We start from the raw sequence: 55854 nt of genomic DNA on the forward strand, positions 1-55854 counted from the left end.
CCAGCGTCCCCCGATATTTGCGTCAAACCGACTTTGAATTGTCATTTTTGTGAATAGCCTGATTAATACCATATGAGGGAGAGTGCGTAGATGAGTGAATCAAGCCTCCAAGTCCCCAAGCGCGGCGCGACGCTGCGCTTGTTAGTAGAAGACAAGATTCGAGAAGCCATCTCCTCCGGTGTGCTTCGGCCCGGCCAACGACTGGTCGAGCGTGAGCTTTGTGAGATGACAGGAGTTGGCCGCACATCCATTCGGGAAGCGTTACGACAGCTTGAGGCGGAAGGTCTGATTACCTGCAACCCCCACAAGGGGCCTTCGGTGAACAAAATCTCCTTGGAGGAAACGCGCCAGCTGTATGCAGTACGCGGACTTCTAGAAAGCTTCTCCGGGCAGGAATTCGCCTTGGTGGGTACGGATGCGCAGATCCGTCGCCTTGAGGAAGCCGCTGCGGTATTCGAGTTTCGGGCTCAGCAATATTGGCAATACCCTGACCGGGACCTCGATAGTTTGAGGGCTGCGCGTGATGCATTGATTGAAGCCAAGACCCAGTTTTACGTCTGCTTGATGGAAGGCAGCAATAATATTTTCATAGTCCAGATGCTGACCACGTTACACAACCGGATCACATTGTTGCGCGCCACCTCCATGACCCAGCCCGGTCGTCTCCAGCACTCAGTCAAGGAAATCAAAGAGATCGTGGCAGCGATCAAGTCGAGGGATGGTGCCAGGGCGGCAGAAGCTTGCCGAGCACACATCGAGTTGTCGGCCAGGGTGGCCATCAATTATTTGGAAAGCGTCGAGCAGGAAGACCCAGTTATGTCTGATTGACAGATTGTCTGCAAATCTGGATATTCATCACGGCGTGGTTGCGCCGTTTTTCTGCTGCCCGGTTGCCCGTAAGCCGGTGCTCCGTGTTCCGCTTTCGGGACAGGTAACGGAAGAGCGCGTGACCGGTTGAAATCGGTACGGCCCCAATTTGGGCTGTAAGACACTGACGTGATGACTCGTCACTTTAAGAGTGACGCAGGAGAAAAATAATGACTGCATTCATCAGTTTGAAAGAGAGGCTGGTTAACGCCTACCCCGACCCCGAACTGCGCCGGCTCGCCCCGGGGCTCTCAATAACCGTTGAGTTCAGCGTCGGATCGCAAAGCACTGGGCTCAGTGTTGCCGAAGGTCATCTATTCAAAGGCTTTACCGGCCAGCCTGCCATCCGCATCGAGGCCGCCGAAGAGCAATGGGGGCATGTGCTGTGCGTACCGCCTGTCGCGACCTACCATAGTTTCACCGCTTTACAGATTGCCAATCCTGCTTTCGAAGTGAGCGGTGATGCACAACTGATCGCCCAGGCGCGGCCGTTTCTTGAGCGCTTGTTCGAACTGATTACCCTGACTCCTGCGGCTCCAGCATTGTCCGTGCAGCGATCGATTTCGCAAATTCAAGGGCAGTATGCTGCTGTCAGCGTACTGGGGCAGGAATATGAGATTTACTACGAAGTAGCCGGGGAGGGCGTGCCCATCTTGTTCCTCCACACTGCCGGTGCTGACGGCCGCCAGTATTTTGGACAAATGGCCGATGTCGAAATGGCTCGGCAATTTCGCATGTATGCGATCGACCTTCCATTTCACGGTAAATCGATGCCACCCCGCGACTGGGACGGTGCCCCTTATTTGCTGACAAGCGAATGCTACCAGCAATGGTGTACGGCGTTTATTGAGCAGGTGATAGGCGCCCCCACTATCGTCGTCGGGGGCTCGATGGGCGCCGCAATGTCCTTGGTGCTGGCGGCCGAGCACCCTGAACACCTAATCGGTGTTGTAGCGCTGGAGCCTCCTTTCCAGTCCCGTGGCCGCCGAAATCCCTATCAGAACCATGTGCAAGTACATGGGGGGCTACACAACGGCGCTTATGTTCGAGGCCTGATGAGTCCGACCAGTCCCATTGAGGATCGCCGCCGCGCCAGTTGGATTTATTCGCAGGGAGGACCTGGTGTCTATCCAGGCGATCTGGCGTTTTACAGTGATGAGTTCGATGGTGCCGAGACCGCGCCGCGGATCGATGCCGCGCGCACACCGGTCGCGCTGCTCTCAGGCAATTATGACTATTCCGCAACCCCGGCGGATGGCGCCAAACTGGCCCATCTGATTCCCGGTGCCTTGCACCTGGTCATGGAGGGGCTGGGGCACTTCCCCATGACGGAGCACCCGGATAACTTCCGACCGTACCTGATGCAGGGGCTCGAGCATGTCGTAAGCAAGACGGAGCTAAAGGGGGCCTGAATATCGGCAGGAAAGCTGATCTTAAGCCATCCGGCGGGTCAGCTTTCTATTGGGGTGGTGGACTCGACAGACGAAAAAAAGCCCGGTTACTCACCGGGCCAAAGGTCACAGGTACAGGGTCAGTCGACCAGGTGGTTGCCAATTGAAGAACCGCCGTCCACGGTCAGGATGCTGCCGGTGGCAAAGCGAGAGCGGTCAGAGGCGAGGAACAGGAAGGCTTCTGCAATTTCCTCGGGTTTTCCCATTCGATTCATCACCGCCCGTGCCTCCAAAGCGGCCCGCAACACTTGCGGTGTTTCAGATTGGGCGAAGATCCGGTCGAAATAAGGGCTATCGATGGTGCCAGGCGCTACCGCGTTTACGCGTATGCCATCCGCCGCATGATCCAGTGCCATCGCTCGCGTCAGCGCCGAAACGCCGCCTTTGGAGGCAACATAGGCCGTGCGGTTAGCAATGGCACTGGTGGCCGTATACGACGTGGTATTGATGATCGAGCCAGATTTCTGCCGGGCCATGACCGGTATGACATGCTTGGCGCACAGGAACATGCCCTTGAGATTGACTGACATCAGTCGGTCCCAATCCTGCTCTTCAATGGTGACAACGTTCCCGGTCAGACCGAAGCCGGCGTTGTTGACCAGCACATCGATACGGCCGAAGCGGGCAACCGTCGTTTCGACTAACGCTTGCACCTCTGCATTGATCGCCACGTTGCAGCCAATAGCGGTGGCACCAATCTCATCCGCGGTCGCCTGTGCGGCCTCGACGTTCACATCGGCCACGATGACCGAGGCGCCATTCTTCGCAAATATCGTCGCGATGGCTTTGCCAATGCCGCTGGCTGCGCCAGTTACGATGCATACCTTGTTTTCTAATTCCATTGTCGTCATCCCCTGATCAAGTCACCGGTCCGGCCCATTTCTGGCGGAACGAATCATGCGTCAGCATTCGCTCATACCATGCCTTTACGTTGGGTAGGTCTGCCCGCGCAAAGTCCATGTTTAGCCAGCGGTGCCCATGCACGGCCCAAGCAATATCAGCGATGGTCATCTCACTGCCACAGATGTAATCGTGCTCGCCGAGTCGGGTTTCTATCCAGTTCCACACTCTACCGGCTTCCCGAATTGCTGTTTCCAACGCTTGCGTGTCGCGCTTCTCCAGTGGTGTGCGAATCAACTGAAAAAACACCACCGTTTGCGGTCGGGTCAATTGAGTTTGCTGGCAGTCCAGCCATTGGTCGACCACACCGCGTCTTTTCGGGTCAGCGGGGTAGAGCGGGCTGTCGGGAGCATAGGCGTTGCACAAATAGCGCAGCACAGCATTGCTTTCCCAGAGAGTGAAATCGCCATCGACCAATGTAGGAACGAGGCTGGTCGGGTTTTTGCTCCGATAGTCGTCTTCTTCAAGCCCGCCGAAGACGTTCCCGATATCGATCCGCTCGTAGTCGAGGCCCAGCTCGTCCATAAGCCAGACGACTTTCATGACATTGCTGGATTTCATGTGGCCAAACAGCGTGCGTGGCATGTCTGTGTCCTTTGTTGAATGAAATTCGAGATTCTTTATAAGTATCGTCAGACAATCTGTCAATCAGCCAAAATAGTTTTGACAGATTGTCTGACGATCTGTACGTTTGGTTTCACATGACCCATGCGACTCCTTGGACGAGGCAGACATGAAAAAACAAGAACAAGAAATAGAGCTGGTTAACGACTTCAAGCAAGCGATGCGTCGATTGACCTCGACGATTTCGCTGATTACCACCCGCCACCTCGGGCAGCCTTTCGGAATGGCTGCCACAGCTGTGCAATCAGTGACTACTGATCCTGCAACCATTCTGGTCTGTGTTAACCGCTCGGCGTCCATCAGTGCTGCGTTGGAGGAGAGCGGGCGGTTCGCGGTCAATATGCTCCATCACTCCCATGTCGATCTCGTTCCGATTTTCAGCGGCCAGTTGAAGGGCGAGGAGCGTTTCGAGCACGGCCAATGGATCGAAGAACACGGCGTACCTGTGCTGGTGGACGCCCAAGCCTCACTGGTGTGCGAGGTCAGTTCGGTCACAACCATTGGCTCGCACGACGTGATCTTTGGCCGAGTGCTATGGGTCGATACGCGCCTGGATATCTCCCCACTGCTTTACGAAGATGGTCGCTTCGCAAGATCCGCGGCTATCAAATGATGCTGTTGTCTAGCGCTTTTGTGTCATCTCTTGAGCGGCATGCCGTTAGCGTTCAGTAGAGGTTGTTATGGTTTTTGCAACGATTGAAAACGCATTGAAAGTGATTGCCTCTGGCGGGATGGTCATCGTGGTGGATGACGAGGGGCGTGAGAATGAAGGTGATGTCGTCATGGCAGCAGAGTTCGCGACGACAGAAGCGCTGACATTCATGGTGAGTCGGTGCCGAGGCATTGTATGTGCGCCTATGCCAGAACCTGTCGCACGCCGCCTCGAATTACCTTTGATGGTGGAACGAAATACCGACTCAATGAAAACGGCATTTACCGTGTCGGTTGATCTCATCGCGGGGATTACCACCGGCGTTTCGGCTGCCGAACGTGCGTTGACACTCCGAGCACTCGCCGCACCTGAAACCAAGGCTGAGTCGCTTGCCCGGCCTGGGCATATTTTCCCGCTCATTGCTCGCCAAGGTGGCGTTGAGGAAAGGGCCGGTCACACCGAGGCTGCTGTAGATCTGGCTGAACTGGCAGGTCTATCGCCGGTGGGCATCATCTGCGAGATCCTAAAGGACGACGGCAGCATGGCGCGTCGTGCGGACCTGGAGATCTTCGCGCGTGATAACGGACTCATCATTATTTCGATTGCTGACCTGATTGCATGGAAAGCAAGGAAATTTCTTCAGTTTCAATATGTAAGACCTAGTCTGGTTGCATAAACCTACATGATTTTTTAAACCGTAAAACCTCTAGCACGATGGCTACTTACGTGGCCGTATGGTTACGAAGGTTATAACTCACCTCGAGGAAGATAGAATGAACAGTCAAGCCAAGATCACTTCACCTGACGGAAGCCAACTTTCTGAGCGATTTCACGAAGGCCTTAAAACCCGTCGTGAAGTTTTGGGTGGAGCCTATGTCGATAGCTCTATTGCAAAGGCGACTGATTTTAATTGGCCGGTTCAGGAGCTGGTAACCGAATATTGCTGGGATGCTATCTGGAATCGTCCGGGCCTGGATCGCCGCACGCGTTCATTCTTGAATCTGGGGATGATTTCCGCACTGAATCGTCCGCATGAATTGAAGTTGCATGTGCGCGGCGCTATTAATAACGGTTTGAGTAAAGAAGAAATTCGCGAGGTGCTCCTTCAAGTGGCTATTTACTGTGGCGTGCCAGCGTCCATTGATGGCTTCCGATTGGCACAGGAAGTGTTCGACGATATGGGCGTTTAATCCAACGGCACTTCAACGTTTAAAAAAATAAAAAGAGGAATGCAAAATGGACATGCAGGAACGTTTTCACGAAACGGGTAACCCGATGTTCAACGATAACGCGCTTAAATTGGGCGTTTTCGGAACCAACTGTTCAAATGCCTGTGCTATTACGACTGCCGAGTCAACGTTTGAGCCCACATTTGAGCACAACGTCAAAATCGCCAAGCAGCTTGAGGCGGCAGGCTGGGAGTGTATGGTGCCCATCGCTCGCTGGCGTGGATTTGGTGGGGAGACAAACTTCAACGGCAGTAACATGGAAACATTCACATGGGCAGCCGCCATGGCCGCAGTGACCACCAAACTACAATTTTTCTCCACCACTCACGTACCGACCATTCACCCGATCGTTGCCGCAAAAATGGCGACCACGATTGACCATATTTCCAAGGGGCGTTTCGGCCTCAACCTGGTCACTGGGTGGTTTACGCCGGAAATGGAAATGTTTGGTCGTGAAATGATGGAGCACGATCAGCGTTATGAATACGCTGACGAGTGGATGGATATCGTGGCGGCTCTCTGGGAGCGCAATGGTGTCGACTACAACGGCGACTTCCATAAGACCAAAGACGCCGTGATGGAACCGAAGCCTTATAACAAGGCCGGTCGCCCGGTAATGATTTGCGCGGGATCGTCTGGCAAGGGATTGGATTTCACAGCGAAACACTGTGACTTTAACTTTGGTTTCATGCAAGACATGGAAAAGGGCGCCGCCTGGGTCAAACATGTTAAAGAACTGGCTCGCTCAAAGTTTGGTCGCGAGTTGGGAACGTTTACCTCGTGCCCGGTCATCGTTCGCGAAACAGAAAAGGAAGCACGTGAATATTATGATTATTACGTGAAAGAAAAGGGAGACACGGTGGCGTGCGATAACCTCGCTGAGGTCTTGCAAGTACAGTCGCAAAATCACTCCCCGGAAATGTATCAGAAGTTCAAGGAGCGTTTTATCGCGGGTTGGGGGGGCTTCCCAATCGTAGGTTCTCCTGAGCAAGTCGCTCAAGGATTGATCGATCTGAAGAAGACGGGTGTCGACGGCACGCTGTTGACGATGGTCGATTATAATGAAGAGCTTCCTTTCTTTAATGAGCGGGTCATGCCGTTGCTTAAGCAGGCGGGTCTGCGACAGTAAAGTTAGCGAAGGGTGTTTGCAGATTGCAAACACCCTTTATGAGTAATATGTCAAAAATTTCAGCGTGTAGACGTGGTAATCGTAGCCCCCATTTGCCGGTGCGTATTCGGGTCCTTTTTAAAAAAGGAGACGATGCAGTAGTTTACTGATTTTTTATTAAAATCAGGCGTCAATAATAAATACAATAATATTAGGCGGACAATGAAATGAAGCGATTTGCTTATGTGGCAATTCCCGCAGTTTTTTTGCTGGCGAGTGCTGTTAGTGCTAAGGGGGTCGATGAACTACCCGCAGACCAACAGGCGCTTTATCAACGAGTTGATCCTCAACTTCCTTTGGGGCCAAGTGAATTTCGCGATTTTGTTGCGAAAAAACAGCCACCTTGGAAGATCGGCTATGCTTCGACCTATGCGGGTAACACTTGGCGAGCCTCCATACAGGATGAGATGACCAATGTTCTTCTGCCTGCCTATCAAAAAGCAGGGCTTATATCGGAGTTGGTTGTCACTCAGTCCGACTTGAAAGACGCAGTCCAAATCCAACAAATGCGCCAAATGGTTGATAGCGGTGTTGATGCAATCATCATCTGCTGCTCAAATGTTACGGCTATCAATCAGACGATCGAATACGCCCATTCGAAAGGCGTCCCGGTGTTTTCTTTTTCGGGTTACGTCACATCGCCTTATGCCATCAACGTTACCGAAAATAACACCCAAGGCGGTTACGCTGCGGGTAAATGGTTGGCCGAGAAAATCGGCGGTAAAGGTAATGTACTTTTGGTGTCGGGCATCCCGGGCTTTGCATCCTCAGACAGCTTTGATGCAGGCGCGAAGGGCGTATTGGCTGAATTCCCCGATATCAAACTTGTAGGCAGTGTCGCGGGTAATTGGACCGATCAAGTGGCTCAGGTCGAAGTGCAAAAATTCCTGGCCACAAACCCCGGCAAGGTTGATGGCATTATCGTGCAGTCGGCCTCGGAAAATGGTGTGTTGAATGCCGTGCGGCAGTCGGGTCGCGATCTGATGCCGGTCGTGCTTGGTGGCGAGGCATCAGCGGCCTGCTTTTGGCGCAACAATTCGGGATTCATTGATCAAAGCTTTCATTTCTGGCCCCCTCGCGCCGAAGCTCGCATGGTCTGGGACGTAATGATGCGCACCTTACAGGGGCAGGGTCCCAAGGTTCAATCTATTCCGCGCCCGGTTATCACTTACAGCATTGATGAAGTGAACGCCGCCCTTGGGGAGAACTGTGATCCCAACTCGACGGCTTGGTTAGAGCCGGCAAATGATGGTTGGTGGCCAAAGGAAGTGGCAGCAGGTTACTTCCTGCGCCCTGAAGATCCGCTCACTTGGCGTCCCAAGCCTTAATTCAAAAGCCAATTCGCTTAACGCTCAACTAGCCAGCCTGGAAGAAGGGACCTGCTATGAGTTCTGAACAGATTGTCGGTATTACCACTGTGCGTCTAAAGGGTGTTGCCAAGTCCTTCGGAGAAACACGAGCACTCAAAGGAGTGGATCTGGAGGCTCGTGCCGGTGAGGTACATGCCATAGTGGGTGAGAATGGATCAGGAAAAAGCACGCTGGCAAAAATCATGTCCGGCGTACTTTTGCCGGACCTGGGAGAGGTCACCATTCTGGGTCGAAGCCCTCGTTCACCGATTGAGGCACGTGACGCGGGCCTGGCGACGATTTTTCAGGAGGTTCTTGTCGCTCAGGAGGCAAGTGTTCTTGACAACCTTTATGTCGGTCACGACAAGCTTTTTCGAACAGTCTCTACTCGAGCAGAACGTGAAAGCGCAGCAGCTGAATTGATGGCGCGTTTAGTCGGTCAACCAGTGGACATAAATGCACTGGTTGGCACGTTGCCTCTAAGTGTGAAGCAGTGGATTGTTATTGCCCGAGCCATTTTGCGTTGTCCCAAGGTTCTGATTCTTGATGAATCGTCCGCAGCGCTGGATCTTGATGCGACTTCGCGGTTGCACACGGAAATAGATCGTTTGCGGTCTGACGGCGCCACAATTTTGATCGTGACGCATCGAATCGCTGAACTTGTACGCATTGCTGATCGTGCAACTATTTTGCGTGACGGCGAAAGCATCGGCGTTCTTGAGAAGTCGCAGATCACTGAAGAGAATCTGCTGGCGATGATGACGCCGCACGAGCGCAAAGTGATTTCGGCATGCCACGTGGCTGGTACCGCGCGGAGGATCGAGGGGCCGCGAATCATGTCGGTCAATGATCTGAAGTTATCGGCGGGTGCCGAGGCTTTCAACTTTTCACTCCTGCAAGGACAGATTATCGGTGTGACCGGTTTGGACGGGCAGGGGCAAGATGCGTTCTTGCGTGCAGTCGCAGGAATCGAGGTGGCCAACAGCGGTGTACTTGAGGTTGACACTGAGGACGGTACCTCCCGGCTGTCTAGCCTCGCGGACGCCGAGCGGTTGGGTGTCGCCTATGTATCAGGCGATCGAAAACGCGAAGGGATTTTTCCCGATCAAAGCATTTTCGAGAACCTGGCTATCGGAATATACCGCAGTTGCCTTGGCCCGCTTGGAGTCATTCGACGGTCTGGTATCAACGAGATCTACCAGGCGGAGGTGAGCCGTCTGCACATCAAGATCGGCCTTGCGTCGAATAAAATCACGTCGCTGTCAGGAGGCAATCAACAGAAAGTGTTGATTGGTCGTGCGTTTGCGCGCAACCCGAGGGTGATCGTTTTGAACGATCCCGCCCGCGGCGTCGATTTAGGTACGAAACGTGACCTCTACGCAGAGTTACGACGCTTCGCCGATGCGGGAGGCGCGGTCATTTACATGTCTTCTGAAATGGAGGAGTTCCTGGGGTTCGTAGACCGGGTTGACGTGTTTGTAAAAAACACGGTCTTCCGATCCCTAAGTTACAACTCTATAAATGAGGATGAAATGTTGGCCGCGATGTTTGGGCAGGAATCCTGCGAGAATCAGCCATCTGGTCGTCGGGAGGGCGTAGGCGCATGAGTCCTTCACAACGATTGCTGGTGCAGTATCGCTACCTCGCGGTGCCTTGCGCACTGTTTTTTGCTTTGGCGGTGTTGGCGTTGTTTCGAACGCCCAACTTATTTTCGTTCAGTGGTTTGGCGGGTGCGATACTGGTGGCGACCCCTCTGATCCTTTGCACCCTGGCGCTTACTCCAACAGTAATGGCAGGACGAGGAACCGTAGACCTGTCAGTGGGTCCGTTAATGGGATTCATCAACGTGACGTTGATAGCCTGGCTCACAAAGAGTGGAGTCACTCATCCAATTGCAATTTTTGGCTGGGCCATGTTGGTAGGGGTCTTATGGCAAATAGGACAAGCCTTGATCATTATCCATGTCCGCGTCGCACCGATTATCGTTACGTTGTCCAGCTACCTAATATTGACAGGCGTGAACCTACTGATCATGCAACGGGCTGGCGGTTTGGCGCCTGATTGGATGATGAGTTGGGGGGCCGGTATCAGTCTTTTGTCCCCGGTCAGTTTTGTGCTGTTAGGGGCTATTGCTCTTTGGTTCCTTTTCTGGAGATCGACCTTTCACACTCATCTGCGCTTGACTGGGGCCGATGAAAGAATGGCCTATACCGCGGGAGTCAAGATTGAGACCGTACGTATTGGTGCTCATATCTTGAGTGGAGTTTTTGTAGGGTTGGCGGCAGTGAGTTACACCGCATTAATTTCTTCTGGGGATCCGACCCAGGGCAGCACCTACACGCTTCAGGCGGTGACGGCTTTGGTTCTTGGGGGCGCAAGTTTGGCTGGAGGACGTGGTGGGGCGATAGGGTCGATCCTTGGCGCTTTGAATATGTTCCTGATTGCCAACCTACTGGCGACATTCAACTTTGGGACTATTTCGGGGTCAGCGACCAAGCTCGCGTTCGGGCTGATCTTGATTATCTCCCTCTTGGTAAATGTACTGGCGGTCAGCCGGGTACCAGCCCGATAGGAGTCTCATATGACTGTGTTCCGACCTTTCTCGCAGTTGAAGCAAACTCCCGCGAGCCGATTGCACGATAGCCTGCGCGAGAATCGAGCCATCGCCATTGGTACTGCGCTGTTGATTATGCTTGTAGTGTGCGGTGCGTTGACGGTAAGTGGATTTCTTTCATTGCAAAATGCCAGATCGATTCTGTTGCTCGCTGCGTTCTTGGGCTTGGCGTCGATCGGGCAGACAATGGTTTCGCTGTTGGGTGGATTGGATCTTTCTATTCCATTTGTGATCGGCGCCGCCAATATTCTTTTGCCCAGACTGCTTAATAACGGATTACCGCCTGCCACAGCGATTATCATCATTCTGGCACTAGGGATGGTGGTTGGTTGCATCAATGGCTTGCTAAGCTATCGATTGCAAGGCCAGGCACTGATCATGTCATTGGGTGTGGGCTTCGCGGTAGTTGGAGCAACTGAGATCTATACAGCGCTTGGCTCTGCATTCGGAGGGAATAGTTTCGCGCCGGTTCCGGCATGGCTCACTAACTTCTCGGCTTTTAATGGAAAGTTTTTTGGCCTGCCAATTCCACCTGTTGTTATTATTTGGTTAGTTATTAGCCTTACCATAATCTGGGTTATGAAAAACACGTGGTTTGGCCGGGGTATCTATGCCCTCGGTGGAAGTCGGACTGCAGCATCACGCCTGCAGATATCGGAAATACGCACTTGGACAGCGGTGCACGGTATCGCCGGTGTGATGTCAGCACTTACGGGTGTGCTGCTGCTGGGGTTTTCCGGGGGCGGTTATGTCGGTGTAGGGGATCCTTACCTATTTAGCACCGTTGCCGCAGTGGTCATCGGCGGTACGTCACTTCTGGGGGGCGCGGGGGGATACGGTGCCACAGTTTTGGGTGTACTGGTACTCACCGTTCTGAGTTCATTGCTGGTTGGCATGGGGATGACTTATGCAGGCCAGCAGGCGGTGATTGGATTGCTAATCGTACCCATGGTTGCGGTATATGCACGCCTCCCTCATATCCGAAATCAAATCTGAAAAGTAGCAGTGATAGAGACGGCGGCGCCTAACATAATGGAATGCACCGCAAACCGACCAGATAATGTGCAACTCATACGGCAGGGTGCCTAATGAGTTGCAACTTAAAGCATGTTATTTCGCAAGAGGGCAGGGGTGATTAGTTAATTGGCATGAAGGGTATATCGTTATGGGTGATATGAAGACCGTTAACCGCCTGCCAAAATCAGTTCACGCCTTGCCCCTCTCGCCTCGAGTTCCACTTCACCACCCGAAATCGGTGGACGTGCTCTGTATACGACCACCCCCTGATTCAGTGTCTCGCCCAATTCTCCGAGCAACGTGCTCCCCCAGAGATTGGGAATCTCATGTACATGAAAAATCGCGATCTGATTGGCATCTCGCCAAGACAGGCCCAGTCTGGAGAGGCTCGCGCTGATCACGTCAATGGTGTACCTGGCACGTTGATGCATGGCCGCCGGGCTAGTGTCGCCTTCGGCGATGACTTTGCCATCCGGCGCAATATCCGCTGTTCCGGACAGACAAAACCCTCCCTCCTTCGACGTTGTAGGTGCTACGTAGCTGAAGGCGCACAAAGATGCTGTTTGCGGTGGGTGGTCCGCGAGCGCGATGTTCGAGCGGCACACTCCACTGAGGTCTCCATACATCAATCCCCAGCGACGCAATTGCGCCAAGTATGGAGTATTGAAGTTAGACCAGTCTTCCGAGGTCAATTGCGCCGGTACGCGCATCTCGATGCCACAAAAGGCCTGGACAGGTCGCCCAACTCTGCTCAGAAAAGCTTCGATGAATGGATAGGCTTGAACCAGTGGTAGCCATGTCTGCAACTGTACCCGGACCACCTCAAAACCTTCATAGGGCACGATGCCGGTGCAATACGCCACACCGCCAGGCAGGATTTTGTAGTTACCCGCTGCGTTGTCGAGCAGAAACACCGCGGCTGGGTCTTGGGAAAAACAAAAGTCTTGGGCCATTGCTCGAATCCTGCAAAGTGAGAACAGATAAATCTCGGGAGTTGCGCGGCAGCGAATTTTTAATATTGGATTTCAGTCGCCAGGAGCCAGTTGGAGGAGGGGCTGTCATGCACGCCATCCAATGCTGAAAAAGCTTTCATGCCTGTACGTTCCCGACTGGGTCGGTAGGTGAAGTGTAAGTGCTGCATAAAGAGAAAGTAACGGACCTCTGACGCATAACTGTCGTGCAAAAAATGCACGATTTACTGGGTAGAGTTAGCCCAGATGGGCTGGTGACCTTCGTGGCTATGGCGGAGGTTCGCACCTTCAACTACGTCTACCAGGGCTGAGGCTGGATTCTGCCCTGTGTCGATACGGTTTTGAACTCGCTGATCACAGATGTGATTCATCGATAAATTTTATGATTGGATAAAAAAATATCAGCTTTTTAATCATTTTTTCAATACGTAAAATGAGTAGTAGATAGCGCAAAAATGATTCATTACGTGAGTCTGTCTCCATGCCAGGTCGCTACTCCAGTTTTAAGGCCACAGTCAGTTTCACTCGCCAGAGGAGCGATTATGTCTAGAGTTTCCCATCAAGAGCTAAGGTGCGAATTTCGTAAGCTGCTTGCATCATGTGCCTGTTATCACACAGCATCTGTGTTCGACCCTATGTCCGCAAGAATTGCTGCTGACCTGGGATTTGAAGTCGGCATTCTCGGCGGATCGGTCGCTTCACTGCAGGTATTAGCTGCGCCCGACTTCGCCCTTATTACGCTGAGTGAATTTGCAGAGCAGGCGACGCGGATTGGACGAGTCTCACAACTGCCGATCATTGCCGATGCCGATCATGGTTATGGCAATGCACTGAATGTCATGCGTACAGTAGCTGAGCTGGAGCGTTCTGGAGTCGCCGCACTGACTATCGAAGATACGCTCTTGCCGGCACAGTTTGGCCGTAAATCGACGGATCTCATATCCATTGAGGAGGGCAGCGGAAAAATCAAAGCGGCCGTTGAATCTCGAGTTGATTTGCAGCTCGCTATCATTGCCCGTACCAATGCAAGCTCGTTATCCGTCGCACAAGTGACGAGTCGTATTCAGGCCTACACAGATGCCGGTGCAGATGCCATTTGCCTCGTAGGTGTGAAGGATTTTGAGCATTTGGAGCAGATTGCCGAAGGCATGACGCTCCCTCTGATGCTGGTGACTTATGGAAATCCTGAACTTTGCGACAGCGAACGTCTGGGTTCTCTGGGTGTACGGATTGTTGTTGCCGGCCATGCCGCCTATTTTGCTTCGATCAAAGCGACATATGACTGTTTGCGCGAACAGCGTAATGTCACTCGCAGCACATCTGACCTGAGCGCTACAGAATTGACCCACACCTATACGCGACCTGAGCGTTTCCAGGTGTGGGCCAAAGATTTCATGAACGTTGATGAATAGTGAATTACTTTTGACTGTCACGCCTGCCAGTACAAAAAACGCAAGTTATCCTTGGCGGTGTTTACTGATTTTTCTGGACCTGTTCGGTAATCAATTGAACAAGCACCTTCACCGGTTCCGTCAGACTTCTGCGTGCGCGGTGTACGAGGCCTATATCTCGGTGGAAGGTGCGTTGTTTCAAGTCTACAGCGCGTACCTCTGCTGGCCATCCTTGATGTGTCGCTGTTTCTGGGACCAGTGCTACGCCGACCCCATTGGCGACCAGTTTGATGATCGCATCCAGCTCATCGAGCTCGCATACCTCACGTAAAGACACATGCGTTTGTCGCAAGAATCGGTCGACCTGCCGACCACCAAAAGAAGATCGGTCATAGCGAATGAAAGGCTGGCTGGAAACCAGTTCGGACCAGTCATCTCCCGGCATGTCGACCGGGACAATCAGGCGGTAGGGTTCGCGCGCCAGTGTGGTCCAGCGCAAATCGCTTTGAAGTGAGAACGGAGGGCGGATGATTGCAGCCATATCGATCTCGCCAGCATCGACCTGGTTGACCAATTCCATGGACAGGCCAGGAATGACGCGAGTTCGGCATTCGGGACATTGCTGATGAAAGTGAGCGAGGGCGTCGGGTAAAAAAGAGCGCTGCACGGAGGCAATGGCTCCGACAGTTACCAAAACGCTGGCGGGGAGACCTACCGTCGTAGTGCCGAGATTACTGAACTGACGGACCAGTTCCTGCCCCTGCAGCAAAACCTGATGCCCCATTCGGTTCAGATGAGCCGAGCGTCCTTTGCGATCAAACAGCTCGATCCCTAGCTCGGCCTCAAGGCGCTGCATTTGTGCGCTGACTGCCGCTTGTGTAAGCCCTATTTTGCTACCGGCAGCAGCAAAAGTGCCTTCTCTCGCCACGGCGATGAATGTTTTCAGTTCTTTAATCATCGGAAAATATTAATTGTGTTTTTTGAAAAAATACATTTATTTTTTTTGTTGATGTTGGTGAGGCGTCAGGACAATGGGGGCCAAGTTCCCATTGCAACGCCTGGAGGGTTGCGATGCGTTTCGGAAGGTAACTCTCCAAATTGGGTTTTGTAATACTGAGAGAACATTCCGAAGTGCCAAAATCCCCATCGCATGGCCGCTTCGGATACCGAGGGCGCGCCATTGATGATGTCTTTTCTGACTTCGTGGAGTCGGATCTGGCGAATGTAGGTGCAGGGGTTTACCCCGACCACTTGAATGAATGCGCTGTGCAGTCCGCGCCTGCTCATGTGCAAGTGTTCACACAGATCCTCTACCGTCGGGCAGCCTGTCTGATGACTCAAAATAAACAACCGCGCCCTGTCCACCATCGCTCGATGAACGCGATGGTCCCTGGGTAAGTGTGTTGTGGTTATCGACAGGCTCCCCATGGCTTGAAGCGCCGCTACGGCGACATCCTCAGAAAGCTGTAGCCGTGCGGACTCGCTGTCCATCGATTCCGGGTGCTGGACTGCTGAGCCGAGTGCCGACAGCAGAAGGGATTTATATCGAGATATCCCTTGAGCATCCCCCTTGAGCATGCACGCGCCGTTGATCAGGCGGCTTGTGCCAACCCCGTAGAGACCTTGAGAAAGCGTTTCGAGAAACGAGGCGTCGATGGTCGCAGCGAGAATGTCCGATTCAGCGGTTGCACGAAAGCGCGCTTCCTCACCCTGGCGCATGATGAATAACGAATCGGCTTGCATCTCCCGATTCTGCCAGGAGCACGTGCCTTGATGCAGGGTGACTCCAATCATCAGAATATCCGTGTCGGCAACCGATCGTTGGTCAATAGCCTGATTGATCCATTCGCGGAATACCTGGACTCGTCCGAGAGAGGCGCGTGCGACACCTCCCTCGAAGTTGCCACATGAAAGTTGGGTGTAATCTTGCACCCAGTCAGGAAGAATTCTCGATTGTAGAAACGGATCATTTGACCTTACGCACGCCACTCTCGCGGGGATCGAAGACGAATAGGTCGTATTTTGACTTTGCTGCATTGTGCAATCTCCGAGGTCTGCTTGTAGTGCAGCAATCTTCGTTCCAACCTGGAGTCATTCAGCGCATTTAAAAGATAGACACCACTCATGGATGCGTCATTTTAGTGCGCTTTGAAAAAAGAGCGGCACGATGCATCAAAACGCGCCGATATTTGATAGCGAACCCTTTGCCTCAGGCGTAAGAATGAACGCGATGCAATTAGTCTAAGTGGATGACAGGCAAACAACTAAAGTTTCAGGTGGTCAACAGTGCCTGACTCTAATGCCTCATCGCTATAGAGATATATGCAGACTTACTGAAGTGGCGATTTGATAAGTTTAAAGAGCGTCGAACCCGTTTGCTCGCTCCACGAAATCCAACTCGCCGCCAGGGCAGGGAGGTCTGGAATATTCAGTGATTTATTTGTATGGAAAACGATATCCATAGGGGCGAATATGCACACTACAGAACCTGAAATTATTAATAATAAACCGGGGCTGTCCGGATCCTTGGGTGTGACTTCGATAGTGCTGATGGTCGTTGCAACGGCCGCACCTCTGACGGTCATGGTTGCCAATACCCCGTTAATTATTTCGATGGGTAACGGGGCGGCGGCGCCGTTTGATGCAATGGTTGCAACGGTGATCATGTTTCTCTTCAGTGTGGGATTTATCTACATGTCGAGGTATATCACCAATGCAGGGGCGTTCTACTCATATATTCAGAAAGGGCTGGGTCGATCCATAGGGTTGGGTTCGGCGACGATGGCAGTGATTTCATATTTTATGATACTGGTCGCGCTGGAGGCTTATATAGGCTATGCACTGTCTCAGCTGTTGCTGACGACCTTGGGTATTAATATTTCGTGGTGGCTGCTTGCATTGGTTATTACGGCCGTTGTGGGTGTTCTGGGCTACCAGAAAATTGAATTGAGCAGCAAATTTTTGGGCGTGGCACTCGTACTCGAAATATTGATTGTGTTGGTTGTAGACGCGGCAATTATAGGCAGTGGGAGTATTGGCTCGGACGCTCTAGAACCCTTCTCATCGGCGACTATTCTTTCGGGGTCGCCGGGTCTGGGCATCATGTTTGCAATTTATTGTTTTACCGGTTTTGAATCGACGGTGGTCTACAGGGAGGAAGCGAAAAACCCCAATGTGACGATCCCCAAGGCAACATATATTGCGGTGTTCCTAATTGGCGTGTTTTATGCGGTATCTATGTGGTGCCAAGTGAATGGTGTCGGGTTGTCACAGGTTGTACAGCAGGCAACAGATCATCCGGGTGATATGTATTTGACTATGGTAGAAAGGTATACCAATAAAGCTTTTGTTGATGTCATGCAGGTTTTGTTAGTGACCAGCCTGTTTGCGTGCGTGCTATCTCTGCATAACATTGTAGTTCGTTATCAATACGTGTTGGGACGCTTTGGCGTGCTGCATTCGAAACTTGGCAGTGTTCATGAGAAACACGGTTCACCTTTTGTCTCTTCTGTATTGCAAACAACACTGTCCTTACTGGCTGTCGCCGTCTGCGCAATCATTGGAATGGATCCGGTTACTCAGATTTACGCCTGGGGTGCAACAGCGGGAACACTCGGATATATGGTGATTCTCTCCCTGACTTGCGTTTCTGTACTGGTATTTTTTAGAAGGAGTACTGAATTTCACCCCGTCTTGAATACTGTCGTAGCACCCATAGGTGGTCTTATCGGATTGGTCGCTTGTTTAATTGTTGCGGTTCAGAATTTGCCCGCTTTAATCGGAGGCGACAATGCAGCCGTTGCGGCATCAATCATGGAAATGATTGTCATGGTTTCCTTTGTGGTCGGGTGTATCGCAGCGTTGCTGATGAAAGTCATGAGTCCTGCACGGTTCGCTTTATTAAAACAAGTAGGCTGAAGTTTTTATGCCTATCATCAAAGTCTGAAAAAGGAAAAACAACCATGAGCAAAAATATTAAAGCGGTCGCAACAAGTGAATACAACGCGGTTATTGCGGTTGCCGAGAAATATGTCGATGGCTTGCGTATTGGCAGTCCTGAACGCCTCGCCGAGGCGTTTCATCAGCAAGCGGTGATGTATGGTTTCACCAATGGTGAATTTCTGGGTGGCTCAATCAGCAACTTGTACGAGTTCGTTCGCGATAATGGTAAGGCGCCGGACATCACCACACGACTGGACGTTCTCGCCATCACGCCTACTACCGCAGTAGTGCGCGTGGACATGGAGCAGGACGCCATTGGCGCTGACTATAACGATTACCTGACGTTGATCCGCATTGATGGCGCCTGGAAGGTGATCGCCAAGGTGTATCACCAGTTTCAGGACTGATTGACCGCCAGCTTGCACGCTGCCCGCTTTTCAAGCGGGCAGTTTCTCCGCGTTAACATGCACCCATGTGAAAGTCCGAACAACGACTGAGTCCATAGGCACCAGACGACTGATCGATTTTTTGATAGCATGCGGCGCATTATGAAGAAACCCCTCCACGACATGCGTCAGCACATCATTGATGTTGCCAGAACGCTCATGACCCATAAGGGCTATACGGCTGTCGGCCTGACCGAAATCCTCGCTGCGGCTGGTGTGCCCAAAGGCTCTTTCTATCACTACTTCCGTTCCAAGGACGAGTTTGGCCAGGCCCTGCTTGATGAATACTTTCAGGAGTACATCGGGCGAGTTGATTCGTTGATGGCTGCGAAGGGGACCGGGGCTGAACGGTTGCTGGGGTATCTGCGGTATTGGGCAGAGACCCAGGCATTCGATCACAGCGATCAGAAATGCCTGGTGGTCAAATTAGGTGCGGAAGTTTGTGATCTGTCCGAAGACATGCGCGCCGTATTGGAAAAAGGCACGGAGCTGATCATTCAGCGAATTACTCGGGGTGTTGAACTGGGGATAGCAGACGGCTCCATTGTTTTGAAAATTGAAGCACCGATGCTGGCAGAAACGCTGTATCAGATGTGGCTAGGGGCTTCTCTGCTGGTCAAGGTAAAACGAACCAGCCAACCTTTCGAAGCTGCGCTGGAGATGAGTCAACGCCTGCTGTCATAGCGTCTCCCTTTTGATGCCCGTTGCTGCTTTGGTTGGTGCGGCTGGCGGGAACCGCGTGGTTACGGAACCTCACCCAGGAAAATTCTCCCTCGTGCGCCATACATCGGGCGATCGTAAATTCTTTAGAAAATCACTAGACGACCGGTCTATTCGTGGCTAAGATCGCCTCACTATGAAAAAACGTCCTATCGAAACCCGCAAACACATCATCGATACCGCCAGGTCACTAATGACCCGCAAAGGCTTCACCAGTGTCGGTCTCGCCGAGGTAGTGGCGGCCGCCGAGGTGCCGAAGGGGTCGTTCTACCACTATTTCAAGTCCAAGGATGAGTTCGGTCAGGCCCTGCTTGAACAGTACTTTGCCGACTACCTGGCGACTGTGGATTCCTTGTTGGCCGGCACTGCGCCGGCGGCTGATCGGTTGCTGAGTTACTTCAACTACTGGGCTCAGACCCAATGTTCCGATTTGCCGACGGACAAGTGTCTGGTGGTCAAACTCGGGGCAGAGGTGAGCGACCTTTCCGAGGGCATGCGTACGGTGCTCGACAACGGGACCCAGGCGATTCACGCCAGGCTTGAACGTTGTATCGAACAGGGACGTACCGACGGTTCGATTACCTGCAACACGCCGACACCAACCCTTGCGCAATCGCTGTATCAGATTTGGTTGGGCGCATCACTGATGGTCAAGATAGCCAAGCGTCCTGATGCGTTTGGCGATGCGCTGAACATGGCGAAACGACTGCTGTCGTGAGCCATATTTTTTTGATTGATAACTAGACGACTGGTCTACTAATTTTGGAGTTCCTATGACTGACAACAGCACTCGTACCGATTTGTTTACCCCCATCAACCTGGGTGAGATTGAACTGGCCAACCGGATCGTCATGGCGCCGGTGACCCGTAGCCGTTATGCCGAAGACGGCATTCCCAACGAGTTGCACGCCACCTATTACGCTCAACGCGCCAGCGCCGGTCTGATCGTTGCCGAAGCCACCAACATTTCTGCCCAAGGTCGCGGCTATGCCGCAACGCCAGGCATCTGGAGCGAGGAGCAGGTCGCTGGCTGGAAAAAGGTCACGGATGCGGTGCACGCCGCTGGCGGCAAGATCGTCAGCCAACTGTGGCACGTCGGGCGCTTTTCCAGTGTTGAACTGCAGCCCAATGGTGAAGCACCTGTCGCGCCGTCGGCAATCCAGGCCGAAGGCAGCACCTATACCGTAAATGGGTTTGTCCCGGTATCCATGCCTCGCGCCCTGGAAACCGACGAAATCCCAGGGATCCTCGAGCAGTACAAGCGCGCCGCCGAAAACGCCAAACGCGCCGGTTTCGACGGTGTGGAAGTGCACTCGGCCAACAGCTATTTGCTGGACCAGTTCCTGCGTGATTCGACCAACCAGCGTACTGATCGGTACGGCGGCTCGATTGAGAATCGTGCACGCCTGACCCTGGAAGTCACCGAGGCGATCGTCAAGATCTGGGGGAATGAGCGCGTCGGTATTCGTCTGTCGCCCGTCACGCCAGATGCCGGCAATACGCCGCCGGACAGCAATGTCATGGCGATGTACGGCTACCTGATCCAGCAGCTCAACCAGTTCAACCTGGCCTACTTGCATTTCGTCGAAGGGGCCACCGCCACCTCGCGTGAGGTGCCGGCCGACGTGGACATGGATGCCCTGAGCGCGCAGTTCAACGGCCCGTTCATTGGCAACAACAACTACGACCTGGAGATGGCGATCGAGCGCCGTGCACAAGGCAAGATCGACGCGGTGGCCTTCGGTCGTCTGTTCATTTCCAACCCTGATCTGGTCGAGCGGCTGCGTCACGGTGCGGAGCTGACCATCGCACCGCGTGAGTCCTACTACGGCGGTGGCGCCAAGGGTTACACCGACTGGCAGAACGGTACGTATTGATAGCTTAGAAACAACCGCAATACCCACCGAGCTGCCCGGGCGCTTGACGGGCAGTACTTATAAAAGAGAGGAAGCACGATGAATTATCTGGAAAGCAAGACGGCGATCGTCACAGGCGGATCATCAGGTATCGGTGCGGCAACAGCCCGCGCGCTGGCAGCACAGGGTGTTCGAGTGGTGGTGGCCGCACTGGACCAACAGGGCCTGGACGCGATCGTAAGCGAGTTGAAAGGCGCTGGCGGTGAAGCCGTGGGTCGTGTCAGTGACGTCACCAACCTTGCCGACATGAAGGCTTTGGCTCAGTTTGCTGAAGAGACTTACGGGTCGGTGGATATCCTGATCAACAACGCAGGCCTGATGCTCTTTTCCCGCTGGACCGACTTGGCCGTCGATGATTGGGAAAAGATGATCAACGTCAACATCAAGGGTTACCTCAATGCAGTAGCAGGGGTCCTGCCATTTATGTTGAAGCAGAACGCCGGTCAGATCCTCAATATGGATTCGGTCGCCGGTCACCAGGTCGGTCCTTCTGCGGGTGTGTACAGCGCAACCAAGTTCTTTGTTCAGGCCATGACCGAGTCCATGCGCAAAGAGCTGGGTGTACAGCATGGTATTCGGGTTAACACCGTGAGCCCTGGCGTGATCAACACTGGTTGGGCAGACAAGGTCACCGATCCGGAAGGACGAAAGGCTGCCCAGGAACTGAACAAAATCGCCATTGCTCCGGAAGACATTGGTCGAGCGGTGGTCTATGCCCTCAACCAGCCTGCCAATGTCACCGTCAATGACTTGATCATTTCGCCGACCCGACAAGATTGGTAATCGGCGCTCGCTAAGGTCTGTAGATACTCAAACGCCAGCAGCCAAGAGTGGCGTTTGAGTGCTCAGATAGCCTCTCGCTACTCTGCATAATCATTAGACCTTTCCATGGCTCACCGTATCGTGAGTGCCGGCGGTGGCGATAGCGGTCTGGAACTCGCGACCCCTCTATTACGAATCCTGGTAATAGCCAGGGCACCTTAGGTGCGGCGCAGCATTGCCTGTTCTTCGATACTCGCCAACAAGTCGAACGCTTCCAACAGAAACCACTAAACCATTACCTGTGCGTACATGAAGCAGCGAGGGATGCAATGATTATGTTGCAATTTTTCTTGGTTCTGCCGCATGACGCTCGTTATGAAAACCAAGGAGGAGATGTGATTGACTGTGATTTTTTCAGGGACCTTGACTTGAACAGTCTCATCGCACTAGTTGCTGTTTACGAAGAAGGTAATGTGAGTCGAGCCGCTTGTCGGTTGCACCTGACCCAGCCGGCGGTGAGCAACAAGCTGGCAGTTCTGCGTTGTTTGCTGGATGACCAACTTTTTGTGAGGAGTGCAAAAGGAGTAACACCTACGACTGAGCTCACAGTGATGATGGCAAAAATAATACCTGCATTGGAGTTGATAGAGGGTGTGCTTAAGTGTTCACAGACAAAGGTTTAATGTATTAAATGTCGGATCGGTTATTGGCTGTATGAAGCATCCATGAGCAAGCGCTGTTCTCTGTTGATTTGCAGGTTGCTGCTAACAGAAGCAGACGCTGGACGCTCCTGTAACTGAAGGAGCGCTCAATGTCTAAGTGTTAATCGATCAGTCGAACATCACCCTTCATCATCGACGCATGCCCTGGAAACGAACAGAAAAATACGTACTGAGTTCCGTCAGAAATTTTTGCGACGCCGAAACTGGTCGAATCTTTTTCGCCTGCACCTATCAGTTTTCAGTCGGCAGAACTGCCTTTACTGGGTCAGTTTTCGGTCAGCGGCAACAACAGATCAGGTTGTTGACGGAACATCGGGAACTTCGGGTAGAGGGAGGCTGTACTCCCGGAGGGGACAAATGGGAACCTATTTCAGGTTCCCATTAGCTTAATCGCAATGCAGTCAGGCGTTCGCGCGAATGCACTTACGCAGCGCTTCTACCAAGGATTCCAGCTCATCTGCGGTGGCGTCGAAAGGTGGCGCGAAGACGGCTTGGTCTCCAGACCAGCGCAAGTAGTAACCTACTTCGTAGAGTGCTTCCGTGATCCGGTGCCCGCGTATTCCGGGTTGTCCGGGTATGCTGGCGAACTCCACGCTCCCCGCGAACCCAATGTTGCGAACGTCTACCACGTTAGGCTCCGATTTCAACGAGTGCAGCAACTCCTGGAACAGGTGTTCCTTCTCTCGCACTTTGTCCGCTACGCCCTCGGAAGAAAACACGTCCAAGGCTGCTAAACCGGCTGCCACCGCCACAGGGTGAGCCGAATAGGTGTAACCGTGGAACACGCTGTTGGTGAATTCCGGCTGATCCATGAACGTGTTGTAAATTTCGCTGGACATGATGACACCACCGAGCGGCTGAGTCCCGTTGGTGATGGTTTTGGCGAAGGTAATCATGTCTGGGACTACACCGAAGCGCTGTGCAGCAAAGTTGGCGCCCATGCGCCCAAAGCCGCAGATCACTTCGTCGAAAATGAGCAGGATGCCATGCTTGGTGCAAATTTCGCGCAGGCGCTGCAGGTAGCCAACAGGCGGCACGAGCACCCCGGTAGATCCGGCCATGGGCTCGACGATCACTGCCGCAATGTTTGAGGCGTCATGCAGTGCCACCAGACGCTCCAGATCGTCAGCCAGGTGTACGCCCCAGGCAGGTTGTCCCTTGGAGAAGGCCATGTGTTCTGAACTGTGAGTATGTGGCAGATGGTCGACGCCAGGCAGGGTCAGGGTTGAAAACATCTTGCGGTTGGCAACCATACCACCGACCGAGATACCGCCAAATCCCACGCCATGGTATCCGCGCTCACGGCCGATCATTCGGGTACGACCGGCTTGGCCCTTCAGGCGGTGATAACCCAGTGCAAGCTTTAGCGCACTGTCGACCGCGTCGGAGCCACCCGTGGTGTAGAACACGTGGTTGAGTGGATCTGGAGCGAGTTCTGCAATTTTCTCAGTCAGGGCGAACGCCGCTGGGTGGCTCATATAGAACGCGGAGACATAGTCCAGTTTGGCGACTTGTTTCTGTACGGCCTCAACGATTTTCGGATGGCTATGCCCCATACCCGAACACCACAGACCTGAAAACCCATCGAACACCTTTTTTCCTTCGGTGGTGTGCAAGTAACTGCCTTGGGCTCCGGTGATCAGGCGCGGTTTGAGCTTGAAAAGTGGATTGGGGGTGAATCCGATGAAGTAAGAATTCAGTTGTTCGGTAGTCAGCGGGGTATCCATGGGGCGTTCCTCCGGGTTCTGGTTCGTAGATGGAGAGAAGCTAACCAAGCCCGAAAGCATCGCATAGAGCCACTTTCTCTGCCTGGTTAAGACCATCTCGAACTGGCACAAGCCCGTAATAGTGCGCTCAATCGCAGGGGCTGCCCTATTTCGGTGATTATCCAAATGGCTATAAGAAGATCGAAAAAGTGGCTCTATTGCCCGGCGGCCATGACTCTTATTGTCGGTCCCAGAAATCCAACAATCTGAGGATCTGGACATGGCTGTAACACTCGACAACCCGACACTTTTTCGTAATCAGGCATTTATCGGTGGCGAGTGGACTGCTGCGCTGGATGGCCGTACCTACGAGGTACTCGACCCGTCCACTGGTGCATTTATCACCGCGGTCCCAGACATGTCTGGAGTAGAGACTGCTGAGGCCGTGGTGAGTGCCAAGGCTGCTGGCAAGGATTGGTCGGCAAAGTCCGCAAAGCAGCGTGCACGGATCTTGCGGGACTGGCACGATCTGATTCTGGCCAATAAAGAAGACCTGGCGGCACTGATTACTCTGGAACAGGGCAAGCCATTGGCCGAAGCTCGAGCCGAAATCGATTACGGGGCGGCTTACGTTGAGTGGTTCGCTGAAGAGGCCAAGCGAATCAATGGCGATGTCCTCCCGGCACCATCGGATGATCGCCGCATCGTTGTGATCAAGCAGCCTATCGGTGTCGTTGCAGCGATCACTCCCTGGAACTTCCCCATGGCGATGATTACTCGCAAAGTGGCCCCGGCACTGGCTGCAGGCTGCACCATAGTGGTCAAGCCGGCAGAGGATACTCCGCTGGTCGCGCTGGCTCTTGCGGAGTTGGCCCGGCAGGCAGGGGTTATCAATGGTGCTTTCAATGTGATCACCGCCGCCCGTGGGCACGAAGTGGGCGAAGTGCTGACTACTCATCCTGACGTGCGCAAGGTGTCATTCACCGGCTCTACACCAGTGGGCCGGATCCTGTTGCGACAGTGTGCTGACACCATCAAGAAAGTCTCCCTTGAACTCGGCGGCAACGCTCCCTTCATTGTCTTTGACGATGCTGATCTGGACGCAGCTGTCGCCGGCGCGATGGCTTGTAAGTTCCGAAATGGCGGGCAGGCCTGCATCAGTGCCAATCGCATTTTCGTGCAAAGCGGTATCTACGATGCTTTCGCCGCACGCTTGAGCGCTGAAGTGAAGCAGTTGCAGGTGGGGCCGGGCACTCTATCCAGTGTTGCGCTGGGGCCGATGATCAATGGCAAGGCCATCGAGAAGATTGAGGCGCACGTAGCCGATGCGTGCACGCACGGCGCAAAAGTGCTGATCGGAGGCACCCGTCATGAATTGGGCGGCAACTTCTACGCCCCGACCGTGCTGATTGATGTAACCCCCTCAATGCTGGTCAATCGCGAAGAGACCTTTGGTCCGGTGGCCCCTCTCATTCGCTTCGAAGACGAGCGCCAGGTTGTCGAGCAAGCCAACGATACCGAGTTTGGCTTGGCGGCGTATTTCTACACCCGGGACCATTCCCGTGCCTGGCGCGTTGCCGAGCAACTGGAGTCCGGCATGGTTGGCGTTAACACCGGGCTTATCTCTAACGAAATGGCACCTTTCGGCGGCATCAAACAATCGGGATTAGGCCGTGAAGGTTCTGCTTACGGCATCGAAGATTATCTGGAAATCAAATACATGTGCGTCGGAGGCATCTGACGCCAATTCCGGCAGTTGCCTTTTTGGGGAAGCTGCTTGTCCATCAGCGTGCTTGAAAACGAGCTTGGAGAACAACAATGAAAACGAAGCTGCAAAAAGCCAAAAGCCTGGTAGGGATGACCCTTGCTGTAATCGCAACAGTAAGCACATTGAGTGCTCAGGCTGATCTCGAGCAGATCAAGTCACGCGGTTATATGACGGTGGCGACGGAGGACGATTACGCGCCCTACAACTTTGTGGTCAATGGCAAGCCGGAAGGTTTTCATAACGAATTGCTCACCGACCTTAAAGCCTTTGCCAAGCAGAAAGGTTTTGATGTCCGTCAGGAAATCCTGCCCTGGACTGGATTGCTGGCCTCGGTTTCCTCTGGTCAGTATGACGTTGCCTTCACTGGGGCCATCGTGACCGATGATCGTTTGCGCGTGTTCGATTTCGCTCCACCGTTCGCCACCGCCCAGCATTACTTCGTCAAGCTCAAGCGTGATGACAACATCACCCAGGACATCAAAAGTCTGTGTGGGAAAGCCGTGGGTGTGCAGGGGGGCAGTTCCTTCGAAGCGCGATTGCCAGAGCTGGTAAAAATGCTTAAGGACGCCGGCTGTGATATCGGCCAGGTGGTGAAGTACCAGACTTATCCCGAGGCCTACGCTGACCTTGCCAATGGCCGTGTCGAATACGTTATCAATTCGCTGATCGGTGTAAACGACCTGATCAAGGCGCGGGGTAACCTTTTCGAGAAAGGCTTCCCGGTGACCGCTGGCGGCTTCAACGCGTGGCCGGTACCAAAGAACAACCCGCAGGTGCTGCAGTTCTACACCGAGTTCATGGATACGGTTCGCCAGAATGGTCGGCTTGCAGCTCTGCAAAAGCAATGGTTCGGTGAGTCCTTTTCCGACTTGCCTACCGGCCCTATCACCAACGTCGATCAGTTCCACAAGCTTGCTGGTATTCAATAACGCATTCTCCACGTCACGTTCAATTTCTGTGTGTTTGTGTGGAGGTGCTTCATGAATTACGAAGCCTGGTTGTTGTTGCTCGAGGGCGCCTGGACCACTTTGTGGATCTCGGCGACTGCCATCGCCCTGGGGGTTTTATTCGGGCTTTTTATTGCCGCAGGCAGGATGTCACGCTTGCCGGTGCTCGGCACATTGCTCGGTGCCTATGTAACGTTCGCCCGAGCGACGCCGTTGGTCACTCTGACGTTGTTTCTGTTCCTTTCTGCGCCGACGTTCGGCATCGAGATGAACCGTTATGCTGCGGCGATCATTGCTTTGACCATCAACACGGCGGCATTCAATGCGGAAATCTGGCGCTCAGCCTTCCTGGGTTTTTCCAAAGACCAGCGTGAGGCGGCGCAATCCAGTGGTATGACGCCGTGGGTATCGTTCCGCAGGATCACGTTTCCACAGGTGATGATCAGTAGCTTGCCGGGCCTGGTCAACGAGATGTCGTTCCTGATCAAGGCCAGCCCGGCCATTGCGGTGATTGGAATTGTCGACCTGACGCGGGTAACGAATCGCATCACTTCGGTGACCTACGAACCGTTACCCCCGATTCTGGCGGCGGCGCTGTTGTACATGCTGATCATCGGCAGTCTGCTCAAGCTGCAGGCACTTGCCGAAACCAAAGCCAATCGGCTGGCCATGTGAGGGGATGATCATGAGTGAATGGGAAATCATCTGGCAGTCCCGGGACATATTTCTCAAGGGCCTCGGCAATACCGCGCTGCTGTTCGCGTTGTCGTTCACAGGTGCCTTTTTGATCGGTTGCATGGTCAACTACTTTCTCGATCGGGGGCTGCTGGTCAGGCAGGCATGTCGCCTGTACATGAGCGTGATGCGCATGGTGCCATTTCTGGTACTGGTTTACCTGATCTACTACGGCTTGCCACAGTACGGAATTCGCGTTGATGCATGGACCGCCGGCGCGATAGCTCTGGCGATCTATCATGGGGCCTATTTTGCGGAAATCCTGCGAGGAAGCCGATTGACGCTTCCGATGGGGCAGGTCGAATCAGCCAAGGCGCATGGCTTCAGGCCATTGTCCATGTACCTGCATATCATCTTGCCGCAACTGTTGTTCCGTTCTCGGCCGCTGATCGGTAACCAGATGATCTATGCAATGAAGGACACCTCCTTTCTGTCGATCATCACGGTGCAGGAACTCACGGCGGCGGCAAACACGGTTCAGGCAAGTTACTTCATTCCGACCAAGGCATTTATTGTCACCATCGCGTTTTATGTCGTACTGAGCATGCTCATGGATGTGGGCTTGAAACGGGCAGGAACCCATGGCGTCCAGCGAGGATTTGAACATGCATGAGCATGCTGCTGTAAACATTTCAGGTCTGTCCAAGAGCTTTGGAGGTATCGAGGTGCTGAGGAACGTTAACCTCACTGTACACAAAGGCGACGTCGTCAGCGTGCTGGGTTCTTCCGGTTCAGGCAAATCGACCATGTTGCGCTGTATCAACTGGCTTGAAGTACCAGACCAGGGCAGGATCGAGATTGCGGGTCAGCGTATTGGCGTGAACGATGCGGGCAAGGCAATGAGTCAACGCGAACTGGCGGCCATACGCGCCAAAACCGCGATGGTGTTCCAAGGTTTCAATCTATGGCCGCACCTCACCGTGTTGCAGAACGTCATGGAAGCGCCAATACGAGTCAAAGGCGTGCATCGTGCAAAGGCATTGGAACAGGCCAACGAATTGCTGGCAAAGGTCGGCATGGGTGACAAGGCGCATGCGTATCCTTTCACCCTGTCGGGCGGTCAAAAACAGCGTGTTGCTATTGCTCGCGCGCTGGCGATGAACCCTGAAGTCATTCTCTTCGATGAGCCGACCTCGGCGCTTGATCCAGAGCGGGTAGGGGAAGTCTTGCAGGTCATGAAAAATCTTTCTGCAGAAGGCTACACGATGATCGTCGTGACCCATGAAATGGAATTTGCGCGAGCAGTTTCGGATCAGGTGGTGTTTCTGGAAAAGGGTGAAATCATTGAACAGTCCACGCCGCAGAAATTCTTCAGTAACCCCGATACCGATCGTGTCAGGAAGTTTCTGGAGTTGATGAACTAGCGTGGAGCCTCTTTCCCTGTTCGGCGGGTAATCTTGTGTGGCGCCGGGCAGGGTTTTTATTGATGGGCGTGAGCCATTGAGCGTGAGGATTGAATGACAGCATCGTTGATTGGCGAGCGGATCCAGGATCAGTTGGACAGACGTTCCGCCATCTCCTTGCAGCAGCAGTTGTATCGCCAGTTGCGGGCGCTGATCGAGGAGGGCACCTTGCGGCCTTCGTCGCGGCTTCCTTCGAGCCGCAGTCTCGCGAATCAGTTAAGCGTTTCGCGAATCACCATCGTGGCCGCTTTCGACATGCTGACGGCCGATGGCTACCTGGTAGGTTCAGTGGGTAGCGGCACGTTCGTCGTGGAACGGCCTCCGACCCGCTCGCATGTTACGACTGGTCAAGGTGTTGCACCTGACGAGATTTCCTTACGCGGAAGGTTGATCCTTTCAGGTGCATCCGGCCTGCAAGAGCGCGAAGGCGCGTTCCTGCCCGGAGTGCCGGATGTATCGGCGTTTCCCTATACCGTTTGGCAGCGTTTGCAAAATCGTTATTTGGGCAAGAACCTGTCGCAATTAAGCGGGTACGCCAATGGGGGGGGATACCTTCCCTTGCGCCGGGCGTTGGCTGACTATCTTCGGGTAGCTCGTGGCGTACGCTGTGGTCCCGAGCAGGTGCTCATCACCATGGGAACCCAGCAATCGCTGGATCTCACTTTGCGCTTGCTGACCGATTTCAACGACCAGGTCTGTATCGAGAATCCTTCACACTGGGCCGGCGCCTTGATGCTCAAATCGCTCGGTGTTCGTTCCATTGCCGTGCCCGTGGACCATGAGGGCATAGCCATGACGGACGAGCACTTCGCGATGAACCCCAAGCTGGTATTCGTCACACCGTCACATCAGTTTCCCATGGGCAGTATTCTGTCCAGTGCGCGTCGGGAGCGCCTGCTACAGGAAGCGGAGCGCCGCAACTTCTGGATTGTCGAAGACGACTACGACAGCGAACTTCGCTATGACATGGCACCTTCGCCTTCCTTACAGGGGGAGGATCGGGCCGGGCGGGTGATCTACCTAGGAACGTTCAGCAAAGTCATGTATCCAGGTTTGCGCATGAGCTACATGGTTGTCCCCCCCTCATTGAGCCAATCAATGGTGCGTGGCCTGCTCAGCCTGTACAGACCTGGTCACCTGCCTTTGCAAGCGGCGTTGGCAGACTTCATCAATGACGGCCATCTGACGCGCCACCTGATCAATGTGCGCCCGCTGTACGCGGCACGACAGGCCGAACTGCGCAAGTGCCTGATAGAGGCGTTCGGTGAAGCCATCTACCTGAGTGGCGGCTTTGCCGGTCTGCATTTGACCCTACGCTTTCGTGAGCTGTTGGATCTGGATCATCTGCAGGCCGAGGCCGCGAGGCGAGACGTTCTGCTGCGTCGGTTGAGTGCATTCAATCACGCAGTGGGGCCGTTCGAGGATGGCTTTGTACTGGGCTACGGTGCACTCAACCAGGATGACATCGGCTCAGCCGTGAAGCGTCTACACCAGGCCTATCTGAGTATCCGTCAGGGCTCGAGGTAGCGCCGCCCACCTTGCAGCGGATTTTGGACCATGAAAGACAACCAACTGCACCTGTATTTCCACAGCAGTCTTGATGACCCGGACCTTTGGTGTACTGCACTGACCCGGTTGCTCGGCCCGCTGAAGTTTAGCGCTAGCCCGCTGTGCTCCGAGCCAGAAACGGTGGACGTAGCGCTCCTTTGGACCACGCCGCCACAGGGACTGGGAGCTTTCAGTCAGCTGCGTGCGGTGCTTTCGCTGGGGGCTGGGATCAACCAGCTGGATCTGTCGTCACTGGCACAAGGCGTACCCTTGGCGCGGCTGGTCGATGACTCACTGACAGGAACTATGGTCGAGTATGCCCGTGCCACGGTGATGCGCTATCACCGCGCCTTGCACCGTCATGAACAAGACACGCGTGAGCGCCGTTGGCATTTCCGTCCGCCCGTGCCTGCTGGGCAGCGCTGCATCGGTATCCTTGGCTTAGGTCAACTGGGGTTGGCGATTGCCAAGGCTTTGGCTGCCGACGGGTTCCGGGTACTGGGTTGGAGCAACTCTGCGAAAACCCTGGCGGGCCTGGAGTCATTCAGTGGAGAGCAGGGGTTAACTGATCTGGCAGGGCAGGTCGACATATTGATCAATGTGCTCCCATTAACCCCAGCAACCAGGGGCATTCTTGATCGCACCTTGTTCGCTCGATTCGGCCGTCCTGTGCAATTGATCAATATGGGACGAGGTGAGCACCTTGTTGAAACAGACCTACTGGCTGCGCTGAATGCGGGGTGGGTGGAGGCCGCAACGCTTGATGTAACGTGTATCGAACCCTTGCCTGAGCAAAGCTTGTTGTGGGGCCACCCCGACATCCTGATCACCCCACATGTGGCGGGATTGTCCTGTCCGGATAGTGCTGCCGCGTGCGTGGCGCAGAATATCAGACTGGCTCTGCAGGGACGGCCGCTGATAAACCAGGTTGATTTTACCAAGGGTTATTGATACTGATTTATTCAACTAAACTTGCCATTCGCAGGCTTTTAAAACCTTCAAAGGATCGCGCCTGGCCCACGATTAAGTCGCACACCAATCCAAAACAACATTGCTTTGCTGGTGTATCTGGCCGGAAATGTCAGTACTACGTTGCTCATTGATCGTGCGTTCACAAATGCGAATTCGCTACACTGAGAGGCTAAATTATTGGGGCGTTTTTATGAACCTCTCTGACGCAACACTAGTGCTGCTTCTGGCGGCTCGAATCCATGGGACGGACGAAGCTGTCAGGGCTTCAGCGAAGAGCGTTGTGAAGAAGCTGCCACGTAGCAAACGTGATCTCATCTACAAGGTGATTGAATCAAAAAATCCACTTCATCTAGTGGGCTTTATTGCTGAGAATCTGGACGACTGACGAATCCCCCACCGTTAGGTTGCCACGAGCGGATCTGGGTTTTAGCGGTGGTGGCTGAGTCGAGTGACATAGGACTATCAACTCAGGGTCCAGACCTATAATGGTTTTTGAACGCTGACAGAACAGCTACTGTCAACCGCGGCTGGGCGCTAATACAAAGTCCCGCTCAAATTCGGCTTCACACTCTTTGACTCCCTATAGATCTCATCAAAGGCCAGCAATGTCCCAGAAAAATTTTTACCGCCGCCGGACGCTGGCTGCACGGCTCACTAAGCTGATAACGCAAGTGGCAGTGGGCAGTGCTGCTGCGTCAGGTGTCTTCCTGACCGCGCCACGCCGAACCGGGAAGTCCACTTTCGCCCGCGAAGATTTGAGGCCTGCCTTGGAAGAGGCGGGAGCCATTGTGTTGTATGCCGATCTTTGGAAGGACCCGACGAAAGATCCGGGAGCTGTCATCGTCGAGACTGTCCGAGAAGCTATTGGATGTGACGAGAAACTCATGAGCCGATTGGCGATAGCTCCCGGGCTGGAAGCGGTAAGTGTCGGTCGCGTGAGTTTCAACGTGAACAACATTGGGCTCGGGAAAGAAATCGGTCTGACCAAGGCATTTGAAGCGCTGTCCGATGAGGCGAAAAAACTCATAGTGCTGATAATCGACGAAACTCAACATGCGATCACGACAGACGAAGGCGTCGCAGCGCTCTTTGCGCTAAAGGCGGCCAGGGACGAACTTAACAGCTCCAAACATTATGGTCTTCGCATCGTTTGCATCGGATCAAACCAAAACAAGCTTGCCATGCTTCGCAATAGCAGCGAAGAGGCGTTTTTTGGGGCCTCAATGGTGCAACTCCCAATGCTGGATAAAGACTTCGTTGACTGGTATTGCAAGGGGCTTGACCTTCCACATGATCTCTACCCTTTTGATGTATTCCAGTTGTTTCAAGAGAGTGGTTATCGCCCCGAAATTCTCAGCGCAGCCGCAGACGGTATCCGTTTCGATCTCACCGTCGGCCCTAAAGCCATCCTGGTGCGTTTTGCCGAGCTTGTCCGAGCGCAAGCGGAAGCGCTCAATGCGAGTCTTAAGATGGTGATTCATAGCCTCACACCGATCCAGTCTGCCGTCATTTGTGTGATGGGTGCAAAGGGTGAGGGTTTCGCGCCCTTCGAATCTTCGACTATGGAGTTGTATGCCAAAGCGATAGCGAACGCTGGCATAGCCACAAGCGAGCCGAGGATTGAAGTGCCAGATGTGCAGCTAGCGCTCATGGCACTGCAGGAAAGGAAACTGGTCTGGAAAACTTCTCGCGGTGTCTATACGATCGAGGAACAGGTGATAGTTGACCTTCTACGCGAAGATGGTCTGTTGGATGACCTAGTTTGAACCTCATCAATAGTGGTTCCTGCGTTGCAGCACGGTAGGTGAGTGCACCCTTGCGTGGCGTTTTATTCCTCGTTATCGAGACAGCTAAATCGTTGTGGCCGTGGAATTGGTGAGTTGCCACGTAGAGCCGCTTTGACAAACTCCGCCACAAGCTCAAGGCTTTCACGATCTGCTGCGTACACCGGCTCAAAAAGCCTGTCTCATCAATATTTCGTCAAAGCTCGCTACTCCTGAACGTTCGCTGCGATCACTCATGTGTTGACCCACTTGCTGGTTAACTGAAATCTCAGCTGATCGGATGTCAGAGGCCTCCAGCCTGAAAGGGATCGCAGGTCGTTCTCTCCTAGACTTCGCTGGCCGTACACGAGATTCCGGTGGTTCCATTTGTTTTGGTGTTGAAGTACTTTGAAGGTAGCGCCTAGATCCCGCAAAAACGATCACTTCAATCGTAATACCGGAGTTTCGTGTACGGCCGTTTGACCTATCAAAGTAAACCCGCACAGGAGGTCTGAACGATGACTGATAAGCCCGTTGGATATCGTCCCTATAGCCGGTTTGAAGATGGGTACGAGGATCTTCCACTCGATTCAAACGAGATCGAGGTGCGCCTGGCTATCGCTGACTATGTGATTCGTCGAGTTGCTGGCACAACCACGGGTGAAAGCATTTTCAAGGGGTTGGTCAGGAATTTTGAGAACCGCTACCCACACCATAAATTGCTCGCTCTTTATTTGACTAGCCCTGAATCTTTGGTGCCGGAAGACGGGGAAAGTGAGTCAGAGGCGGAGGTTGAGGATAGCGAGGCCAGCCTTTCACTGAATAAGTTGGATATCAAATTGTGTGAAAGCCTGCTCCATTGTCATCCGGATCAAGAACCGTGTGGCCCGCTCGCAGGATTGAGCTTTGATTTCACTGAACGAGAATCCCGTCGCCGAAAAAAGTGACAGTCTTTGGGTGTTAGGAGGTAATGCCAGCCTAAATCCTCGAGACGCGTATCGAAACCGCGGACAAGGTCTCCGTCAGGTTTTTTTTACGTATCGGTGCTTTAAAAGGGAGCAAAGAATGAGCGCTAAAGTCGATAGCGATATCGCAGCTAATGCCCGAGCCAAGCTTGAGCGTCTGCAAAAGTCGTCCAAGTATCGTAGTTTTTTTAACGTCGATGCTATTGATGCTTTTTGTAAGGTAGAAGGCACCGCTTTCGCTGGCATGCCCTTGACGCGCACCAAGAATATCGGCGATCAATCGCCACGTGACTGATTACCGATGATTTGAAAAAACCGGACATCGCTTGGTTCATGTGGCCACTCTTTTGTGGCCGCAACGCTGCGGACAAGATTGTACTGTAAACCGCACATCAGTGCTGAACGGACAAGGCAAGCCTTCACAACCAAGGCAGCCTGGCTACAGAAATCAGTCATGTCTCCGTTTTGTGGGTGAACAATACCTTCACGCTTGTGAAGTCTATCTCAGTGCTGATGTCCATTTGCGAATACGTCCGGCCCGCAACTGTCAAAATGGGTATTTTCTCTCCACTCTGACCGAGCGCTTCGCTCGCCTCCAGAAGCGGCTCCATACGCCAATGGCCAGTTTTGTTGACAAAACCAGGGGTGACATACTGGATTGACCGGACCCGAAAGGAGTCATGCTGCTGCTCGAGGATATCTTTCAGTGAATCAAACGAAGAGACCATCAGCATCTCACCCACGAACTCCTTGCCTTCACGAACCTCCGCGTGAAGATAAAACCATGGACACATTACCGTCTGTCGAACGAAGGGGCGTGCAAGAAAATCGTCGTTGAATAGGCTGGAAAAGATCATCGATTGTCCATGCTCCTGGTTCATGGCAAGCCTCTCTCCGCGTCACAAATGACCAATATATGTTGTAGTCATATATTGTGCAATGAAGCCTTATCGTTCCTTTTGTGAGATCGCAAAATGGAACTGAGGAAAGCATTTGGGGCAACGCTGAGACAGGTTCGCCTTCAGAAAAACCTTACGCAGGAGGATTTTGCGCTTGTCAGTAGTCGGACCAATGTCAGCTTGCTCGAGCGAGGCGGCACCAGCCCGACGCTTGATAAGCTCGAAGAGCTCTGCAGCGCTCTCGGGATCCATCCGGTCAGCTTAGTGGCCGCGTGCTATATGCGGAAAGAGGAAACCGGCGATATCAGGAAATTTCTATCCCACGTGCAAGACGAGCTTCAACTTATAGACCTGCCATTAAACTTTGAAAAAGGGGAAGGGCGCGATATTTGATTCTTTCATCGTAGGGAGACGTACTAGCTCACCTAGATGGCTGTTTTAGTCGAATTATCAATATGTTAGCTGAAGTATCTAAAGATTGAGCCTTGGCCGCTGCTTGCTAAATATTGGTAAATCGGCTATCTCTGAACTTGTGCGTGCGGAAACCTTGAGGCAGTGCCACCACGTAATCCAATAGCTTTACTAGCTAGAGGATAGAAAATGCAAGAGTTACGTTCAATGATCACGGAATTCAAATTTTGCGTGGCAATGGCTCACGGATTGTCGGAAGTGGGGCCATTAGCCGCTCTCGTGTAAGGCCTGCAATGGTTGCGTTGTAGATGAGTCGGTTCGCAATCTCCGCCATTCTGGCAAGCTCAGCCTTCAGTTCATCATTCTCTGCCTGAAGCCTGGAGATCTTCTTCATAGCATCCAGAGTACTCCGTGGTCTTGGCATGTCCGAAAGCTTCTGTTTTTCTACCTTCAGATGTTGTTTCTTGTTCTTATAAGCGACTTTTATCGCTATTTTTTTGTCGAGCGCCTGACGTGTTGGCGGGTTATCCCACCCCATAATGCCTTGTGCACCAATGCAGACTGAGTTCCAGTCCAGCGCATGCTCGGCTGGCCAGTTACGGATCATCTGAGCGATTTTTCTTTCATGCTGTTCTGAGATCGTTTTAGGCATTATCGGAACTCCGAAGCAACTCTATGCAAGCCAATAAATCGTCGCCGTATGTGATGCGCAGTTCATTCCTATCCAGCAACTTGATACCTACGGCGTTGGCTTTCTCGGACACAATCACCTTCTCGTGGCTGAAGTCTTCTCCCGCCATTTCGATGGGGCTGCCGTCAGGTATTTCAGGGTCGTGCAGGATGGCCAGCAGTTGATCGAGCCGTTCGATCTGCGGTCCTGCCTTTTCAGTCCATCGCGATGCGGCCCGATCGCCTTTCGCTATCGCCCGTTGCGCGGCTGTGTAAGTTAGGAATAAATTGTCACGATCTAGCTTAATGATTTCTGTGGCAATCTTGTGGCCCTTGCACATGAGGAGTTCCGAGCAATTGAGGCAATCGGCGAACTTGTTGCAGGGCCCGGCTCTCCAGCTACGTCGGCAAATGCCATAGCGGCTGCGATGAAACGGCCCTTGGCCATAAAGCTCTGCTTCTCCGTCGGTGACCGGTTTCAGCGGTTCCTGTTCTTGGTTGGTCCCGAACAAGGCAGCTCCGTTGGAGGCCGCTGTTAGCGGGTCGTCATGCAGATATGTCCTGGTCTGCCGGGTAGTAGCTCGACCACTCCATTCGGTAAGCATGTCCATGGAGATGCCGCTGTTGCGGCCAAGTCTGTTTAGAAGGTGGCGGAGGCTGTGGGATGTGAACTTTATAGCCTCATAGCCGTGCCGTGCGAAGAAATTCATTGCCAAGGCGTTTTTACTGCCGGTTCTCAAGCGTCTATAATAAAAATTTCGATCGCATGGTGCTAATAGTACGGGACTTGCACCACTGTTGTATGCCAGTTGAAAACGACGAAAACATAAAAGTGACTCTGACATTTTCAATGGTGGCTCCGCTGAGCTCATTGGGGCTTCTTGATAGGGGAAGTGTGGGTTAAGTGCACGATGTTCGTTAAGCACTAGTTGCCACAAAGAGTTCAGTGTAAAGCCTGTCAGAGAATAGTTTCCGGTATGTCTCTTGATGAAACCCGCGCAGGACTTCTGGAGCGAAAAGCCTAATGCTTGCGCCACTTGTTTTGGCGTCAGTTCTTGGTCGTCGGGAATATTCGGGCAATTCGCGTGGCGGTAAAAGGTCGTTGGATTTTTTTCCATGTAGTGCGCTAGACGGCGCCCCTCTTCAGTAATCGTGGTTAGTCGGTTGACCGCTTCAGTCGCAACCTCGCCCATTGTTTTGGGAATAGCTTTACGGATGAATTGTCGGGTCTTCGGTACCCAATACGCTAGGAATTTTTGACACTCTCCATTCTTGTCTGTGGCATCACGTAGGCAATCGGTGCGAAAGCGTATAGTTTCTCCAATACGCGTAGGAGCACTCATTAGAAGTCCAGTAATGCAGGTAACCATGATGTCGATGTCTTCCTGAGTTTCCTTGGCACCTCGTGAAAACACCTCGGCAATCGCCAGAAGCGCGCTCTGATTGGGAACCTTCTTAGCCTTCACTTCGTCCGGTGCTCTTGCGCCATTGATACAATCATAGCTGTGCCGACCCAAGTAAGGGTGTCTCCAGAACCGCGGATCGACTGTGAGGATGCCGAGTTCCGCTAGTGTTTTTAGGATATCCAGCATTACATCGCAAACTCCTTGGCGGGTAGCACTAGGTTCAAGGGCGCTGACGGCTCTGTCCCAGTGTCGTTGGTCGAAATTAGTTATATTTGGTACAGGCGTGTCTTGACGCAGGGCGAACTCGATCGTCCGCAGTGCGCGTATTTCAACACCGATGCTCTTCTTTGGACGCAACGTGTGCTTGTAGCGGAGGAAGGCCTTCGCCACTTCAATAAAAGTCGTATGCATCAACTGATGTGATTCGCAGGCTATGCCGGGACGTAAACCGCTGTTCTCAAAGTTTGTGAAACGGATGGCAACGTGGGTCGTTGGCCATCTATATGCATCCCAGGCAAAATCTTCCAATTCAGACCAAAGAGTCAGATGATCGCGGGCTAGGGCAATGAAATCATTGAGGTTTTGCTGGGCTGATAAATCGCGCTTGGGAGTGAACCGAATTGCCTGGCTCATGGTTTCATCTTCCGTGCGGCCTTGCGATCGTTGCAACGCGTAATGCAATTTTCTACGGCTCGAATATCAGAGGAAAGGTCAATAGGTATTAGTAGGCTTCGCTGGCCGCCAATTCTCAACGGCTTTTCCTCCGCTGCCTGTCGCTGTATTAATGCCTCCAATACCTCGTGGTGAGGAGCATCGACCAATGGCTCGAAATACTTACAGCGATAGCACGGAATTGGCACAGAGGTTGTAGAGCAAAAACTGTGCTTTCCGCAGCGACCCACGCTCTTGAGTTCGCCTGCGCTGGCAAACTCCAGCTTGCTGGCTGGGTCGTCGGCCCGTATGGCCTGGCTCTCTGAGTCAAGCAGCGTCCCGGCGAACGCCATGGCGAGCGGATTCAGTGTTGAGGCCATTGCTTCATCGAGTCGTCGCGCCTGTTCGGCGGGATCGTTGTAGTAAGCATCAAGCGTTCTTTCACGCGTATGGCCCAGCCAATGGGAGAGAATATGCTTTGGTACACCTTGGCGGGCGAGCTGCCGTGCTCGCGTATGACGCATCCGCGTCGCGGTGACAACCATTATCTGGCCGGTGCGGAGGCTAATTGGTGGCTTCGGTCGAAAGGACTGTCGAGTGGGTTTCATGCCATAGCTGCAGTTAGGGCTGTTATTTGTCCATTTGATAATATCGACTATGCGACCTTTTCGTAGGTGAAATAAATTATTGTCTAAGCTTTCTAGAAGGTTAAGCTGGTATTGATTTTCAATGAGTTTCCGAGCTTCTTTAATTCGGGCTTCACTACAAAATAGTGGTAGCTTTTCCAATTGTTCATCAGAGAGGAAAAAACCCAAAGTATGTTCAAATAGCTTCTTTATTTCATAACGTTGAATAGTGCATAAATTCCATAGGTGATCGGCCAGTATGTGAGGTTCGAATTTGCTATCTCGAAAGCTTGTTTCGGCGGTGATATCTTTGATTCCCGGAAAGTTGATGATACGCCCTATGAAACCCTGGGTATCCGTACCGTCGCTTTCACGAACATCACCCACTTTGAGAAGGGCTATCTGACCAGGCCTTCGCGAGTATTGCATCGATAGTAGCTTGATGAGCGTCACCTGCGTCTCTGATGTACCGCAGTCATAGTTATCCCAAACTGTGCGAAGCAAATTTTCATACTCCTCATCGGTGAGCCAGCTTTTCTCTGGATTGTCAGAGAGCACATTGCGCGGCCCGTTGCGGTGTGCGGCAGCATCATTCAGAAATCGTATTATGTCCGGGTTAATGGCGGCGCTGTCTCGCTCTTGCCAGTGCAGGAAAAACCGTGTTATCGCGCTTTTGGATCTATGAAACGAAGGCTTAGTCAGCGCCCGTGCAATCCAGGTTGCGTCAATTTTGGAGGTCGGACATGCTTTAAGTGTTGCATTCAGCGATGCGACGATGTTCAAGTAACTATAGGGTGAGTAGTCACCCTGTTTTGAGAAGCTGATAACGTGCTTTTTAAAAGACTCCTTTAATGCGTCGCTTAGGGGCGACAGCGCGTCGGTCATCTTGAGTCGTCCTTGACCTATATGAATAAGATCATCTTCCTCCCAGTAAAAAGTCTCGCTACGCAGCTCAGTTCGATCAGTCCGCTGGAGATCAACCTCAAGCAATACAGGCGTACTTGCTATAGATGCCTTCTCATTCATATAGAGATCCTTGCGGTGTCGGAAGCGATTATTAATCCAAATTCATATGATTTTTCTTCGATATGGCGGCGGTTATAAAGTCTTGACATGGGCGAGTCTGGTGCCCACCCCATTAGTTGCTCCCTCAACGTACGCTCTTGCTCAAAAGGCATGCCTTCTCTATCTGCTTGCTTCGAAAAGCGGTAGTTCCAGTCATGTCGCAACAGGTGAGGGTGAATCAACAATAGAGCAGGATAGGATCGCTTGAGGTTAATAAGCCCTGTTCCAAACGCCGTTTTCTGAAGTGCTTTACCTTGGCTACGTCCACCGCGATGGACGACAAAAATAAAGTCCTCGTCCGAGAATCCAACCCTCGGAATCTCGGATCGCCAGTTGTCTCTGTATTCCTTTAGTTGATCTTCGAGTCTTTCTGATATTGGAACAACACGTCCCAGAGTTTTGGCGACAGGTTGATTTAAACGGGTGTCGACTGCGTCATGGTGGTTGCGTTGTATGTGTAGATAGGCGCTATCGCCACCACTAGCTTCAATGAAGCTCTTGAGTTTTAGGCTTAAGAGCTCGCCGAGCCGAATACCTGTTTCGTAAATAATACGTAGCATCACCAAGTTTCGCAGTCTGGGGCCAAAGTCTTGTGGTTTCCGGATGCCTGTAAAGGGTTGTTCGAAGCAGTCCAACAACTGATTGCGGGCTTCAGGAGATAATCTCGCCGCCAAAATAGTTTGTTCGTGTGCGCATTTTGATCCCGTCTTGCGTCGCTTTTTTTTAAGCAGCATGGTGTCTTGCGTCTCAATTGCATCCCTGACGTCGCGAGTGTTGGAGTCGTTTATGACCTCTAGCGCGAGCCATCGGAGATATGCTGCAGCATAGGCGACATAGGTGTTGTACTTTGGGCTGCTGATAACACTTCCTTTGTCACTCAATTTCCTCTTACGCAGATAGTTCGTCAGGTCATCTATCTCGGCGGCGCTAAAAAAACTGCGGTTGTGGAAGCGCAATGCTAGGTCGATGTTCCTGCGGGATTCCCATTCACTGACTCTCTTAATCGCCGCTAGGTACACCTTCTGGGTTTCGTGTGTAGCAGATGGCCTGATCGAACGGGCAATAAAAGCTGTTGGATAAAACAGAGGGAAGCCAGGGGTATCAGCTTCGTAGAGTTGAGAGAACCGTTCGCCACTATTCGTAATAAAGGTCTTAACCGTATATTTCATATTTACACCTCTGCGTAGTGTAGAAGAACGTCGATCGCTGTTTACATCTGATCGACAGCTCTTGCGGTGATTCTCTGACGATATGTTAAGATTTGACGCGTATTTAGAGGCGGCGAAGCGATGACGGTTTACAAAAGTGTAGCTAACAGGATGGTAGTACTCGACACCGAAACCACCGGCATGCCGGTGACCGACGGCCACCGGATTATCGAAATCGGTTGTGTCGAGTTGATCGGCCGACGCCTGACGGGCCGGCACTTTCACGTGTACCTGCAACCCGATCGTGAAAGTGACGAGGGCGCCATCGGCGTCCACGGCATCACCAACGAGTTCCTCGTGGGCAAGCCGCGTTTTGCCGAAGTGGCCGAAGAGTTCTTCGAGTTCATCAAGGGCGCGCAGCTGATCATCCATAACGCGGCGTTCGACGTTGGCTTCATCAACAACGAATTCGCCCTGATGGGGCAGCAGGACCGCGCGGACATTACGCAGCACTGCACGATTCTCGACACCCTGATCATGGCCCGGGAGCGTCACCCGGGGCAGCGCAACAGCCTCGACGCCTTGTGCAAGCGCTATGGCGTCGACAACTCCGGCCGTGAACTGCACGGCGCCTTGCTCGACTCCGAGATTCTCGCCGACGTCTACCTGACCATGACCGGTGGCCAGACGAGCCTGTCCCTGGCCGGTAACGCCTCCGATGGCAATGGGTCCGGTGAAGGGGCGGACAATTCGGCCACCGAGATTCGCCGATTGCCGGCGGATCGCCAGCCGACGCGCATCATCCGCGCCAGTGAAGATGACTTGGCCCGCCACGCGGCGCGCCTGGAAATCATCGGCAAATCCGCTGGTGCCCCGGCGTTGTGGGTGCAACTGGCCGAGGCTGAAGTACAGGCGTGATCCCTCATTTCCAATGAACGCTTTTTGTGGCGAGGGAGCTTGCTCCCGCTCGGCGGCGAAGCCGTCGTAAAACCTGCATTCAAAGTATGTCTGAAGGAACGCCGAGGACCGCTTCGCGCTCCAGCGGGAGCAAGCTCCCTCGCCACAGGGAAACTCCCTCTTCGCCACAAGTTGGTGCATCCCGCTCGCCACATCCGCTGCAACCCTCTACCCTGAGGTGATTGGCAGGCTCCGGTCTGCCGCCTCAGGACACTGAGCCTCATGTATAAAGATTTGAAATTCCCGGTCCTGATTGTCCATCGGGACATCAAGGCCGACAGCGTCGCCGGCGACCGAGTGCGGGGGATTGCCCGAGAGCTGGAACAGGAAGGGTTCAGCGTCGTTTCGGCGGTGGACTACACCGAAGGACGGCTGGTGGCGTCGACTTATCATGGCTTGTCTTGCATGTTGATTGCGTCTGAGGACGCCAGCACCCATTCCCATTTGTTGCAAAACATGGCCGAACTGATTGGTCTGGCGCGGGTGCGTGCGCCGGATCTGCCGATCTTTGCCCTGGGCGAAAAAGTGACCCTGGAAAACGCGCCCGCCGATGCCATGGCCGAGCTCAATCAGTTGCGCGGCATTCTTTACCTGTTTGAAGACACCGTGCCCTTTCTCGCCCGCCAGGTGGCCCGCGCCGCACGCAAATACCTCGATGGCCTGCTGCCACCGTTTTTCAAGGCATTGGTGCAGCACACGGCGGATTCCAACTATTCCTGGCACACCCCCGGGCACGGCGGCGGCGTGGCTTATCACAAAAGTCCGGTCGGGCAAGCGTTTCACCAGTTTTTCGGGGAAAACACCCTGCGCTCGGATCTTTCAGTGTCGGTGCCGGAGCTCGGCTCATTGCTGGATCACACTGGCCCCCTGGCCGAAGCCGAGGCCCGTGCAGCCCGCAACTTTGGTGCCGATCACACCTTTTTCGTGATCAATGGCACCTCCACGGCCAACAAGATTGTCTGGCACTCGGTGGTCGCACGCGATGACCTGGTGCTGGTGGATCGCAATTGCCACAAGTCGGTGTTGCATTCGATCATCATGACCGGCGCCATCCCGCTGTACTTGTGTCCGGAACGTAATGAACTGGGGATCATCGGCCCGATTCCCCTGAGTGAGTTCAGCCGCGAATCGATCCAGGCCAAGATCGACGCCAGTCCGCTGACCAAGGGTCGTTCACCGAAGGTCAAGCTCGCCGTAGTGACCAATTCGACGTATGACGGCCTCTGCTACAACGCCGAGCTGATCAGGCAGCAACTGGGCAATAGCGTTGAGGTACTGCACTTCGACGAGGCCTGGTACGCCTATGCGGCGTTTCATGAGTTTTTTGCCGGGCGCTATGGCATGGGCACGTCCCGTGACGACGACAGCCCGCTGGTATTTACCACCCATTCGACCCACAAGTTACTGGCGGCTTTCAGTCAGGCGTCGATGATTCATGTGCGCGATGGCGGCGCGCGGCAACTGGATCGGGATCGCTTCAACGAAGCATTCATGATGCACATCTCGACCTCGCCGCAGTACGGCATCATCGCCTCGCTGGATGTGGCTTCGGCGATGATGGAAGGTCCGGCCGGGCGTTCGCTGTTGCAGGAAATGTTCGATGAGGCCCTGAGTTTTCGCCGGGCGCTGGCCAATTTGCGACAACACATTGCCGCTGATGACTGGTGGTTTTCAATCTGGCAACCGCCGTCGGCGGAAGGCATGGAACGGGTCGTCACCGAGGACTGGTTGCTGCAACCCGATGCCGACTGGCACGGCTTTGGCGGTGTGACCGACGATTATGTGTTGCTCGACCCGATCAAGGTCACGCTGGTGATGCCGGGGCTGACGGCTGGTGGCGCCCTCAGCGAGCGCGGGATTCCGGCGGCGGTGGTCAGCAAGTTCCTTTGGGAGCGTGGCCTGGTCGTCGAGAAGACCGGGCTGTATTCGTTCCTGGTGTTGTTCTCCATGGGCATCACCAAAGGCAAGTGGAGCACGCTGCTCACCGAATTGCTGGAGTTCAAGCGCAGTTATGACGCCAACGTCAGTCTGGCCAGTTGCCTGCCCTGCGTGGCGCAAGAGAATGTCGCGCGCTATCAGGGCATGGGGCTGCGTGATTTATGCGATCAGTTACATGCCTGCTATCGCAGCAATGCCACCGCCAGGCACCTCAAGCGCATGTACACCGTGCTGCCGGACGTCGCGATGAAGCCGGCAGACGCCTATGATCAATTGGTGCGGGGTGAAGTCGAGGCCGTGTCGATCGATGCGCTGGACGGGCGAATCGCCGCGGTGATGCTGGTGCCGTATCCGCCCGGTATTCCACTGATCATGCCTGGCGAGCGCTTTACCGAATCGACCCGCTCGATCATCGATTACCTGGCGTTTGCCCGCACGTTCGATAGCAGTTTCCCGGGGTTCGTTGCTGATGTGCACGGATTGCAACACGAAGTACAGGGCAGTGGACGGTGCTACACCGTCGATTGCATCAAGGAGTGAGGACCTTTCCCAGTATGCAACCGGTTATAAATCCGAATTTCCCAGGGTTGTCGGTACGGGTTGCCGATGACGGTTTTGCCGCCTACATCTGGGGCAGTGATTTCAGTTTTGAGGTCGCGGCCTACGGTGCGGCCGAAATCGGCAAACCAGTGGCACAGTGGCCAGTCACCCCGATCACGCCTTATCGCAAGTGCTACGGCATCGACCCTGAGGAGTTCAGCAGTTTTCGCGATGGCGCCGACAGCGCGATTTTCATGGCTTATCTGGATGACCAGCCCGTGGGGCACCTGGTGGTCAGTACCAACTGGAACGGTTTTGCCCATATCGACGAGTTGGCGGTGCATGCACCGGCCCGACGACATGGTGTGGCCAAGGCCTTGCTGGATGTGGCGCAATTCTGGAGCCGCAAGAAAAAACTCCCGGGCATCATGCTCGAAACCCAGAATAACAACCTGGGGGCCTGCAGGCTCTATGAACGCTGCGGTTACGTGATTGGCGGGATCGACCACCTGCGCTATCGCGGCATTGATCCGAACACCGCTGAAGTGGCGCTGTTCTGGTATCGAATGTTTGAAAACCCGCTCAGTTCGTCAGCATCGCCGCGGCTTGTTCCGTGATGATGGCCAGCAAGGCCTGGACCGCCGGTGAAGGTTCGGTGTTTTTCAGGGACAGGGCGTAGAGACTGATCGGGACGGCTGGCGCCAGCGGGCAGGCGTCCAGTCCCGAGGTTTTGGCACCGAGGGCGGTGAAGGGGTCGACGATGGCCAGGCCTTCGCCGGCCTCGACCATGCTGCGCATCATCTGATGCGTCTGGACCCGGGTCTGAATCACCGGGGCAGGGCGCAAGCCGTGCAGTTTGTTCTCCAGCGCCGGGCTCAGCGGGTCGTGCCCATCCAGGCCGATCATCGATTGACCGGCCAGATCCTGCACTGAAATGTATTTCTGTTTCGGTTGCAGCCAGCCGTGGGGGGCGAGCAACTGAAGTTTGCCCTGGGCAATCATCTGGCAATCGATATCGGCGTGATCGGGGTCATGCAGGCTCAGGCCCAGGTCGCTTTCACGCAGCAGCAGGCTTCTGACGATGTCGCGGGTGGGCTGGCTCAGGAGTGTGCAAGGCGCGTCGGGCAGGCGTCGGCGCAGGGTCGCGATGCTGTGTGGCAACAATTGGTTGGCCAGAGGCGGGGTGCAGATGATGCGCAGCGGCGGCGCCAGGTATTGCCTGAGGCTGTTGGCCAGGCGCTGCACGGGTTCGAGCGCATCGTAGACCCGGGCAATTTCCACCTGCAATTCCCGCGCTTCGCGGGTGGCCTGCAATCGTCCGCGTACGCTGGCGAACAGCATGAAACCCAACTGATCCTCGGCGTCGCGCAGCAAACGCTCGACTTCGGCCACCGGCAACTGCAGCCATTCGGCGGCGGTGCCCAGGTGGCCGGTCTGCAAGAGCGCCTGGATCACTTCGATATGGCGTAAGCGCATGCGTGAAGTCCATGTTCAGCAGGTGGAGGAGTCAGTGGCTGAATCCTACCCCAAGTCCGTGCATATGACTTCTGCTCATAACGACGAGTTATCAAGCGCTGGTGGTTTGCGGCTCGCGGGTAATGGTAATGCCGGTTTGCACCAACAGGAATTCATTGTCGTCGACCTTGTTGAGGCGGTCGCCAATGGCCAGCTTATAGGTGGTGACAGGCCCTGAGCCGTCTGCCGCCGGGGTGGAGTCCTGGAACTCGTGCACCGAATAAATACGGCCTTCCGCGTCTCTTGCATGGAACTGACCGACGAGTACTGCTGCCATCTGCTTAGAACCTCTGGAGATAAATCACTCAATTTGCGGCACTGTAGACCGTGCTTGGGCGAGGTAAGTTTTCCTACAGGAAAAAAATAGTCAGGGACGGTATTTTCAGTCGCCCGCTGCTTGAATCGTCATCTATAACTACAAGCTCTCCATATCGGACAGTCGAGAAACTCCCATGAGCAACGTCTATACGATCGCCGTGCTGGTCGGCAGCTTGAGAAAGGAATCGATTAACCGCAAGGTCGCACGGGCCCTGATAGAACTGGCTCCGGCCAATCTCAAGCTCAACATTGTCGAAATTGGCGATCTGCCGCTCTATAACGAAGACATCGATGGCGCTTCACCGCCGGCAGCCTACAGCACTTTCCGACAACAAGTGAGCTCATCCGACGCGGTGTTGTTCGTGACCCCGGAATACAACCGTTCGGTGCCGGCGCCGTTGAAAAACGCGATTGACGTGGGCTCGCGTCCGTATGGCAAAAGTGCCTGGAACGGTAAGCCGGGAGCCGTTATCAGTGTTTCGCCGGGGGCCGTCGGCGGATTTGGTGCCAACCACAACCTGCGTCAATCCATGGTGTTTCTCAATGTCCCGCTGATGCAGCAACCGGAGGTCTATCTGGGGAACGCCGGTTCGGCGTTTGACGAGGCGGGCAAATTGTCCGAGTCGGTGAAGTCGATCCTGCAGAAATTCATCAACGCCTATGGGCAATGGGTTGAACAGCACAAGAAAGTTTGATGTTTATTGACCAGCGCTTCGTCTTACAAGGCGCTGGTCAATCGGCTGCAAATCATCGTTTCCATTTCCGACAGCCAGGCGGCAGTTTGCTCCGCCGCCGGTTGTGCGGTGACGCAATAGCGGCGACCGCCCCAGGCCATGATGACCCAGGCTTGAATAGTTGGTGCTGATGGCTGCATCGGCAAATCGCTGCAAGCAGCAAAGGCTTCACGCCATTTTTGCGACAGTTCTTCGTACACCCTTCGATGATGCTTGGGTTCGGCGATCTGATGCTCGATGAGTGACATGGCATGGTTGAACAGGGGGTGTCGGGCATCTTCAGGGCCGCAGGTCAAACACACAAGGCGCTTGATGCGTGTCGGCCAGTCCAGGTCGGTTGCCTGGATGACTTCTTGATCCAGTTGCGCCAGCAATACATCCAGGCGATGACGGATGTATCCCGACAGCAGGGCTTCCTTGCTCGGGAAATAGTCATACAGCGTGCCAATCGCCACGCCGGCTTCCAGTGCCACTTCGCGGGTGGTCAGCCCGGACCAGCCGGCACGGTGCCAAATCCGAACAAAAGCCTCGTAAATGGCCTCGACGGTGAAAATCGCCCGGGCCTGACTCGGCCGTTTCAGCGGCTTGGCGCGGGCGTTGAGGGTAGGCGGGCTGCCCTTGGTATTTCCGAACCTGCTCTTCATCGGCTGTCATTACTCTTGAGAGACCCGCCAGCGTGTCACAGCAGGAGACCGAACATGCAAGATCTCACCAAAGTAACACGCCTGATTACCCGTAAAAATGCCCTGGACCAGAGCCGAATTGAGCAGGCGCAACGTAGTCTGGTCCCGGCGGACGGCGAGGTCATTTTGAAGATTGATCGTTGCGCATTGACCACCAACAACATTACTTACGCTGCGTATGGCAATTCAATGAACTACTGGGGATTCTTTCCTACAGGCTTGGAAGATTGGGGCCACATTCCGGCGTGGGGGTTCGCCGACGTCATTGCGTCAAAGGTAAAAGGCATCGCCGTGGGTGAGCGTTTCTACGGTTACTTTCCGCTTGCCAGCCACCTGTGGATGCGCCCGGAACGGGTCACCGAACGTGGTTTTTACGATGCGGCCGAACACCGGTTGGGGTTGATCTCGGCGTACAACCAATACACGCGTTGCAGTTGGGATTTGTACTGCCAGCCTGAAACCGAAAATCTGCAGATTCTGCTCAAACCGTTATTTCTGACCTCATCGATGCTGGCGGACTTTCTGCAAGACAATCGGTTTTTCGCTGCGACCCGCCTGGTGTTCTCCAGCGCTTCCAGCAAAACCGCCTATGGCACAGCCATGTGTCTGGAGAATCATCCGCAACTGGAGCGTGTGGCGCTGACATCTGCCGGCAACAAAGCGTTTGTCGAAAACCTTGGCTGTTACGAACGCGTGGTGTCCTATGCCGAGTTGGCAACCCTTGCCGGTGACCGTCCTACGCTTTACGTGGATTTTTCCGGCGACCTGGATCTACGTGATCGAGTCCACCAGCACTTTGCCGGGCAACTGGTCTACAGCTGCTTTGCCGGCTCTGCGCAAAGTACCGATGAGGCGCGGTTGACGGCTATCGTGGGACCGCAACCGGTATTCTTTTTTGCGCCGATCCAGATCCGCAAGCGCAATGCCGAATGGGGACCGGAGGGGGTCAGTCAGCATATTGGCGAAGGGTTGCGGCGGTTTATTCGGCAGGTGACGGAAAGTGAAAAAACATTGCTAAAGGTCATTGAAAGTCGGGGTTACGAGGCGGCGCAGAGCGTGATTTCCCGCTTGTTCCATGGTCAGGTCTCGCCCGTCGAGGGGCATGTGATTCGCTTGTAGGCGGGGCGGACTTCGTGCTTCCGGGGTTCCTCAGGTAGACCGTGGTGACTTCTTCGCGAGCAAGCCCGCTCCCACATTTGATCTCGGTCGAGTACAGATTTTGTATCCGCTGAGGATCCCTGTGGGAGCGGGCTTGCCCGCGAAGGGGTCGATTCAGGCAATACGAGACTCAACTCTGCCCCGGCACATTCGGCCAACGATCCGCCACCAGAAACAATCGCTCGGCCTCTTCCCAGTCGCCGTTGGGATTTTCCGTCAGGCGTACCAGCAATTGTGCCGGCGCCAGCGGGTCCAGGTCATTGAGCCACGCCTGCATCTGTTCTGGGGTCCAGGTGTGCTCCGGCGAATAATGCGCTGGCGCGAGCCAGGCGTGGCGGGGCAGCGGTTGCCAGCGACCGGGCGGGCTCAGGGCCAACAACGCCGCCCAATCCTTTTGATGCAACCAGCGACCTCGCAAATGCTGCGGATGGGCACCCGATGGCGGGGCGGCCTGTCCGGGCCACGGATACAGCAAATACCCGCCCAGCCACAAATGCGCGCTGAACGCATGGATGTCCAGCGCCGCCAGCATCTCCCGGCTCTCGGGGCGTGCGGAGATCGGCAATTGATGCTGGCTCAGGTGGGCCAGTTTGCGATCGAGCCGATCGTGGCACCCAGGGCCGAGCCACTGGGCGGTGTCGTGCCCGTCGCCGGATTGCGGGCCGAGGTAGAGCTTGATCGCCAGTTCCATGTGATGCACACCGTCGCTGTCACGCAGCAGCATGTCCAGTTCACCCAGAGTGTGCCCTTCGCGGCGAATCGGCATGTTGGCGGCAATCAGTTCAATGCCCGGTGCATGCTGCACGGCGAATTGCCAGAGGCGTTCGTAGTACAAGCCCAGGCGCCGGGTCCGGGCCTGGGCCAGCCAGTGCAGCAAGCCATAACTGTCCCGATCCAGTTGGCGCAGCCAATGCTCCAGGCGTTCCGGTGCCTGCACCCAGTCGCTGCCGGCCAACGGGTGACGCTGTGGCCACGGAGCCTCGCCCAGCATAGGCGGCGCGAGGATGACCCACGCCAGGTCACGCACTTCGGGATGGCGTAACTGGTGGGGCAGGCGGAGCAAATCCGGAAATAGCATCATCTTGCGAGCATAGCCCGAAACCCGGACACACCCTTGAAGCTGAAAGGATTTTGTCTACGGGCGGCTTTCGCCCATAATCGTGATTTTCGCCGCCACGCAGATCCCCGCAGGAGCCCCATGGAGCAATTTCGCAATATCGGCATCATCGGTCGCCTGGGCAGTTCCCAGGTGCTGGATACCGTCCGCCGACTGAAACGGTTTCTGCTCGATCGTCACCTGCACGTGATCCTCGAAGACACCATCGCCGAAGTGCTGCCAGGGCACGGCCTGCAAACCTCGTCGCGCAAGATGCTCGGCGAAGTCTGCGACATGGTTATTGTGGTCGGTGGTGACGGCAGCTTGCTCGGTGCCGCCCGGGCGCTGGCCAGGCACAACATTCCAGTGCTCGGCATCAACCGCGGCAGCCTGGGCTTCCTCACCGACATCCGCCCCGATGAGCTGGAGGTCAAAGTCGCCGAAGTGCTGGATGGCCACTATCTGGTGGAAAACCGCTTCCTGCTGCAGGCCGAAGTTCGCCGCCACGCCGAGGCCATCGGTCAGGGCGATGCACTTAACGATGTGGTACTGCATCCCGGCAAATCGACCCGGATGATCGAGTTCGAGCTGTACATCGATGGCCAGTTTGTCTGCAGCCAGAAGGCCGACGGCCTGATCGTCGCCACGCCGACCGGTTCCACCGCCTATGCGCTGTCCGCCGGCGGGCCGATCATGCATCCCAAGCTCGACGCTATTGTGATTGTGCCGATGTACCCCCATACCTTATCGGGTAGACCCATCGTGGTCGATGGCAACAGTGAGCTGAAAATCGTCGTGTCCAAGGATATGCAGATTTACCCGCAAGTCTCGTGTGACGGGCAGAACCACTTTACCTGCGCGCCGGGCGACACCATTACCGTCAGTAAAAAAGCCCAGAAGTTGCGGCTGATTCACCCACTCGACCACAACTACTATGAGGTCTGCCGGACCAAACTCGGCTGGGGCAGCAAGTTGGGGGGTGGAGGCGACTGATGCTCGATCCCGCGCGTAGCTACGACCTGATCGGTGACGTGCACGGTTGCGCTCTGACCCTGGAGCACTTGCTCGACCGACTCGGTTATCACAAGCAGGGGGGCGTCTGGCGGCACGCGTCGCGCATGGCGGTGTTCGTCGGCGATATCATCGACCGCGGCCCGCGGATTCGCGAGGCGCTGCACATCGTCCACGACATGGTCGAGGCCGGTCAGGCGCTGTGCATCATGGGCAACCATGAGTTCAATGCGCTGGGCTGGAGCACGCCGGCGCTGCCAGGCAGTGGCAAGCAGTTCGTGCGCGAGCACACACCGCGCCATGCCCGGCTGTTGCACGAAACCCTGACCCAGTTCGAAGATCATCCGGGTGACTGGCACGACTTCCAGCAATGGTTCTACCAGTTGCCATTGTTCGTCGATGCCGGGCGTTTTCGCGTGGTCCACGCCTGCTGGGATGCCGGGCTGATCGAGCCGCTGCGGGCGCTGTTCCCCAACGGTCGCGTCGACGAGCATTTTCTACAGGCGTCGGCGGAGTCGGGTTCATTTGCCTGCACCGTGTTCGACCGGCTGCTACGCGGTACGGACATGCGCTTGCCCCATGGCCTGACCATGACCAGCGGCGATGGGCTGGTGCGTTCGTTCTTCCGTACCAAGTTCTGGGAGGACGATCCGAAAACCTACGGCGACATCGTGTTCCAGCCGGATGCACTGCCGGAACCCGTGGCCCGGACGCCGCTGACATCTACCGAAAAGAACAGTTTGCTGCGCTATGGCATCGATGAACCGCTGTTGTTCGTCGGCCACTACTGGCGCAGCGGCAAGCCGGCACCGATCCGGCCGAACCTGGCCTGTCTGGATTACAGCGCGGTGCTCTACGGCAAACTGGTTGCCTATCGACTGGATCAGGAAACCCGCCTGGATCCGCATAAATTCGTCTGGGTCGATGTCGAGCGGCCGGAGGTGCTGCAATGAGTGCTGTAGCGGTATTGCGTCTGCCCCTGGCGGTGGACTTGAGCGGGTTCGTCACGCTGCTCAAGCGCATGCAAGTGCCCCACCGGGTCAGTGAAGAAGCGGGCGAGCAAGTGTTGTGGGTGCCGGACAATATCAGTGAAGACGTGCGCGCGCTGTACGAACGCTTTCCGGCGGGCGACCCCGATCAGCAACTGGACATTCCGCTGGCGCAGACAATCAAGCGTCCGGGCTTCGTCGAGCAGTTGAAATACGCCAGGGCCACCGCGCTGGTATTGCTGCTGAGCCTGATCGTCGGTGCGATCACGTTGCTGGGCGACAACCTTGAAACGATGCGCTGGCTGACCTTCCTCGAGTTTCGCGTGGTCGGCGAGTACATCCACTTCACGCCACTGGCCGACAGCCTGGCGGCGGGGCAGTGGTGGCGCCTGTTCACGCCGATGCTGATCCACTTTGGCATCCTGCACCTGGCGATGAACGGCATGTGGTACTGGGAGCTGGGGCGGCGCATCGAGTCGCGCCAGGGCAGTATCAATTTGATCGGCCTGACCTTGCTGTTCAGCCTGGTGTCCAACTACGCCCAGTATTATTTCAGCGGTCCGACCTTGTTCGGTGGCTTGTCCGGCGTGCTGTACGGCCTGCTCGGGCATTGCTGGATCTTCCAGTTGCTGGCGCCGAACCCGGCTTATCGCCTGCCGCGTGGCGTGCTGGTGATGATGCTGGTGTGGTTGCTGCTGTGCCTGTCCGGGCTGGTCTCGATGATCGGCTTCGGCGAAATCGCCAACGCGGCCCATGTCAGCGGGTTACTCATCGGATGCTTCACCGGTTTGTTGGGCGGTTTGTATAACCGCCGTAAACTGGCCGCCTAATTCAGAACATGCAATAAAGAGACGGAGACCCAATGTCCTCTTTTAACGAAATGATCAAGAACATCACTTCCGATATCTACGAGAGCCTGAAACTGGCCGTGGAAATCGGCAAATGGTCCGATGGTGGCAAACTCACTGCCGAACAACGCGAGCTGTCGCTGCAGGCGATGATCGCCTGGGAAATCCAGAACCTGCCCGAGGACCAGCGTACCGGCTACATGGGGCCGCAGGAATGCGCCTCGAAGTCGATCGAAGTGCCGAACATCCTGTTCAAGTCGGATGCCATCCATTGATCGAGATTGGCCGCGGTGCAATCAGCAAAATGTCGGCACGCCTTGACGGGTCGAACGTGCAGTACGCTTTGCGTCTGGGCGAAACCGAGGTCCCGGTCAATCCGTTGATCGGCACCACGATACGCCTGGAATACCTGGGTGCGATCCACTGCATCCATTGCGGGCGCAAGACCAAGACCAGTTTCAGCCAGGGTTACTGTTACCCGTGCATGACCAAACTGGCCCAGTGCGACGTCTGCATCATGAGCCCGGAGCGTTGCCACTACGACGCCGGCACTTGCCGTGAACCGGAGTGGGGCGAGAAGTTCTGCATGACCGATCACGTGGTGTACCTGGCCAATTCGTCGGGGGTGAAAGTCGGGATTACCCGCGCCACCCAGTTGCCGACCCGCTGGCTTGACCAGGGTGCGAGCCAGGCCTTGCCGATCATGCGCGTATCGACCCGGCAACAGTCCGGTTTCGTCGAGGATCTGTTCCGCAGCCAGGTGGCGGACAAGACCAACTGGCGTGCTTTACTCAAGGGCGATGCGGCGACAGTGAACCTGGCCGAGGTTCGTGATCAACTGTTCGACAGCTGCGCTGAAGGCTTGCAGGGGTTGCAGGAACGATTCGGCTTGCAGGCGATCCAGACCGTTACCAATGTCGAACCGCTGGAAATCCGCTACCCGGTCGAGCAGTACCCGGCAAAGATTGTCAGCTTCAACCTGGACAAGAACCCGATTGCCGAAGGCACGCTGATGGGGGTCAAGGGCCAATACTTGATCTTCGATACCGGCGTGATCAACATTCGTAAATACACGGCTTACCAGCTCGCCGTGCATCAGTAAGGACTCCAGCATGCGCACCGAACAACCGAAGATGATTTACCTGAAGGACTATCAGGCGCCCGAGTACCTGATCGACGAAACACACCTGACCTTCGAGTTGTACGAGGACCACAGCCTGGTCCATGCGCAACTGGTGATGCGCCGCAACCCTGAGCGTGGCCCGGGCCTGCCGCCGCTGGTGCTGGACGGCCAGCAGCTGGAACTGCTGTCGGTCACCCTGGCCGACCAGGAGCTTTCTGCGGCGCAGTATCAGCTGACCGAGAATCACCTGACCCTGCAACCGACCAGCGCTACCTTCACGGTCGATACCAGCGTCAGGATCCACCCGGAAACCAACACCGCGCTGGAAGGCCTGTACAAGTCCGGCACGATGTTCTGCACCCAGTGCGAGGCCGAAGGCTTCCGCAAGATCACCTATTACCTCGACCGCCCGGACGTGATGAGCACCTTCACCACCACGGTGGTCGCGGAACAACACAGCTATCCGGTGTTGCTGTCCAACGGCAACCCGATTGCTTCCGGCCCTGGCGAAGACGGCCGGCACTGGGCGACCTGGGAAGACCCGTTCAAGAAACCGGCGTATCTGTTTGCGCTGGTGGCCGGCGACCTGTGGTGCGTCGAAGACAGCTTCACCACCATGAACGAGCGCAATGTGGCGCTGCGCATTTACGTCGAGCCGGAAAACATCGACAAGTGCCAGCACGCCATGAATAGCCTGAAAAAGTCCATGCGCTGGGACGAGGAGGTCTACGGTCGCGAATACGATCTGGACATCTTCATGATCGTCGCCGTGAATGATTTCAACATGGGTGCCATGGAGAACAAGGGCCTCAACATCTTCAACTCCAGCGCCGTGCTGGCCAAGGCCGAAACCGCCACCGACGCCGCGCACCAGCGGGTTGAAGCGATCGTTGCCCATGAATACTTCCACAACTGGTCGGGCAACCGCGTGACCTGCCGCGACTGGTTCCAGTTGTCGCTCAAGGAAGGCTTCACCGTGTTCCGCGATGCCGGTTTCTCCTCGGACATGAACTCGGCCACGGTCAAGCGCATCCAGGACGTGGCGTACCTGCGCACCCACCAGTTCGCCGAAGACGCCGGCCCCATGGCCCATGCCGTGCGCCCGGACAGCTTCATCGAGATTTCCAACTTCTACACCCTGACCGTGTACGAAAAGGGCTCGGAAGTGGTCGGCATGATCCACACCTTGCTCGGTGCCGACGGCTTCCGTAAAGGCAGCGACCTGTACTTCGAACGCCACGACGGCCAGGCCGTGACTTGTGATGACTTCATCAAGGCCATGGAAGACGCCAACGGTGTCGACCTGACCCAGTTCAAACGCTGGTACAGCCAGGCCGGGACCCCACGTCTGGCGGTGAGCGAGTCCTACGACGCAGCGGCGAAAACCTACAGCCTGACTTTCCGCCAGAGCTGCCCGGAAACCCCGGACAAGGTGCAAAAACTGCCGTTCGTGATCCCGGTCGAGCTGGGGCTGCTGGATTCCAAAGGTGCAGCGATTGCCCTGCGTCTTTCCGGTGAAGC

At 54.7% G+C, this 55854-nt stretch carries 56 protein-coding genes and 1 pseudogene (1 of these 57 cut by a window edge); 41 read left to right on the forward strand and 16 right to left on the reverse strand.

Annotated features, from left to right (window positions below):
* The first annotated feature begins 90 nt into the window (after nucleotides 1-90).
* Entirely contained in the window at nucleotides 91-828 is a 738-nt protein-coding gene (locus tag PMI28_RS10910) for a GntR family transcriptional regulator (RefSeq protein ID WP_007988503.1), read from the forward strand.
* 209 nt (nucleotides 829-1037) lie between these two features.
* A complete protein-coding gene (locus PMI28_RS10905) occupies nucleotides 1038-2279 on the forward strand; it encodes an alpha/beta fold hydrolase (RefSeq protein ID WP_007988506.1) in 1242 nt (413 codons plus the stop codon).
* A 119-nt stretch (nucleotides 2280-2398) separates the two neighbouring features.
* Here the strand turns inward: PMI28_RS10905 and PMI28_RS10900 are convergent, their stop codons facing one another.
* Together PMI28_RS10900 and PMI28_RS10895 are read right to left on the reverse strand one after the other, a co-directional pair.
* Entirely contained in the window at nucleotides 2399-3160 is a 762-nt protein-coding gene (locus PMI28_RS10900; RefSeq protein WP_007988508.1) for an SDR family oxidoreductase, read from the reverse strand.
* Nucleotides 3161-3176: 16 nt separating this feature from the next.
* Nucleotides 3177-3803 carry a glutathione S-transferase family protein gene (locus tag PMI28_RS10895; RefSeq protein WP_007988510.1) on the reverse strand — a complete coding sequence of 209 codons (627 nt, stop codon included), beginning with the start codon at nucleotides 3801-3803 and terminating at the stop codon, nucleotides 3177-3179.
* A gap of 148 nt (nucleotides 3804-3951) precedes the next feature.
* On the opposite strand from PMI28_RS10895, the gene PMI28_RS10890 reads away from it, so the two are divergent.
* The 8 genes from PMI28_RS10890 (at nucleotide 3952) to PMI28_RS10860 (ending at nucleotide 11850) form a co-directional block, all read left to right on the forward strand.
* Nucleotides 3952-4455, forward strand: coding sequence for a flavin reductase family protein (locus tag PMI28_RS10890; RefSeq protein ID WP_007988512.1), 504 nt, complete (start codon nucleotides 3952-3954; stop codon nucleotides 4453-4455).
* A 67-nt stretch (nucleotides 4456-4522) separates the two neighbouring features.
* Nucleotides 4523-5170 carry a 3,4-dihydroxy-2-butanone-4-phosphate synthase gene (gene ribB / locus PMI28_RS10885; protein ID WP_007988514.1) on the forward strand — a complete coding sequence of 216 codons (648 nt, stop codon included), beginning with the start codon at nucleotides 4523-4525 and terminating at the stop codon, nucleotides 5168-5170.
* A gap of 97 nt (nucleotides 5171-5267) precedes the next feature.
* On the forward strand, nucleotides 5268-5684 hold the full coding sequence (locus PMI28_RS10880; RefSeq protein ID WP_007988516.1) for a carboxymuconolactone decarboxylase family protein: 417 nt from the start codon (nucleotides 5268-5270) through the stop codon (nucleotides 5682-5684).
* A gap of 46 nt (nucleotides 5685-5730) precedes the next feature.
* Entirely contained in the window at nucleotides 5731-6852 is a 1122-nt protein-coding gene (locus tag PMI28_RS10875; protein ID WP_007988518.1) for an LLM class flavin-dependent oxidoreductase, read from the forward strand.
* A 206-nt stretch (nucleotides 6853-7058) separates the two neighbouring features.
* Entirely contained in the window at nucleotides 7059-8219 is a 1161-nt protein-coding gene (locus PMI28_RS0128710; protein ID WP_033063449.1) for an ABC transporter substrate-binding protein, read from the forward strand.
* A 56-nt stretch (nucleotides 8220-8275) separates the two neighbouring features.
* A complete protein-coding gene (locus PMI28_RS10870; protein WP_007988522.1) occupies nucleotides 8276-9847 on the forward strand; it encodes a sugar ABC transporter ATP-binding protein in 1572 nt (523 codons plus the stop codon).
* Complete coding sequence (locus tag PMI28_RS10865) at nucleotides 9844-10812, forward strand: ABC transporter permease (protein WP_007988524.1); 969 nt, start codon at nucleotides 9844-9846, stop codon at nucleotides 10810-10812. Before PMI28_RS10870 ends, PMI28_RS10865 begins: the two co-directional genes overlap by 4 nt.
* Before the next feature lie 9 nt (nucleotides 10813-10821).
* Nucleotides 10822-11850, forward strand: a complete 1029-nt coding sequence (locus tag PMI28_RS10860; RefSeq protein ID WP_007988527.1) for an ABC transporter permease — start codon at nucleotides 10822-10824, stop codon at nucleotides 11848-11850.
* Nucleotides 11851-12038: 188 nt separating this feature from the next.
* Here the strand turns inward: PMI28_RS10860 and cnbZ are convergent, their stop codons facing one another.
* Nucleotides 12039-12824 carry a 2-amino-5-chloromuconate deaminase CnbZ gene (cnbZ, locus tag PMI28_RS10855; RefSeq protein ID WP_007988528.1) on the reverse strand — a complete coding sequence of 262 codons (786 nt, stop codon included), beginning with the start codon at nucleotides 12822-12824 and terminating at the stop codon, nucleotides 12039-12041.
* Nucleotides 12825-13384: 560 nt separating this feature from the next.
* On the opposite strand from cnbZ, the gene PMI28_RS10850 reads away from it, so the two are divergent.
* Nucleotides 13385-14254, forward strand: coding sequence for an isocitrate lyase/PEP mutase family protein (locus PMI28_RS10850; RefSeq protein WP_007988531.1), 870 nt, complete (start codon nucleotides 13385-13387; stop codon nucleotides 14252-14254).
* 61 nt (nucleotides 14255-14315) lie between these two features.
* Here the strand turns inward: PMI28_RS10850 and PMI28_RS10845 are convergent, their stop codons facing one another.
* The gene (locus PMI28_RS10845; protein ID WP_007988534.1) at nucleotides 14316-15191 is read right to left on the reverse strand and encodes a LysR family transcriptional regulator; all 876 of its coding nucleotides are present in this window, start codon (nucleotides 15189-15191) and stop codon (nucleotides 14316-14318) included.
* A 65-nt stretch (nucleotides 15192-15256) separates the two neighbouring features.
* A complete protein-coding gene (locus PMI28_RS10840; RefSeq protein ID WP_007988535.1) occupies nucleotides 15257-16270 on the reverse strand; it encodes a helix-turn-helix domain-containing protein in 1014 nt (337 codons plus the stop codon).
* 435 nt (nucleotides 16271-16705) lie between these two features.
* Here PMI28_RS10840 and PMI28_RS10835 point away from each other — a divergent pair, with 435 nt between their 5' ends.
* The 7 genes from PMI28_RS10835 to PMI28_RS10805 all read left to right on the forward strand — a co-directional run bounded on the left by PMI28_RS10835 (nucleotide 16706) and on the right by PMI28_RS10805 (nucleotide 22702).
* A complete protein-coding gene (locus tag PMI28_RS10835; RefSeq protein WP_007988538.1) occupies nucleotides 16706-18151 on the forward strand; it encodes an APC family permease in 1446 nt (481 codons plus the stop codon).
* A gap of 44 nt (nucleotides 18152-18195) precedes the next feature.
* A complete protein-coding gene (locus PMI28_RS10830; RefSeq protein ID WP_007988540.1) occupies nucleotides 18196-18582 on the forward strand; it encodes a nuclear transport factor 2 family protein in 387 nt (128 codons plus the stop codon).
* 141 nt (nucleotides 18583-18723) lie between these two features.
* On the forward strand, nucleotides 18724-19305 hold the full coding sequence (locus tag PMI28_RS10825; protein WP_007988542.1) for a TetR/AcrR family transcriptional regulator: 582 nt from the start codon (nucleotides 18724-18726) through the stop codon (nucleotides 19303-19305).
* A gap of 172 nt (nucleotides 19306-19477) precedes the next feature.
* Nucleotides 19478-20059: a TetR/AcrR family transcriptional regulator gene (locus PMI28_RS10820; protein ID WP_033063451.1), complete on the forward strand. Its 582-nt coding sequence runs from the start codon at nucleotides 19478-19480 to the stop codon at nucleotides 20057-20059.
* A gap of 55 nt (nucleotides 20060-20114) precedes the next feature.
* Nucleotides 20115-21218 (forward strand): alkene reductase, encoded by a 1104-nt coding sequence (locus tag PMI28_RS10815; RefSeq protein ID WP_007988547.1) that lies wholly within the window; start codon nucleotides 20115-20117, stop codon nucleotides 21216-21218.
* Nucleotides 21219-21296: 78 nt separating this feature from the next.
* Complete coding sequence (locus PMI28_RS10810) at nucleotides 21297-22040, forward strand: SDR family oxidoreductase (RefSeq protein WP_007988549.1); 744 nt, start codon at nucleotides 21297-21299, stop codon at nucleotides 22038-22040.
* Between the two features lie 308 nt (nucleotides 22041-22348).
* The gene (locus PMI28_RS10805) at nucleotides 22349-22702 is read left to right on the forward strand and encodes a helix-turn-helix domain-containing protein (RefSeq protein WP_007988552.1); all 354 of its coding nucleotides are present in this window, start codon (nucleotides 22349-22351) and stop codon (nucleotides 22700-22702) included.
* Nucleotides 22703-22841: 139 nt separating this feature from the next.
* Here PMI28_RS10805 and PMI28_RS29780 read toward each other — a convergent pair.
* Both PMI28_RS29780 and PMI28_RS10800 read right to left on the reverse strand, forming a co-directional pair.
* A pseudogene (locus PMI28_RS29780) lies at nucleotides 22842-22979 on the reverse strand (plastocyanin/azurin family copper-binding protein); the annotation flags it as partial.
* A gap of 163 nt (nucleotides 22980-23142) precedes the next feature.
* Complete coding sequence (locus PMI28_RS10800) at nucleotides 23143-24468, reverse strand: aminotransferase class III-fold pyridoxal phosphate-dependent enzyme (protein WP_007988554.1); 1326 nt, start codon at nucleotides 24466-24468, stop codon at nucleotides 23143-23145.
* 259 nt (nucleotides 24469-24727) lie between these two features.
* On the opposite strand from PMI28_RS10800, the gene PMI28_RS10795 reads away from it, so the two are divergent.
* The 11 genes from PMI28_RS10795 to PMI28_RS10750 all read left to right on the forward strand — a co-directional run bounded on the left by PMI28_RS10795 (nucleotide 24728) and on the right by PMI28_RS10750 (nucleotide 34843).
* Nucleotides 24728-26188 carry an NAD-dependent succinate-semialdehyde dehydrogenase gene (locus tag PMI28_RS10795; RefSeq protein ID WP_007988556.1) on the forward strand — a complete coding sequence of 487 codons (1461 nt, stop codon included), beginning with the start codon at nucleotides 24728-24730 and terminating at the stop codon, nucleotides 26186-26188.
* A 77-nt stretch (nucleotides 26189-26265) separates the two neighbouring features.
* Entirely contained in the window at nucleotides 26266-27144 is an 879-nt protein-coding gene (locus PMI28_RS10790; RefSeq protein WP_007988559.1) for a transporter substrate-binding domain-containing protein, read from the forward strand.
* Between the two features lie 51 nt (nucleotides 27145-27195).
* Nucleotides 27196-27837 carry an amino acid ABC transporter permease gene (locus tag PMI28_RS10785; RefSeq protein WP_007988561.1) on the forward strand — a complete coding sequence of 214 codons (642 nt, stop codon included), beginning with the start codon at nucleotides 27196-27198 and terminating at the stop codon, nucleotides 27835-27837.
* Between the two features lie 10 nt (nucleotides 27838-27847).
* On the forward strand, nucleotides 27848-28510 hold the full coding sequence (locus tag PMI28_RS10780) for an amino acid ABC transporter permease (RefSeq protein WP_007988564.1): 663 nt from the start codon (nucleotides 27848-27850) through the stop codon (nucleotides 28508-28510).
* The gene (locus tag PMI28_RS10775; protein WP_007988566.1) at nucleotides 28503-29261 is read left to right on the forward strand and encodes an amino acid ABC transporter ATP-binding protein; all 759 of its coding nucleotides are present in this window, start codon (nucleotides 28503-28505) and stop codon (nucleotides 29259-29261) included. The genes PMI28_RS10780 and PMI28_RS10775 overlap by 8 nt, the downstream gene beginning before the upstream one ends.
* 93 nt (nucleotides 29262-29354) lie before the next feature.
* Nucleotides 29355-30827 (forward strand): MocR-like pyridoxine biosynthesis transcription factor PdxR, encoded by a 1473-nt coding sequence (gene pdxR, locus PMI28_RS10770; RefSeq protein WP_007988569.1) that lies wholly within the window; start codon nucleotides 29355-29357, stop codon nucleotides 30825-30827.
* Nucleotides 30828-30857: 30 nt separating this feature from the next.
* A complete protein-coding gene (locus PMI28_RS10765) occupies nucleotides 30858-31799 on the forward strand; it encodes a 2-hydroxyacid dehydrogenase (protein ID WP_007988571.1) in 942 nt (313 codons plus the stop codon).
* Between the two features lie 211 nt (nucleotides 31800-32010).
* The gene (locus tag PMI28_RS0128715) at nucleotides 32011-32205 is read left to right on the forward strand and encodes a DUF7740 domain-containing protein (protein ID WP_033063463.1); all 195 of its coding nucleotides are present in this window, start codon (nucleotides 32011-32013) and stop codon (nucleotides 32203-32205) included.
* Between the two features lie 220 nt (nucleotides 32206-32425).
* Entirely contained in the window at nucleotides 32426-33586 is a 1161-nt protein-coding gene (locus PMI28_RS10760; protein WP_007988573.1) for an ATP-binding protein, read from the forward strand.
* A 515-nt stretch (nucleotides 33587-34101) separates the two neighbouring features.
* Nucleotides 34102-34530 carry a hypothetical protein gene (locus tag PMI28_RS10755; RefSeq protein WP_007988574.1) on the forward strand — a complete coding sequence of 143 codons (429 nt, stop codon included), beginning with the start codon at nucleotides 34102-34104 and terminating at the stop codon, nucleotides 34528-34530.
* A 118-nt stretch (nucleotides 34531-34648) separates the two neighbouring features.
* Nucleotides 34649-34843 (forward strand): hypothetical protein, encoded by a 195-nt coding sequence (locus PMI28_RS10750; RefSeq protein WP_007988575.1) that lies wholly within the window; start codon nucleotides 34649-34651, stop codon nucleotides 34841-34843.
* Nucleotides 34844-35000: 157 nt separating this feature from the next.
* Here the strand turns inward: PMI28_RS10750 and PMI28_RS10745 are convergent, their stop codons facing one another.
* Nucleotides 35001-35429, reverse strand: a complete 429-nt coding sequence (locus PMI28_RS10745) for a hypothetical protein (protein WP_007988578.1) — start codon at nucleotides 35427-35429, stop codon at nucleotides 35001-35003.
* A gap of 93 nt (nucleotides 35430-35522) precedes the next feature.
* Here PMI28_RS10745 and PMI28_RS10740 point away from each other — a divergent pair, with 93 nt between their 5' ends.
* Nucleotides 35523-35840: a helix-turn-helix domain-containing protein gene (locus PMI28_RS10740; RefSeq protein WP_007988581.1), complete on the forward strand. Its 318-nt coding sequence runs from the start codon at nucleotides 35523-35525 to the stop codon at nucleotides 35838-35840.
* 238 nt (nucleotides 35841-36078) lie between these two features.
* On the opposite strand, the gene PMI28_RS10735 is transcribed toward PMI28_RS10740, so the two are convergent.
* The 4 genes from PMI28_RS10735 to PMI28_RS0128720 are packed head-to-tail and all read right to left on the reverse strand — an operon-like array spanning nucleotide 36079 to nucleotide 41444.
* Complete coding sequence (locus tag PMI28_RS10735; RefSeq protein ID WP_007988583.1) at nucleotides 36079-36510, reverse strand: hypothetical protein; 432 nt, start codon at nucleotides 36508-36510, stop codon at nucleotides 36079-36081.
* The gene (locus PMI28_RS10730) at nucleotides 36503-38566 is read right to left on the reverse strand and encodes a hypothetical protein (protein WP_007988585.1); all 2064 of its coding nucleotides are present in this window, start codon (nucleotides 38564-38566) and stop codon (nucleotides 36503-36505) included. Before PMI28_RS10730 ends, PMI28_RS10735 begins: the two co-directional genes overlap by 8 nt.
* A complete protein-coding gene (locus PMI28_RS10725; RefSeq protein ID WP_007988586.1) occupies nucleotides 38563-40236 on the reverse strand; it encodes a site-specific integrase in 1674 nt (557 codons plus the stop codon). The genes PMI28_RS10730 and PMI28_RS10725 overlap by 4 nt, the downstream gene beginning before the upstream one ends.
* On the reverse strand, nucleotides 40233-41444 hold the full coding sequence (locus tag PMI28_RS0128720; RefSeq protein ID WP_033063454.1) for a site-specific integrase: 1212 nt from the start codon (nucleotides 41442-41444) through the stop codon (nucleotides 40233-40235). The genes PMI28_RS10725 and PMI28_RS0128720 overlap by 4 nt, the downstream gene beginning before the upstream one ends.
* A 120-nt stretch (nucleotides 41445-41564) precedes the next feature.
* Between PMI28_RS0128720 and dnaQ the strand changes: the two genes are divergently transcribed.
* The 3 genes from dnaQ to PMI28_RS10710 all read left to right on the forward strand — a co-directional run bounded on the left by dnaQ (nucleotide 41565) and on the right by PMI28_RS10710 (nucleotide 45475).
* Entirely contained in the window at nucleotides 41565-42341 is a 777-nt protein-coding gene (dnaQ, locus tag PMI28_RS10720) for a DNA polymerase III subunit epsilon (RefSeq protein ID WP_007988589.1), read from the forward strand.
* Nucleotides 42342-42602: 261 nt separating this feature from the next.
* A complete protein-coding gene (locus PMI28_RS10715) occupies nucleotides 42603-44858 on the forward strand; it encodes an Orn/Lys/Arg decarboxylase N-terminal domain-containing protein (RefSeq protein WP_007988592.1) in 2256 nt (751 codons plus the stop codon).
* A 14-nt stretch (nucleotides 44859-44872) separates the two neighbouring features.
* Nucleotides 44873-45475: a GNAT family N-acetyltransferase gene (locus PMI28_RS10710; RefSeq protein WP_007988594.1), complete on the forward strand. Its 603-nt coding sequence runs from the start codon at nucleotides 44873-44875 to the stop codon at nucleotides 45473-45475.
* Here PMI28_RS10710 and PMI28_RS10705 read toward each other — a convergent pair.
* The gene (locus tag PMI28_RS10705; protein WP_007988596.1) at nucleotides 45441-46334 is read right to left on the reverse strand and encodes a LysR substrate-binding domain-containing protein; all 894 of its coding nucleotides are present in this window, start codon (nucleotides 46332-46334) and stop codon (nucleotides 45441-45443) included. The genes PMI28_RS10710 and PMI28_RS10705 overlap by 35 nt on opposite strands.
* 91 nt (nucleotides 46335-46425) lie before the next feature.
* Complete coding sequence (locus PMI28_RS10700; RefSeq protein WP_007988598.1) at nucleotides 46426-46650, reverse strand: hypothetical protein; 225 nt, start codon at nucleotides 46648-46650, stop codon at nucleotides 46426-46428.
* Nucleotides 46651-46825: 175 nt separating this feature from the next.
* On the opposite strand from PMI28_RS10700, the gene PMI28_RS10695 reads away from it, so the two are divergent.
* Nucleotides 46826-47386 (forward strand): NADPH-dependent FMN reductase, encoded by a 561-nt coding sequence (locus PMI28_RS10695; RefSeq protein ID WP_007988600.1) that lies wholly within the window; start codon nucleotides 46826-46828, stop codon nucleotides 47384-47386.
* Nucleotides 47387-47409: 23 nt separating this feature from the next.
* Here PMI28_RS10695 and PMI28_RS10690 read toward each other — a convergent pair whose 3' ends face one another.
* Nucleotides 47410-48069: a TetR/AcrR family transcriptional regulator gene (locus tag PMI28_RS10690; protein ID WP_007988602.1), complete on the reverse strand. Its 660-nt coding sequence runs from the start codon at nucleotides 48067-48069 to the stop codon at nucleotides 47410-47412.
* 54 nt (nucleotides 48070-48123) lie between these two features.
* Between PMI28_RS10690 and PMI28_RS10685 the strand changes: the two genes are divergently transcribed.
* The gene (locus PMI28_RS10685; protein WP_007988604.1) at nucleotides 48124-49227 is read left to right on the forward strand and encodes a DUF2855 family protein; all 1104 of its coding nucleotides are present in this window, start codon (nucleotides 48124-48126) and stop codon (nucleotides 49225-49227) included.
* A 169-nt stretch (nucleotides 49228-49396) separates the two neighbouring features.
* On the opposite strand, the gene PMI28_RS10680 is transcribed toward PMI28_RS10685, so the two are convergent.
* Entirely contained in the window at nucleotides 49397-50347 is a 951-nt protein-coding gene (locus PMI28_RS10680; protein WP_007988606.1) for a DUF1853 family protein, read from the reverse strand.
* A gap of 117 nt (nucleotides 50348-50464) precedes the next feature.
* On the opposite strand from PMI28_RS10680, the gene PMI28_RS10675 reads away from it, so the two are divergent.
* The 6 genes in view from PMI28_RS10675 to pepN are tightly spaced (at most 32 nt apart) and all read left to right on the forward strand, a layout consistent with a single transcriptional unit that may run on beyond the window.
* The gene (locus tag PMI28_RS10675; protein WP_007988608.1) at nucleotides 50465-51355 is read left to right on the forward strand and encodes an NAD(+) kinase; all 891 of its coding nucleotides are present in this window, start codon (nucleotides 50465-50467) and stop codon (nucleotides 51353-51355) included.
* A complete protein-coding gene (locus PMI28_RS10670; RefSeq protein ID WP_443200730.1) occupies nucleotides 51352-52326 on the forward strand; it encodes a metallophosphoesterase in 975 nt (324 codons plus the stop codon). Before PMI28_RS10675 ends, PMI28_RS10670 begins: the two co-directional genes overlap by 4 nt.
* Nucleotides 52323-53192, forward strand: a complete 870-nt coding sequence (locus PMI28_RS10665; RefSeq protein WP_007988611.1) for a rhomboid family intramembrane serine protease — start codon at nucleotides 52323-52325, stop codon at nucleotides 53190-53192. Before PMI28_RS10670 ends, PMI28_RS10665 begins: the two co-directional genes overlap by 4 nt.
* Nucleotides 53193-53224: 32 nt before the next feature.
* Complete coding sequence (locus PMI28_RS10660; protein ID WP_007988613.1) at nucleotides 53225-53485, forward strand: YeaC family protein; 261 nt, start codon at nucleotides 53225-53227, stop codon at nucleotides 53483-53485.
* Entirely contained in the window at nucleotides 53482-54312 is an 831-nt protein-coding gene (locus PMI28_RS10655) for a DUF2797 domain-containing protein (RefSeq protein WP_007988616.1), read from the forward strand. Before PMI28_RS10660 ends, PMI28_RS10655 begins: the two co-directional genes overlap by 4 nt.
* Before the next feature lie 10 nt (nucleotides 54313-54322).
* Nucleotides 54323-55854, forward strand: partial view of an aminopeptidase N gene (gene pepN, locus PMI28_RS10650; RefSeq protein WP_007988618.1) — the 5' portion only. It continues 1126 nt past the right edge of the window; 1532 of the gene's 2658 nt are visible here — the first part of the coding sequence; the start codon lies at nucleotides 54323-54325; its stop codon lies beyond the right edge, outside the window.

Origin of the sequence: Pseudomonas sp. GM48 (genome assembly GCF_000282335.1) — a bacterium.
In the GTDB taxonomy this organism is placed as follows: Bacteria; Pseudomonadota; Gammaproteobacteria; order Pseudomonadales; family Pseudomonadaceae; genus Aquipseudomonas.

Excerpts from the sequence above, each read along its gene's own strand:
- PMI28_RS10910 (WP_007988503.1), top strand. The coding sequence starts at position 91 with ATGAGTGAATCAAGCCTCCAAGTCCCCAAGCGCGGCGCGACGCTGCGC.
- PMI28_RS10905 (WP_007988506.1), top strand. The coding sequence starts at position 1,038 with ATGACTGCATTCATCAGTTTGAAAGAGAGGCTGGTTAACGCCTACCCC.
- PMI28_RS10900 (WP_007988508.1), bottom strand. The coding sequence starts at position 3,160 with ATGGAATTAGAAAACAAGGTATGCATCGTAACTGGCGCAGCCAGCGGC.
- PMI28_RS10895 (WP_007988510.1), bottom strand. The coding sequence starts at position 3,803 with ATGCCACGCACGCTGTTTGGCCACATGAAATCCAGCAATGTCATGAAA.
- PMI28_RS10890 (WP_007988512.1), top strand. The coding sequence starts at position 3,952 with ATGAAAAAACAAGAACAAGAAATAGAGCTGGTTAACGACTTCAAGCAA.
- ribB (WP_007988514.1), top strand. The coding sequence starts at position 4,523 with ATGGTTTTTGCAACGATTGAAAACGCATTGAAAGTGATTGCCTCTGGC.
- PMI28_RS10880 (WP_007988516.1), top strand. The coding sequence starts at position 5,268 with ATGAACAGTCAAGCCAAGATCACTTCACCTGACGGAAGCCAACTTTCT.
- PMI28_RS10875 (WP_007988518.1), top strand. The coding sequence starts at position 5,731 with ATGGACATGCAGGAACGTTTTCACGAAACGGGTAACCCGATGTTCAAC.
- PMI28_RS0128710 (WP_033063449.1), top strand. The coding sequence starts at position 7,059 with ATGAAGCGATTTGCTTATGTGGCAATTCCCGCAGTTTTTTTGCTGGCG.
- PMI28_RS10870 (WP_007988522.1), top strand. The coding sequence starts at position 8,276 with ATGAGTTCTGAACAGATTGTCGGTATTACCACTGTGCGTCTAAAGGGT.
- PMI28_RS10865 (WP_007988524.1), top strand. The coding sequence starts at position 9,844 with ATGAGTCCTTCACAACGATTGCTGGTGCAGTATCGCTACCTCGCGGTG.
- PMI28_RS10860 (WP_007988527.1), top strand. The coding sequence starts at position 10,822 with ATGACTGTGTTCCGACCTTTCTCGCAGTTGAAGCAAACTCCCGCGAGC.
- cnbZ (WP_007988528.1), bottom strand. The coding sequence starts at position 12,824 with ATGGCCCAAGACTTTTGTTTTTCCCAAGACCCAGCCGCGGTGTTTCTG.
- PMI28_RS10850 (WP_007988531.1), top strand. The coding sequence starts at position 13,385 with ATGTCTAGAGTTTCCCATCAAGAGCTAAGGTGCGAATTTCGTAAGCTG.
- PMI28_RS10845 (WP_007988534.1), bottom strand. The coding sequence starts at position 15,191 with ATGATTAAAGAACTGAAAACATTCATCGCCGTGGCGAGAGAAGGCACT.
- PMI28_RS10840 (WP_007988535.1), bottom strand. The coding sequence starts at position 16,270 with ATGCAGCAAAGTCAAAATACGACCTATTCGTCTTCGATCCCCGCGAGA.
- PMI28_RS10835 (WP_007988538.1), top strand. The coding sequence starts at position 16,706 with ATGCACACTACAGAACCTGAAATTATTAATAATAAACCGGGGCTGTCC.
- PMI28_RS10830 (WP_007988540.1), top strand. The coding sequence starts at position 18,196 with ATGAGCAAAAATATTAAAGCGGTCGCAACAAGTGAATACAACGCGGTT.
- PMI28_RS10825 (WP_007988542.1), top strand. The coding sequence starts at position 18,724 with ATGAAGAAACCCCTCCACGACATGCGTCAGCACATCATTGATGTTGCC.
- PMI28_RS10820 (WP_033063451.1), top strand. The coding sequence starts at position 19,478 with ATGAAAAAACGTCCTATCGAAACCCGCAAACACATCATCGATACCGCC.
- PMI28_RS10815 (WP_007988547.1), top strand. The coding sequence starts at position 20,115 with ATGACTGACAACAGCACTCGTACCGATTTGTTTACCCCCATCAACCTG.
- PMI28_RS10810 (WP_007988549.1), top strand. The coding sequence starts at position 21,297 with ATGAATTATCTGGAAAGCAAGACGGCGATCGTCACAGGCGGATCATCA.
- PMI28_RS10805 (WP_007988552.1), top strand. The coding sequence starts at position 22,349 with ATGATTATGTTGCAATTTTTCTTGGTTCTGCCGCATGACGCTCGTTAT.
- PMI28_RS10800 (WP_007988554.1), bottom strand. The coding sequence starts at position 24,468 with ATGGATACCCCGCTGACTACCGAACAACTGAATTCTTACTTCATCGGA.
- PMI28_RS10795 (WP_007988556.1), top strand. The coding sequence starts at position 24,728 with ATGGCTGTAACACTCGACAACCCGACACTTTTTCGTAATCAGGCATTT.
- PMI28_RS10790 (WP_007988559.1), top strand. The coding sequence starts at position 26,266 with ATGAAAACGAAGCTGCAAAAAGCCAAAAGCCTGGTAGGGATGACCCTT.
- PMI28_RS10785 (WP_007988561.1), top strand. The coding sequence starts at position 27,196 with ATGAATTACGAAGCCTGGTTGTTGTTGCTCGAGGGCGCCTGGACCACT.
- PMI28_RS10780 (WP_007988564.1), top strand. The coding sequence starts at position 27,848 with ATGAGTGAATGGGAAATCATCTGGCAGTCCCGGGACATATTTCTCAAG.
- PMI28_RS10775 (WP_007988566.1), top strand. The coding sequence starts at position 28,503 with ATGCATGAGCATGCTGCTGTAAACATTTCAGGTCTGTCCAAGAGCTTT.
- pdxR (WP_007988569.1), top strand. The coding sequence starts at position 29,355 with ATGACAGCATCGTTGATTGGCGAGCGGATCCAGGATCAGTTGGACAGA.
- PMI28_RS10765 (WP_007988571.1), top strand. The coding sequence starts at position 30,858 with ATGAAAGACAACCAACTGCACCTGTATTTCCACAGCAGTCTTGATGAC.
- PMI28_RS0128715 (WP_033063463.1), top strand. The coding sequence starts at position 32,011 with ATGAACCTCTCTGACGCAACACTAGTGCTGCTTCTGGCGGCTCGAATC.
- PMI28_RS10760 (WP_007988573.1), top strand. The coding sequence starts at position 32,426 with ATGTCCCAGAAAAATTTTTACCGCCGCCGGACGCTGGCTGCACGGCTC.
- PMI28_RS10755 (WP_007988574.1), top strand. The coding sequence starts at position 34,102 with ATGACTGATAAGCCCGTTGGATATCGTCCCTATAGCCGGTTTGAAGAT.
- PMI28_RS10750 (WP_007988575.1), top strand. The coding sequence starts at position 34,649 with ATGAGCGCTAAAGTCGATAGCGATATCGCAGCTAATGCCCGAGCCAAG.
- PMI28_RS10745 (WP_007988578.1), bottom strand. The coding sequence starts at position 35,429 with ATGAACCAGGAGCATGGACAATCGATGATCTTTTCCAGCCTATTCAAC.
- PMI28_RS10740 (WP_007988581.1), top strand. The coding sequence starts at position 35,523 with ATGGAACTGAGGAAAGCATTTGGGGCAACGCTGAGACAGGTTCGCCTT.
- PMI28_RS10735 (WP_007988583.1), bottom strand. The coding sequence starts at position 36,510 with ATGCCTAAAACGATCTCAGAACAGCATGAAAGAAAAATCGCTCAGATG.
- PMI28_RS10730 (WP_007988585.1), bottom strand. The coding sequence starts at position 38,566 with ATGAGCCAGGCAATTCGGTTCACTCCCAAGCGCGATTTATCAGCCCAG.
- PMI28_RS10725 (WP_007988586.1), bottom strand. The coding sequence starts at position 40,236 with ATGAATGAGAAGGCATCTATAGCAAGTACGCCTGTATTGCTTGAGGTT.
- PMI28_RS0128720 (WP_033063454.1), bottom strand. The coding sequence starts at position 41,444 with ATGAAATATACGGTTAAGACCTTTATTACGAATAGTGGCGAACGGTTC.
- dnaQ (WP_007988589.1), top strand. The coding sequence starts at position 41,565 with ATGACGGTTTACAAAAGTGTAGCTAACAGGATGGTAGTACTCGACACC.
- PMI28_RS10715 (WP_007988592.1), top strand. The coding sequence starts at position 42,603 with ATGTATAAAGATTTGAAATTCCCGGTCCTGATTGTCCATCGGGACATC.
- PMI28_RS10710 (WP_007988594.1), top strand. The coding sequence starts at position 44,873 with ATGCAACCGGTTATAAATCCGAATTTCCCAGGGTTGTCGGTACGGGTT.
- PMI28_RS10705 (WP_007988596.1), bottom strand. The coding sequence starts at position 46,334 with ATGCGCTTACGCCATATCGAAGTGATCCAGGCGCTCTTGCAGACCGGC.
- PMI28_RS10700 (WP_007988598.1), bottom strand. The coding sequence starts at position 46,650 with ATGGCAGCAGTACTCGTCGGTCAGTTCCATGCAAGAGACGCGGAAGGC.
- PMI28_RS10695 (WP_007988600.1), top strand. The coding sequence starts at position 46,826 with ATGAGCAACGTCTATACGATCGCCGTGCTGGTCGGCAGCTTGAGAAAG.
- PMI28_RS10690 (WP_007988602.1), bottom strand. The coding sequence starts at position 48,069 with ATGAAGAGCAGGTTCGGAAATACCAAGGGCAGCCCGCCTACCCTCAAC.
- PMI28_RS10685 (WP_007988604.1), top strand. The coding sequence starts at position 48,124 with ATGCAAGATCTCACCAAAGTAACACGCCTGATTACCCGTAAAAATGCC.
- PMI28_RS10680 (WP_007988606.1), bottom strand. The coding sequence starts at position 50,347 with ATGATGCTATTTCCGGATTTGCTCCGCCTGCCCCACCAGTTACGCCAT.
- PMI28_RS10675 (WP_007988608.1), top strand. The coding sequence starts at position 50,465 with ATGGAGCAATTTCGCAATATCGGCATCATCGGTCGCCTGGGCAGTTCC.
- PMI28_RS10665 (WP_007988611.1), top strand. The coding sequence starts at position 52,323 with ATGAGTGCTGTAGCGGTATTGCGTCTGCCCCTGGCGGTGGACTTGAGC.
- PMI28_RS10660 (WP_007988613.1), top strand. The coding sequence starts at position 53,225 with ATGTCCTCTTTTAACGAAATGATCAAGAACATCACTTCCGATATCTAC.